Here is a 57,452-nt window from a genome sequence, read left to right as displayed (position 1 = left end):
CTGTTCGCCGATGGCGATGGTATGGGCGGCCATGCCCATCGCGCGCACGTCGCCGACCGATGTCCCGCCCAGCGTGGTCGGGGTAAAATCCTGCGGGATATGCCCGTCGAGCGAGCCGGAAAGATCGGGCAGGAACGTCGGCACCAGCCCGAATGCCTCGAACAGGTCGCGCAATTCGTCGATGTCACCGGGCGTCATGTGACATCCGGGCAGGACATTGACCCGCGCGGGATCGCGTATCGGCGTTACCCCCGGCTCGACCGCATCGACGAGATGTTCAACCATCGCCTCGACCGCGCGGGCCCAGCCGTCCTGAAACGCGCCCGCGAAGTCGGGCGTCGAACAGGGCACGATCGCGATCGACGCCAGCTCGGGATGACGCGCGCGGATCTGGCGGACGAAGCCGTCGAGATCGTCGCCCTTGATCTCCGTCACCCCGGTCGAACAGATCCCGATCAGCTCGGGCCTGGTCCGCTTGGCAATATTGAGCACGGCCTGCTCGACATTGTCGAACCCGCCCAGAACGGTCGCCACTTCGCTCATGGCGGTGGTCTGCAACGGGATCGCCTCGCGGAAATGGCGGACGAACAGGACCAGCCCGAACGAAGTGCACCCCTGCGATCCGTGCAGCAGCGGCATCGTGCCGCGCAGCCCCATGAACGCGAGCGCGCCCCCGATCGGCTGGCTCATCTTGAGCGGATTGACCGTGCAGGCCTTGCCCGAGCGTTCGACCCGCGCCATCACGCCGCCTCCGACGAAGGCGCTTCGGCAAGGGCAAGGCTTTGCCAGTCGGGCGCGTCCTCGTCCCATGGCGCGGGCGCGCGCACCTGTTCCCACATCGGGTTCGACAAAGTGCGGTCGATTTCGCGCACCATCGCGACCATGCCGTGATACCCGGCAAAGGCCTCGTGCCGTTCCTGGTTGATGTCCATCCACGGCATCGTCGCTTTCAATGCGACGAACTGCGACCGCCCGCCCGACAGCATGATGTCCGCTTCGGACCCCTTGAGCATCCGGTACATCTCGCGCGGGGGCATGTCGTCGATCATGTGCGCGTCGGCGCCCATGATCTCCTTGATCTTGTCCTTGTCCTCGTCGGTCGATTTCTTGACCGAAGTGCCGACCACTTCCATCCCCGCTTCCTGCAGGGCGGAGACCACCGACCAGCTCTTGACGCCCCCGGTGATGAGCAGGACGCGTTTTCCGCCAAGGCGGCGGCGATAGGGTTCGATCGCGGCCCAGGCGCGGGCTTCCTCGCGCGCGATCACCGCTTCGGTGCGGTCGGACAATTCGGGATCGGCCCCCCGCTCGATCAGCAGCCGGGCGATCTGGCGCAAGGAGTCCGACATGTCGCCGATGCCGTAGAACGACCCCTCGAAGAACGGGATGGCGTAGCGTTCCTCCATCTTGCGCGCGACGTTGATCATCGCCTTGGAACAGACCATCATCGCCGCGCGGGCGCGGTGCGACCACGCCACTTCGCGATAGCGCGCATCGCCCGAAATGCAGGAGAGGATGCGGATGCCAAGCTCGTCCAGCAGCGGCTTTACCTGCCAGAGTTCCCCGGCCAGATTGTATTCGCCGATGATGTTGATGTCATAGGGCGTGGTCTGCTCGGGCTCGACCGTGCCGATGACATGCTTGAGCAGAGCCTCACCCGCCAGCTTGTTGCCGAGGTTTTTCGGACCCACGAAACCGGGCGACAGGATCGGAATGCACGGGGTGCCGAGCTTTGCGCTCGCCGCCTTGCACACCGCCTCGATGTCGTCGCCGATCATTGCGGGCACGCATGTCTGGTAGACGAAGATCGCGGGCGGATCGTACTTCGCCTTGATCTCGCGCATCGCCTTGAACAGCCGCTTTTCGCCGCCAAAGACGATGTCGTTCTCGTTCATGTCGGTGGTGAAACCGGTGCGATAGAGCATGGACCCCGACGACTTGGCGCCGCGATTGTCCCAGCTCGACCCCTCGCAGGCGATCGGCCCGTGGACGAGATGGGCGACGTCGGTGATCGGCTGCAACGCGATCTTGGCGCCGTCGAACGCGCAGCCTCCCGCCGCGCCGCCGGGCTGCAACTGCTTGGTGCAGCCCTTCTTGCGCTCTTTCTCGGACTTGGCCTGGTTCTTGTCGCAACCGGGTTCGTTGAAGACATCCTGTACGGTCTGGTTCAGACTGCTCATCGCTCTTGTCTCCGAAAACGGACCCGGTCGCGGTTCATGGGCTGCTCTTTTCCGCGATCAGCGGATGATGTCGTAGGAATAGTCGGTCTGGGACGGCACGTTGGTGTTGGCGTCCATGTGCTCGAAAATGCGATCGAGAATGGTCACCAGCACGTTGAGCCCGCCCTGATAGCCCCACACCGGATAGCGGTGCTTGTGATGGCGATCGAAGATGGGGAACCCGACGCGGATCAGCGGTACGCCGGTGTCGCGTTCGAGATACTTGCCGTAAGTGTTCCCGATCAGGAAATCGGGCTTTTCGGTGAACAGCAGGCTGCGCATGTGCCACAGGTCCTTGCCCGGATAGGCCTTGCACCCCGCCCCGAACGGCGAGCTGTCGAAAAGGTCCTGCATCTTGGCCGCCCAGGCCTTGTTGCCGTTGGTCGAAAGCACCACGACCGGCTCGCCGCCCAGTTCCATCACGAACTGCGCCAGGCCATAGCAAAGGTCGGGATCGCCATAGATCGCGAACTTCTTGCCATGGATATGGGCGTTGGAATCCGCGATGGCATCGACCAGACGCCCGCGTTCCTTGGCGAGGTCGTCGGGGATCTCAACCCCGGCAAGGCGCGCGACTTCCATGACGAAGCGGTCGGTCGCCTCGACCCCGATCGGGTGATTGAGCGCCACGGTTTCCTGCCCGTGCGCGGCAATGAACGGCAGCGTCTTTTCGGTGCAGAATTCCTGCATCGAAATGGTCGCCCTGGCATGAACCGCCTGGCCCGCTTCCTCGAGCGTGGTACCGCCGTCGTACATGCGGAATTCGCCATCGGTCGGCGTGTCCCAGACGTCGGAATTGTCGCCCAGGATCGTGTATTCGACTTTCATCATGTCGAAGATGCGCTTCACTTCGCGCGTGTTGCCGACGGTATAGCCGTCAAAGCCGCCGAGGAAGTTGATCTTCGCATTGGGCACACGCACGGTCTTTTCGATCGTGCCTGCCTTGCCGTCCCAGAAATATTCAAGGACGCCCTTCATGGCATTGTCATAGCCGGTGATATGGCTGCCGACGAAAGCCGGGGTATGGGCAAAGGGAACGTCGAAATCCTCAGGGATCGATCCCTTCTCGCGCGCCGTCTTGATAAAGGCGTTGAGATCGTCCCCGATCACTTCGGCCATGCAGGTGGTCGAAACCGCGATCATCTTGGGCTTGTACATCGAATAAGTGTTGGCGAGCCCGTCGATCATGTTGTTGAGCCCGCCGAACACCGCCGCGTCCTCGGTCATCGAGGAACTGACGCACGACGTCGGCTCCTTGAAATGGCGCGAGAAGTGCGAGCGGTAATAGGCGACGCACCCTTGCGAGCCGTGGACGAAGGGGATCGTGCCTTCGAACCCAACCGCGACGAAGACCGCGCCCAGCGGCTGGCACGCCTTGGCCGGATTGACCACCAGCGCCTCGCGGCTGAAATTGAGGTCCTTGTATTCCTCGGTCTTGGCCCATTCGCGGACGCGTTCGACTTCGGCCTCGGGGTGCCGGTTTTCGAAATTCGCCCGCTTGTTGGCGATCATGTCCTTGTATTCTTCACCCCGAAACAGTTCGAAGTGGTCTTTGATGTGCTCTGCGTCCTGGGGCATGGCTGCCTCCCTGCGAATGTAGGTGGTGGGGGCGACGCCGTGGCCACCCCGGTTTCCCGAACTTATTCGGCGGCGATCGCGACGTATTCGGGGTCGGCCTTCCACGGTGCGTGGGGCAGCTTCCAGACCGGCGAATTGATCGCCATGTCCATGTCGCGGGCAAAGATCGCGAAGCCGTCATAGCCGTGATAGGGACCCGAATAGTCCCACGAGTGCATCTGGCGGAACGGCACGCCCATTTTCTGGAAGACGTACTTTTCCTTGATGCCCGAACCGACGAGATCGGGTTTCACCGTTTCCACGAACTTCTCGAATTCATAGCCGGTGACGTCGTCGTAGATCAGCGTGCCGTCCTTGACGTAATGCTGGGCGGTGCGCTGATAGTCGTCGTTGTGCCCGAATTCATAGCCGGTCCCGACGACATTCATGCCCAGGTCCTCATAGGCGCCGATGACATGGCGCGGACGCAGGCCGCCGACATAGAGCATCACCGTCTTGCCCTGAAGGCGCGGCTTGTACTTGGCGATCACCGCATCGGTCAGCGCGCGGTACTTGGCGATGACGGCTTCGGCCCCGGCCTGGATCTTCTCGTCGAAATAGCTGGCGATCTTGCGCAGCGATTCCTCGATCTTGGTGGGGCCGAAGAAATTGTATTCCACCCACGGAATGCCGTACTTTTCTTCCATGTGCCGGCTGATGTAATTCATCGAGCGATAGCAGTGGAGGACGTTGAGCTTGGCCTTGGGCGTGGCTTCGAGTTCGGCGATGGTGCCGTCGCCCGACCATTGCGCAATGACGCGCAGGCCCATTTCCTCGAGCAGGATGCGGCTCGACCAGGCGTCACCGCCGATGTTGTAGTCGCCGATGATGGCAACGTCGTAGGGCCCCGGTTCGAACGCGAGTTCCTTGCCTTCGCTCTTGTCGAAGACCCAGTCGCGGATGGCATCGTTGGCGATGTGGTGGCCAAGCGACTGCGACACCCCGCGAAACCCTTCGCAGCGCACCGGCACGATGGTCTTGCCGCCGTATTCCTTGCTCTTGTTCTTCGAAACCGCCTCGATGTCGTCACCGATCAGGCCGATCGGGCATTCCGACTGCACCGAGATGCCCTTGTTGAGCGGGAACAGCACTTCGATCTCGTCGATCAGCTTGGCGAGCTTCTTGTCGCCGCCGAACACGATGTCCTTTTCCTGGAAATCGGACGTGAACTGCATGGTGCCGAACGTGTCGATGCCGGTCGTACCCACGTAATAGTTGCGGCGCGCGGCCCAGCTGTATTGCCCACAGCCGACCGGGCCGTGGCTGATGTGGATCATGTCCTTGATCGGGCCCCACACCACGCCCTTCGACCCGGCATAGGCACAGCCGCGGATCGTCATGACGCCGGGAATGGACTTGATGTTGGACTTGACGCCGCAGTCGCTCTTGCCTTCCTCATGCACGTTGAGGTGCTTGGCACGGCGCTTGGCGGTCTTTTCGGGGTAGACCGTCAGGACTTCCTGGATCAACGCCCGGTTGCGGTCCTTGACTTCCTGAATGGTGGTGGGGGTCGAGACGCTCATCTTTCTGGGTTCCTCCTGATGGGTCCACCGCCCGCGTCCCCCATAGGACGGGGAACGCGTCGGGACCGGGAAACCGGGCCGGACCGGAGGACGTGGCGCATCCTTTCCGATCCGGCCCGGGCGGTGGGGCGGATCAGACCAGCTGCGACGCCGTCTTGCCGACCTGGGTTTCGTCCACGGCCGAAATGATGCCGTGTTCCATCAGCAGGTCTTCAAGCTCGTCCATGCTGATCGGCGTGGGGATCACGCCCCGACCGGCGTTGTTGTGGATCTTCTGCGCAAGCGTGCGATATTCGTCGGCCTGACGGCTGTCGGGCGCATATTCGATCACGGTCATGCGGCGCAGTTCGGCATGCTGCACGATGTTGTCGCGCGGAACGAAGTGGATCAGCTGGGTGCCCAGCTTCTTGGCCAGCGATTCAGCCAGCTCCAGTTCCTTGTCGGTCTGGCGTTCGTTGCAGATGAGGCCGCCCAGGCGAACCCCGCCGGAATTGGCGTATTTGAGAATACCCTTCGAGATGTTGTTGGCCGCGTACATGGCCATCATCTCGCCCGACATGACGATGTAGATTTCCTGCGCCTTGTTCTCGCGGATCGGCATGGCAAAGCCGCCGCACACGACGTCGCCCAGAACGTCGTACGAGACGTAGTCGATGTTGTCGTAGGCGCCGTTTTCTTCAAGGAAGTTGATCGAGGTGATGACCCCGCGACCAGCGCAGCCCACGCCCGGTTCCGGACCGCCGCTTTCGACGCAGCGGATGTCCTTGTACCCGATCTTCATCACGTCTTCGAGTTCGAGATCCTCGACCGACCCTGCTTCGGCGGCAAGGCTGAGGATGGTGTCCTGCGCCTTGGCATGGAGCATCAGGCGGGTGGAATCGGCCTTGGGGTCGCAGCCGACAATCAGGATGCGCTGGCCGAGGTCGGCGAGAGCGGCGAGAGTGTTCTGCGACGTCGTGGACTTGCCGATGCCGCCCTTGCCGTAAAAGGCAATCTGACGAAGTGACATGGGTATCTCCTGTCTGGTTTCACGCGAACGTTTCTTCGGCCGGACAGGTCGGCGATCGCCGGGCCCCGTCTGCCGTTACTCCCCCGTCGCGTCCGTATCGTTGGCGGCGGGTCAGACGGCAGACCGCCCCGAAAGGCCGCCTCACCGCTGCACCGGCTGTTTCGCAAAGGGCGTGCCAAATCCCTCGGAACACATTTTAATCGTTGTTTTACAGGTTTTTGATGGAGATTTCCGGGCCCGGCACCCGCGTGTGACAAACCCAACAAAGCCGCCCCACCTGTCGCAAAACCCACGCACCCCTGCCGCCATGTCGCAAAGGTCACATGGCCCCTTTCCGACGGGGAAAGCCGACAATACCGACATTTGGGCCGACACTTGTGCGCCCTCTGCCCCGTCCGGGTGCGGATGGAACGGATCGTGCATGACCCCATCCGTCCCCGAACGGAGAACCATGATGCAGATCGGAGTTGAAACCAGCAAAGCCGTCGACCAGCGCCGCGTCTTCGTGGTCGACGACGACGAAATCACCCGCGCCGCGTTGCAGTTCATGCTGCACGACGAAATCGAGACGCACGAGCTGTCCGACCTCGCCGGCGCCTATGCCAAGGGGCAGGACTGGCTTCAGCCCGACCTCGTCATTCTGGGGATCGGCATTCTCGTTGCCGAAGGGATCGCGGCAGTCGGCGATGTCACTGCCCGCTGGCCCGCCGCCCGCATCCTGATCGCGACGGGCAAGGAAGACGAAGCGCTCGCGCTCGAGGCTCTGCGTCACGGCGCCCACGGCGCGCTCGTCAAACCCCTGCGCCTCGAAACCGTCCGCCAGAAAGTCGACACCATCCTCGGCCGCGCGGGCGGGATGCCGCTCATTCAACTGGGCGGGTTATGACCGCTGTCCACAGCCCCCGGGGTGGACATGGCACATGGCGCGCAGCTACCCGCGCGCCATGGCAATCATCGCAACCATCATGAACACCGTCACCGGACGTCCGCTTCAGAAAATGACGTTCGGCCGCATGCCCAAGCCCTGGACCAGCTTCAATCTCGAAACCGGCGAGCTGGTCTCGGCCGAACGGATCGAAATCGGCAAGCCCGCTCCGGGCAAAGTGGTGACGCCCGTCGAAGTCTGGGTCACGGTCAAGCCCAAGGATTGAGAAACACGCAGATGGCCGCCCGAAAGCGGCCATCTGCCCATCAAGCCTCGGTCGCGAGGATCACGTGCGAGGCTTTGAACGCGGCCAGAGTGGTGCGGCCGATGGCAAGACCCATGTCCTTGAGCGACTGGGTGGTAACGACCGCCGCCAGTTCGGTTTCCTCGCCGATGTCGACCACCACTTCGCTTTCGACCGGGCCCTCGATAATGGCGACGATCGTCCCGCCGATGAGATTGCGGGCCGACAGGCGCAGGCCCGGCACGTCGTCGAGCAGCGTGATGAAGCTCGACTTGATGAGCGCCACCGCCGTACCGCCCGGATGGAGGCCCAGCGCCTCGACGCTGGTATTGGTGACAAGCGCGTCGATGACGATGCGGTCGTTGACCAAAAGGCCGACTTCGGCGTTGATGGGGCCGTGGACGATCGCGGTCACCATGCCGTAAAGCTGGTTGCGCGCGCTGGTCCGCAGGCGGGCGCGGGGGGCTCCCCCGGATGTCGCGACGCTCATGCCTGCGGCCCTCCGGCGAGTTGGGCGGTGTCGGCAAAGAGAGCCTGCAATTCCCCGCTGGCGTACATTTCGCGCACGATATCGCATCCTCCGACAAATTCGCCGCGGACATAGACCTGCGGCAAAGTGGGCCAATCCGAAAATTCCTTGATCCCTTCACGCAGGAACGGATCGTTCAGCACGTCGACCCCGACGTAAGGGCGGCCGAGCGCGTCGAGCACTTTCACCACGCCTGCCGAAAAGCCGCATTGCGGCGCTTTCGGATCGCCCTTCATGAATACCACGATCTCGTTCTCGGTCACCAGTGTGCGGATACGGTCAGACGTCGCCACGGCTTGTCTCCTTTCCTTCGGGTACGAAAGTCTGCAGGGCGAGCGCGTGAAGCGCCCCACCCATGTCCGGGCCGATCGCGGCATAGACCAGCTTGTGCTGCGCGATCCGGCTCTTTCCGGCAAAGGCGGCGCTGGTCACGCGCGCGGCCCAATGGTCGCCGTCGCCGGCCATGTCGATCATCATGACCTGTGCGTCGGGCAAGGCGGCCCTGATCCGGTCGGCAATGGCCGCAGCGTCCATCGGCATCAGACGAAACTCAACACTTCGACCGTGATGTCCTCGGTTCCGAGCACGGTGCACTGGCACGCAAGGCGCGATTTGGACCCCACGCCGACCATGCAGTCGAGCCGCGCGTTCTCGTCCGGGCTCAGCCGCGAGACGCCCTTGCGCCCTTCCAGCAAAAAGATGTGGCATTCCCCGCACGTGCTCTTGCCGTCGCACTTGTGGTTCACCTTTTCCCCGTGGGCGAGCATGGCGGCGAGGATATTGTCCCCTTCCGCAACCGTGATGGCGGTGCCGGAAGGTTTGAACGTCAAAATGGGCATGGGCATGTCTCCAATTCAGTAGATGGCCGCCCCCGCCCCGCTGTTGATCGAGGCGTCCTTCATCCGGGCGACCATGAAGGCCACCTGATCGGGTGTGAGATGGGCGTGGAAAGGCAGGGCGATCGCGCGATCGGCGACTTTTTCGGTGACGAAGAGATCGCCCTTGCGCCAGCCGAGGTCGCGATAGGCGCGCTGAAGGTGGAGGGGGCTCGAATAGGCGCAGGCCTCGACCGCCTCGGTCTTCATGTCCTCGAGCACGGCGTCGCGCGCGGAACGGGTGAAACGCGTGCCCAGATGAACGACATAGAGGAACCAGTGGACCTCTTCGACATCGGGGGCGACATAGGGGGGCTTGATCCCCTCGAAACTCTGCATGAAGCCGTCGTACATCGCCTGGACCCCGCGCCGCCGTTCGAGCAGCACGTCGAGCCGAGCGAGTTGCGACAGGGCAAGGGCGGCAACCATCTCGCCCATGCCGACCGCCAGCGGGGGCGCCATCGTCGCCGACACCGATCCGCGTTCCGCCAGAGTCCGCCGCGCCAGACGCCGTACCGCCATGGCAAGGTCAGCATCGTCGGTGACGAGCACCGCCCCTTCGCCGCAACAGATGACGCCGGGCTGGGCAAAATCGAACAGGGCCACGTCGCCGAACGTTCCGACTTCGCCCGCCTTGTGCCGCGATCCGATCGCCTCGCAGCTGTCCTCGATCAGGAACAACCCGTGAGCGTCGGCCAGCGCGCGCAAGGCGGGCCAGTCGGCGGGATGACCGGCGGTATTGGCCGCCAGGATCGCGCGCGTTGCCGGACCGATCCGTCCCGCAGCCTTCGCCGGGGAAAGCGTTCCCGACCAATAGTCGATGTCGGCAAAGACCGGCACGGCTCCGGCCGCGAGAATGCCGTGGGCGGTTTCGCGAAATCCGTGGCCCGGGCAGATCACTTCGTCGCCCGGCCCGATCCCGCGCGCGCGCAGGGCCAGCATCAGCGCGAGCGGCGCGCTGGCCAGAGCCAGTCCGTGCGCCCGTCCCAGCCGCGCGGCAAAGGCCTTTTCCAATGCCGTCGCCTGCGGCCCCTCGCCCAGCCGCGTTCCGCGCAGCACCGCCTCGACCGCCGCCAGATCCTCGGCCGTGAGGTCGGGATCACACAGCGGGATCTGCAAAGGCTCGCCCGTCGCGATCGAGACCACGTTGCCCCCCGGGCGCTCTGCTGCCGCGCCGCTCATGCGCGGGCGTCCCGCGCCTTGCGCGCGATCAGCAGCGCGGTCGCCTGTTCCGGGCTGTCGGTCACGCGGATGCAATGGGCCGACGCATCGAGCAGATGGAGATCGAGCGCGGGATGGCTGCGAAAGGGTTCCTCCAGCACGTCGTCGGCATCGCAATGCCGCCGCCCCACTTGCGGCACCAGCCGGGCAAGCGCGCTGTCGAGCGCGGTGATGTCGACGCCCGCGTCCACCGCCGCCAGGAGAGCGTCGATCCGTGCAATGTCGAAAGGAACCAGGGCCATCGCGTGCTCCTATTGCCAGAATTGCCGTTCGGGATCGGTATTGAGCCGCGCCAGCGCATCGGGCAGGCGGGCAAACAGACTGTCCTCCAGCCAGCGGTCCTCGGCATGGACCTTGCGGTGGAGCACCCAGCACCGGACGCTTTCGCGCCATTCCAGCCGGGCAATGTCGATCGTGCCCCCGTCGGGATCGGGCCCGCGCGAACAGCATGGGCTGCGCACCAGATAGCCGCCTTCGACCGGCAGGACGTCGGGCCGGACATAGAGATAGCGTTCGCGCGCAGAGAGCGCGCGCGTGACGCGCACGAGGTCCATCTCGTTGGGATGGCGGCTCGTACCCGATCCGGCGAACGGAGATCCGGGCGGCAGGGTGAACGCGATCGACATGGGGCTCGGGCTCCCTAAACCGCTTCCAGTTCGTCCTCGACGCATCCGACCAGCAGCAGCGGGCCGAATTCGACAAGGTAGACCGGAGTGTTGCTGTCGGTGTGGACGCCCGAATTGACCACTTCGCCCGCCGTCCCCGCCGCGACCAGCAAGGCGTCATCGTCATGGCCGGGATGGCTGCCGTCGTTGACCAGATCGACGCAGGCGCGCACTTTCTGCCCCCACTGGAAACGCGGCTCGCGCATGGGGCTCAATCCCGCGATCATGCGCCCGCCCCCGACAGGATCGCGGCCGGAAAGGCGCTGGGCAGGTCATCATCCCGCCCGTCATCATCGGCCATCGGCGCCAATTCGCGCCGCTTCATGCCCACCCGGTGACCGGTCTCGGGAAAATCGACGCCATAGATATAGAATTGCTGGAGAAAAGTGCCGATCGAGGTAACGACGCCCTCCTCGCCCTTTTTCACCAGGAGATCGCCGATCTCCTTGCCGGGATAAGTCCCGTCGTTGCGCACCGTGCGCAGCGAACGCACTTTCTCGCCATAGCGAAAGGCCGGTGGGCCATTGAGTTCGACGACATCGCTGTCACGGACGATATTACTCATCCCCCGCCTCCATCCGATCGAGCACATCGACCAGAACGCGCGCGCCGATGCGGTCCGCCCGGTCGAGGAACAGGAGTTTTTCGGCCGCCCGCCGTCCTTCCGCATAACGCCCGAGGCGCATGTTGAGATAGGCATAGGCCTTGAGCGAAAAGAGGAAGAAACGCGGGTGCAGCGCGCCCCAGTCGGAAAAGTCCGCATCATCGGGCTCGACCGCGTGCCAGTCCTCGCCCAGCACGTTCTGCGCCATCGCCTTGGCCAGGCATTCGCGCGCGATGTCCAGCGCCTCGATCAACCGCCCCTTGTAGAAATAGAAGCGATAGAACGCGATCAGGACCGAGGCATGGCCCGGCGCGATCCGCGCCGCGTCGAGCAGATGCGTCTCGGCAACGTCGGAATGGCGATAGCACAAGGCCGCCCGGTCGAGATGGACTTGCGCCTCGATCGGCAGCCCCCCGCCCAGCAGGGGATCGTCCATCAGGCCGATCCCCCGGTCGATATGCCGATCCTGTGCAGGAGCAGTCATGCCGGTGCCCCCTGATATCGGGGCAAGGCCGTATCGATCACACAGGTGTGATCGACCGGACAGATCGCCACGCATTGCGGGGTGTCGTAATGGCCGATGCATTCGGTACACTTGGCCGGGTCGATGACAAAGGTCGTGCCCTGTTCCGAGATCGCCTCGTTCGGGCATTCCGCTTCACAGGCCGAACAATTGGTGCACTGACCGGCAACGATTTTGTAGGGCATCGTCGCCTCCCCTTACCCGGCCAGCAGGGCGCCGCCAGAATAGGCACCCTGGCGAATGGCCGCATCGCCCCGTTCGACGTGGACGATCGCGCCCGACGCGACATTGGCGAGATAGTCCTTGAACCACGCGATCGCCGAAGCCTCGATATATTCGTGGGCAAAGCGATCGACCGGCTCGATTCCGGCCTTTTCGAGATCGGCACGCGGGCAACCGCCGATCTTGGCGACAAAGACCGCGTGGCAGTCGTTGATCGCGCGGGTGATCGTGTCGAGCGCGTCCTCTTCGCCGAAACCGCCCTGGCAATAGAGATCGACGCGGCGATGGCCGACGAACTTGGCGCCCTTTGCGCTCAGCTCATAGACCTGGAATTCCTTGGCATGGCCGAAATGCTCGTTGATGACGCCGTGTCCCTTGGTCGCGACCGCCACCAGCACGCTGATCTCGCCCACCGCGTCGAGCCCGGCGATCTCGTCGGCCTTGGCCGCGACTTTGGCCTGACGCTCGGCCTCGACCGCCTCCTGATAGGCCTTGCGCCCTTCGGCATCGTACTGGACGTCCATCGCCATGATCTTGTCGGTGGTGAATTCGGCCGAGCGATCCTCGCCCAGCAGGCCGACCGCGTCGGCGCGGCACTGGCGGCAATGGCGCATCATGTTCATGTCGCCTTCGCAGGCGTCCTGAAGCGCTTTCAGCTCCTGCGCGCTCGGCCCCCGCTGCCCGTTGAGGCCAAAGACGGTGCCGTGTTCGGGCGCGGAAATCAGCGGCATGATATTGTGCAGGAACGCTCCGCGCGCCTTCACCGCCTTGTTCACCTCGACAAGGTGCATGTCGTTGACGCCGGGGATCATGACCGAATTGATCTTGGCCAGAATGCCCCGCTCGGTCAGCATCTCGAGCCCCTTGAGCTGACGCTCCATCAGGATGCGGCTCGCCTCGATCCCCTCGACCCGCTGGTGGTTCCAGAACACCCACGGATAGATGTGCTGGCCGACTTCGGGATCGACCATGTTGATGGTGATGGTGACGTGATCGACCTTGTACTTGGCGATTTCGTCCACCCAGTCGGGAAGAGCAAGGCCATTGGTCGACAGGCACAGCTTGATGTCGGGCGCGACTTCGCTGATCAGGCGGAACGTCTCGAACGTCTTGCGCGGATTGGCAAGCGGATCGCCCGGCCCGGCAATGCCCAGCACGGTCATCTGCGGAATGGTCGAGGCGACGGCCAGCACCTTGCGCGCGGCCTGTTCGGGGCTCAACCGTTCGGACACGACGCCGGGACGGCTTTCATTGGCGCAATCGTACTTGCGGTTGCAATAGTTGCACTGAATGTTGCAGGCCGGAGCCACCGCCACGTGCATGCGGGCGTAATGGTGATGGGCCTCTTCGGAATAGCAGGGGTGGTTCTTCACCTTTTCCCAGATTTCGGGCGGCATGTCGGCCGGACCCGCGCTGGACCCGCACGAAGCCTTGCCACCCTCGCTGCTCGTGCCGCAGCCTTTGTGCTCGGCCATCTTCTGCATCACATCGGCGATATCGACCACCGGTTCTCCGGCGGTACTCCCCAGAACGGAACTGGCCATAAGCTGCTCCTTGATTTGGGTCGGTCCTGGACGGACATGCCCGGACGACCATGTGCCGGGTCATTCGCAAAGCCTGTGCCAAGTCCCCAAAGACGCAGATTTCCGCCGAATTCCGTGTATTCCCGGTGTGTTCGTCGTTGTGGGATTTGCGCCATTGTCGGGAACCGGACAGGCCCCACAAACAGAAACGGCGCCGACGGGCCTCTTGGCCTTGGTCGACGCCGCGTTAAGGAGGCGGTACCGGCCCACGCCCCCACCGCCTGCAAAATTCGCTCCCTGCGAATTTTGAAACAACTCTCAGGTCAGGACATCAGGCGGTTCAATGCCTCTCCCAAAGGCATGTCGATCACGACGAAATCATGCTCGTCGAGAAAGCGGTGTTCATTGCGCGTCAGGCTGGCGACCTCGACGATCGCGTAATGGCGGTCCGACGACCGCTTGATGATCTGCCGCGCATAGGATCGCAGCATCTGGTCGTGGAAACGGCATCCCGCGAACAGGAACGCCTTGCCGGTGCGGCGGCGGCGCACTTCGTCCGGGATCGGTGTCTGAATGTCGATCTCGGTCAGGACTTCGACATAATCCGCGTCGGAAATCAGGAAATTGCCCAAGGGCCGCGCGCTGCCGTGCGGGGTATAGAGCACTGTGCGCGCCGCTTCGCCAAGGCTTGCCGGGATCTGATCGCCCGAAGGGCCGAACCAGCGATACCACTTGTCCTCGCCGATCAGAGCGCGGCTGATCGCCTGCACTTCGGCCCAGTCGGTCGCGGTTTCGGCAAGCGCCCCGCGCATGTCCCCCGCATACCAGCTGTCCACCACCAGCGGCAGGCCGAGCCCGGCGAGCCAGCGGTGGAACGACGATGGCACGATGCCGGGGGCAAAGGCATCCGTCATCCACGCGACCAGCGTATCGCGGAACCGGTGGCTTTCGATATATTGCGCCGCGGCCCAGGCATTGCCGACCGCGCGCCGGGGCAAAGTCGTGCGCGTCGCGAAATAGGCGGCCAGATCCTCGGGCGTCAGCGGCACCGGCGAAGGCGAGACCGTCAACGCGGAAATGCCGGGGCCAAGGTAGGGAACCACGTCTCCCGCGCGCAAGCCTTGCGCAATTTCGGGCAGCAGCACCTCGGGGTTTGAAAGCGCGAGTGTCGCCATGGCTCAATCCTCCCCGCTGCGCTTGCGCGCCTCGACCGTGATCGGAAGACGCGTGTCGTCGGCCATTTCGGGCAAGTCCAGCACCCAGCCGTTGCCCAGCCGCACCCAGCCGCCCCACAGGCGATCGCTCTCGATTTCCACGATCGGCTCTTCCAGATCCTTTTTGGGCACATAGGCGGACAGCGCGCCCTCGGCGCGGCGGATCATCACTTTCATGGGGCTTTCTCCGGGTCGGGGACGGAATTGACGAGGCGCAGGCCTGTGCCCTGACGATGAACGGCAAGGCGGGCGGCGAGCTGCGGCACCGCCGCGATGCGTTCGTGCGCAAGCTCGCGGATCGGTTCTTCCGGATCATCGAGCAACTCGAACAGTTCCTCTTCCGCGATCCGTTCGGCAACGACATGACGGACGCGAAAATCGCTGTCGGACAGCATCAGCACCAGTTGGTCGGCGGGCAGGCGCTCGGCCACTTCGCGCCGGACCAGCGGGTCGGGATCGAACGTCATGTCGGGCAAGGCGCGCAAGTCGATGCGCCGCGCCACCCATTGCCGCACTTCGGGATCGGGATCGTGCCGGACCAGCGGCAAAAGCTCGGGCGGCATCCGCCGCACCGCCGTCAGCCGCACCATATAGGCGCTGTCGTGGATCGCGGGCATCAGCGCCTGCCCCGACAGGCGCGAGGCGGCGGCGATGCGCACATCGGTATCGGGATCGTTTATCATCTCGCGAATGCGCTCCTCGGGAAGCCGCAGCGTGGCCATGGCCCGCACTTCGGGTTCCGGGTCTTTCAGCATCGGGGGCAGGCGAAAGAGGTTGCAATGACGGGCAGCTCCCGCGCGCACCTCGAAATAGGGATGATCGAGATACCGGTCCGCCAATTCGGGATTCCCGCGCAGGAACCGTTCGACCCGTCGCGCCCGGCGGTCGCGGATACAGGCCTTGCCCTTGGCGCAAAGCCCCATCTGGTTGATCGCGATATGCGCACATTCGCGACAGCGGATCGGCCGCCCCTGCCAGTCGAGCGGGGGGCCGAGGCCGTCATCGCGTTCGAGACGCGAACCGTCGCCGGGAACCAAGGCCGTCCGTCCGGCAGAGGGCGACGATCAGGCCGGAACGCAGGTATTGGGAACCGGACAGACCACCGCGCACTGGGCCGTGTCGAAATGCCCTTCGCACTCGGTGCACTTGGCCGGGTCGATGATAAAGGTTTCCCCCTTCATGCGGATCGCCGCATTGGGGCATTCGAACTCGCACGCGCTGCACCCGGTGCACTGCGACGCGATGATCTTGTAGGCCATGGTGGATCTCCTCGATGACGGTTGCCCGAGGTGCAAAGCAGAAACCGTGCCAGAGCCGGGAACCCCACCTTTCCGCCATTTCGCGCCCGCAGACCCATGTCGCACTTGCGACAGGGCTGTTGGAAAGCCGACGCAGGATCAGCCGGCCATCTCCGCCATCACGCCCCGCCCCCACCCCCACCGGGTGTCAGGACTTTTGCGAATGATTTCAGATCATTGATTTCGTTATCGGTTGCATCGGCGTGCTGCCGGACACCCCGTGGACGGGCAATCATCGCCAGACACAGCACAGCGGCAAGGACACCCGCGCAGGCGCAGGCGAGCAGGACCAGCGGCATCGCGGAAACCAGCAAGGCGTGCCGACCGGCCTGCATTGCCGTCACCGCGATGAGGATCGCGGGCAGCGTATTCGCAAGGTTCATGTACCCCAGCAATCGCCCCCTCTGGCCGGACGTGGCGATCATTTCGGCTACAAAAGCCGCTTCGACCGAGAAAAAGGCCGCCAGAGCCAGATGAAGTACCGCATAGGACAAGGCGAGGGATCGCCAACCGGGCGCCAGTGCAAAACCCGCCAGAGCCAGTGCCGCCAACAGCGCACTGACCGCCATGAGCTTGCGTCGGTCAGACAGAATATCCGACCATCGGCCCGCCGCGACGGCGCCGCAACAGGCCGCCAGCGCAGCCCATAGCGAGAGCCAGCCCACGGCGCCGTCTGCGTCCCATCGGCCGCCCCCCATCCCCCCTCGCGTCAGAAAGGCAATATAAGGGTAGAGATAATTCGTCAGCAACGTGGCGCCCAGTTGCAGCAAAAAGCGCGCCCACCATGCCAGGACGATATTGCGCACCGGCAGCGGCCCCATCGCGGGCGGCGCGTGGAAAGGAATCCCGGTTTGCGCCCGGCTGACCCCGAACGGCCACAAGACCAGCAGCGGCGCCACACAAAGCGTGACCAATAAGAGCGTCCCCCAAAAGCCGCGCAAGCCGTCGACCGGCGCCACCCAGGCCACCAAGCCCACCGCGCCCGTGGCCAGCGGCAATGCGCAATTGAGGAAGCCTGCAACCCGCCCTTTGCGCTGATCGGGAATATAGTCCGAGATGAGCGCGCCCATCGGCGAGAGCAGCAGATTGACGGCAATCTGGAAGGCAACGACCCCCAGGATGAGCAAGAGCGGATCAAAGGATACGGCAAGAACGCCATACGTGGCGATCAGGCACACGAGGCCACTCGCCAAAGTCAGGCGGCGGTCGCCCCGGCGCACCATGGCCTTGTCGCTCATGTGGCCTGCGACAATATTGGCAAGGCTGGCCACGACCCCGCCGACCAGCACCAACAGGCTGAGCAGGCGTTCGCTACCGCCCGCCACCGTGATCAACGCCACCCGGCGCGGGAGCAGCAGGACCAGCAGCGGCATGAACGCGATATATGCGCCCACATAGGCCTGCACATAAAGCGCTTCGCCAAACGTCAGGGCACGGGATTTTGCCACCACGTCACCCGTGCGGCATTTGCGTTGTCGATCGCACCACGAATTCATAGGGCGCTTCAAAAGCGCCGAACCCGTCCTCGCCCTTTGAAATGGCGATCAATTGCGCGCAGGCTTTGCCGATCATCGCGGCCGTCGGCTGCCGGATCGCGGTCAGCGGGGGGACACTGAACCGCACGCCCGGCGTATCTTCAAAGCTGATCACCGAAAGGTCATCGGGCACTTTGAGCCCGCGACCGGCCGCGACATGCAGAGCGGCAAACGCCATCTTGTCATTGTCGGCGATGATGGCTGTCGGGGGGCTGGGCGTATCGAGCATCTGTTCGAGGACTTCGACCGCCATGTCGAAATAGAAATTCCCCGCGCCGATGGGGCCTGCGGTTTCCGGCAGGCCCGCTTCGGCGAGCGCCTCACGGAAAGCGGCGCGTCGCCGCTGGGACGGACCATAACTGAGCGGGCCGGTCAGAAAACCGATGTGGCGATGGCCCAGATCGAGCAAATGGCGCGTAACCTCGCGCATGGCGCCCGCATCGTCCATGAACACATCGACAAAGTGGCCGCCTTCGCTGTGTCCCACCCGTGCGCAAGGAATACCCTGCCGGTCGAGCCAGTCGGTCAGTTCGCCGTTGTCGCAATGGGGCGGGGTCAGGATCACCCCGTCGGGGCGCAGGGAGCCGATGGCCCGGGATATTTGCGGAATGGCCGTATCGGTATCCGTGTCGATCAGTTCAAGCACGATATGGTAATTGTGCCGCTCGCATTCGCTCATGCCGCCATAGAGCATCTGATCGACCCAGTCGTTGCCGCGCCCCGATGTCCAGTTCTCGAACGTGCGGGCGCGATCATTTATCGAAAGGATCAGATAAGAACGCCCGCCGCCCATCCTCCTTGCCGAGAGATTGGGCACATAACCGAGCTTTTCGACCATCGCTTCAACACGTTGGCGGACTGCGGGCTTCACATTGGGGCCGTTGTTGATGACGCGTGAAACAGTCTGGCGCGAGACACCGGCGGCGGTAGCAACATCCTCGATCGTGACTTTTTTAGGCTTTTGCATCGCAATCCCTTCGCCCGGATTATCCCCGTAAAGGGGCCCGACCACAAGAAGATTGAGAGCGTTCACAAGGCATATTGTGAACGCTCTCAAGATGAGGTAATCCCCGTCGCAAGCAATGATTCACCGCCTGAAAGGCGGCGCACGGGAGAGATGAATGAGACGGCTTAAATCCCGTAAGGGGATGATCGGAGGCCTGTGCCTGACTGCCCTGGCCTTGCCGATGGCAGTTCAGGCGAAAAGCGCCCAGCCCAAGGTAGAACCACTCCCCCTTGAACAGCAGATCACCGCTCTGCTTGGCCGCATGAGCGTCGAACACAAAGTCGCGCAGTTGGTCGAGCCCGACATCGGCTCGATCACGCCCGAAGACATGCGCCGTTACCGTTTCGGCACGATCCTGAATGGCGGCAACAGCGGACCGGGCGGCGATGACAAGGCGCCCGCCCCGGCATGGCTGGCGCTGGCCGATGCCATGTATCGCGCCGGAACCGAACCCCTGCCGAACGGAGAACCGGTGATCCCGCCCATCTGGGGCATCGATGCGGTGCATGGAAACAACAACATCGTCGGGGCCACGCTGTTTCCGCACAATATGGCGCTGGGTGCGGCGCATGATCCCGAACTGGTACGGCGCATCGGCGCCGCCACGGCCGAAGAAATCGCGGTCATCGGCGTGGACTGGGCTTTTGCGCCGACGCTGGCGGTGGTCCAGGATACCCGCTGGGGCCGCTCTTACGAGAGTTTTTCCGAAGACCCCGAGCAGGTTGCACAAATGGGCGTGGCCGAAGTCGAAGGGTTGCAGGGCAAGCTTGGTGCAAAAGACTTCCTCGACCAGCGTCACGTGCTGGCGAGCATCAAGCACTTCTTTGCCGACGGCGGAACCGGCGGCGTCGACCAGGGCGACACCCGCGGCGATCTGGACGCCATCATCCGCACCCATGCCAGCCCCTATATCCCTGCGATCAAGGCGGGCGCCCAGACGGTAATGGCCTCTTTCTCGAGCATCAACGGACAGAAGATGCACGGCAACAAGGCGTTTCTGACCGACCTGTTGCGCACCCGGATGGGCTTTGACGGCCTGTTGGCGGGCGACTGGAACGCACATGGGCAAGTGCCGGGTTGCAGCAACACCGATTGCCCGCAGGCGCTCTTGTCGGGTCTGGATGTGTTCATGGTGCCCAACGACTGGCGCGGGCTGTATGATTCCTTGCTGCGCGAAGTGCGCGACGGCACGATCCCGATGTCCCGGCTGGATGAAGCCGTCGGGCGCGTGCTGCGGGTCAAGCTGCGGTACGGCGTGTTTGAAAAGCCTGCTCCGGGCAAGCGTGCCCTTGCCGGGCAATGGGGCTTGCTCGGCTCGCCCGACCATCGCGCTCTCGCCCGCGAGGCTGTGGCCAAGTCGCTGGTCCTGCTGAAAAACGATGGGGTTTTGCCGATCAAAGGCTCGGCGCAGATTCTGGTCGCAGGTCACGCGGCGGACGATATTGCGCAAGCAGCGGGCGGGTGGTCGATCACCTGGCAAGGCGGCGGCGATCTGACCAATGCCGATTTCCCCGGCGCGACATCGATTTTCGCAGGGATTGCCGCAGCGGCCAATGCGGCGGGAGGCCATGCGACTCTTTCGCCCGACGGCAGCTTTGCCAAGCGTCCCGATGTCGCCGTCGTGGTTTTCGGCGAAAAGCCCTATGCCGAATTCGTCGGCGACCGTCCCGATCATGCGCTGCGCGACGAAGAAGGCCTGACCCTGCTGCGCAAACTCAAGGCGGCAGGCGTGCCGACCGTGGCCGTGTTGCTGTCGGGCCGTCCGCTCTGGATGAACCGCGAACTCGCCGCTGCCGATGCCTTTGTCGCGGCATGGCTTCCCGGCAGCGAGGGCGCGGGGATTTCCGATGTGTTGATCGGTGATGCGAAAGGCCGCGCGCGCAAGGATTTCAGCGGCAAGCTCACGTTTGCCTGGCCATCGGCGTGCGACGCATCGGGCAAACCCCTGTTCGCGCATGATTTCGGCGGCAGCTATCATCAGCCCATGCCGGGTTTGCCCGCGCTCGGACAGACCTGTGCCGCCTTGCAGGCGAGCGCGGGCAACATTTTCGAGATCTTTCACAAGCGACTGGCGGGCGGCGTGGATGCCAGCATCCGCGCAGGCACCGACGAAGTGCAACTGCACGGCTTTGTCGGCTCCGGCCCGCGTGCCGCTCTGCGCGTGCTGGGCTTTGACTATTCCGCACAGGAAGACGCGCGCGAATTGCGCTGGACTGCGCCCGCCGAACTGCGCCTCACCTGGTCGGCCGACCAGATGCAGCCCTTCAACGGCGCAAACTCGGGCGAAGTCGTGCTGCGATACACGATAGATCAGGCTCCCACGGGCCCGGTCACACTGAGCGGCGAAGGAGGCAAGGCAGTCGATCTTGTCCCGACCTTTACCGCTTTTGCCGCCCATGGCTGGCAGAGCGCGCATATTCCGCTGGCCTGCCTTGGCGGCAGCGGGATCCGCGGCCTTGCCCTGGCTTCTGCCGCGCCGCTCGGAATGAAAATCGCCACGATCGAATTGCGCCCCGGCGGGCAGGCAAAGGCCTGCACCGGGCCGATGTGAAACCCGCGCAATCAAGCGCGGGAAAAAGTAAAAATTCAAAGAGGAGGATGTTGATGAGGGGCAATTTCAAATCTGCCGCTTCGGTGGCCGGGATGGCCATCGCGCTGGCATATGGACCAACCGCAGCACTGGCCCAACAGGCCAGTCCGGCCACCGCTTCGCCCGAAGAAACCCATGCGCCCGAAGCTCATGCAGCCGATGCCCATGCGCCCGACGAAAGCCAGGCGATCATCGTGACGGGCCTGCGCAAATCGCTGGCCGATGCCGTAGGCATCAAGCGCAACACGCAAGGCGTCGTCGATGCGATCACCTCGGAAGATATCGGCAAGATGCCCGATACCAACCTTGCCGAATCCATCCAGCGCATTCCGGGCGTGTCGATCGACCGCGCCAACAACGAAGGTTCGCGCGTGACCGTGCGCGGCTTTGGCCCTGAATTCAACCTTGTCACGCTCAACGGTCGCTCGATGCCGGGCAGCGGCACCGGCGGCACCCGCTCGTTCGACTTTGCCAATATTTCGGCCGACGGCGTTTCGGGGATCGAGGTGTTCAAGACCGGTCGCGCCGATGTGGCATCGGGCGGCATCGGTTCGACCATCGACATCCACACCGCACGCCCGTTCGACCACAACGGCTTGCGCGCGTCGGCCCAGATCAAGGGCACCGACGATACATCGAGGTCGGGCTTTCATGTGACGCCCGAATTTTCCGGGCTGATCAGCGACACCTTTGCCGACGACCGGATCGGCGTGCTGCTCAACGGCTCCTATTCCGAACGCGACAGCCAGACCCAGTCGGCCTATACCCGCGGCTGGCTCAATCTGGGCGAGGCCGATCTCGGCAGCGCCACGATCACCAACAACAGCACCAACCCGCTGGGCCATGTCTGGGCGCCGCAGGACGCCAACTGGGCCGTGGAAAATCACCACCGCACCCGCTTCAACGGGCAGGCCGTTTTGCAGTTCAAGCCGACCGACACGATCGTCGGCACAGTCGACTACACGTATGCGCTCTACAAGGATCACGCGCTCAAGAACAGCTTCGGCGCATGGTTCGGCTATGGCGGCGCACTGACCAGCGCCACGATCGATCCCCACGGCACGATCACCAATCTGGTCGATGCGGGTTCGGACCTGTCTTACACCGGAACCGATGACAAACAGCGCAACGAGTTGAGTTCGCTGGGCGGGAATGTGAAGTGGCAGGCACTCGACAATCTCACGGTCGTTGCCGACGCTCATCATTCGGTGAATACCTCGACCGACGAGAGCCAGTTCTACATCGTCGGGCAGGATCAGAATTATTCGATCAACAAGATCTTTGATTCGACCAAGACATCGATCCCCACAACGACCTGGACATTCCAGTCGCCGCACAATGTGAACAATCTCGACACATCCCTGATCACGCCGCTGTTCGGACAGCACAATTTCAACCGCCAGCGCACCTCGATCAATGAAGCCAAGCTGGAAACCGAATGGCGCAACAGCAGTGACAGCGGGTTGCACGCGATCAAGGTGGGGGTGAATTACAAGCAGACCAAGACGGCATTTACCGTCTACAACAGCGGCAATATCTCCAACGGGTATTACGATCCCCGCCTCGACGGCGCCTTGCCGTCCTCGCTCTTTACCAAAGTCAGTTCGTCCACGCTGCTGAACGGGATGTCGGGCGGCGGCAGCGGCATTCTGGTGCCCTATTTCTACAGCTTCAATCCCTTCGCCGTTTCGCAGGCCCTGGCAGGCTTGCCCAACTACAACGGCACCGGCCCTGCGCCCGCCTATCCCTCGGGCTATGGCTATGGCGCGACCCCGGCCACGGACAATCTCATCAAGGAACGCACCTTCTCCGCCTATTTGCAGATGCAGTTCGATACCGAATTCAACGGCATGCGGTTCAAGGCACAGGCAGGCGTGCGTTATGAGCACACCAGCGTGACCTCGGCCTCGCTGCAGAACACCCCGGTGTCGGTGACATGGAACAACCCCACCGAGTTCCAGACCCAGTTCCTGCCCGGCTCACAGACTTATACGGCGGGCAGCAGCTACAACAACTTCCTGCCCGCCATCGACGCCAGCCTTCAGATCACCAGGCGCCTGACGGCGCGTGCATCCTACAGCTCAACGATCACGCGTTCGGATCTCAATTCGCTGGTGTCGACACAGGTGGTCAATGCCAACCCGCACGCGGGCAATCGCACCATTTCCTCGGGGAACCCGGCGCTTCTCCCCTATACGTCACAGAATTTCGACGTTTCTCTTGAATACTATGTGAAGAACAACAGCTATTTCTCGGTCAACTATTTCGTCAAGCAAGTCTCCAACTTCATCACCCAGACCACCAGCAACGTCACCATTCCCGGGCTGACCGATGCCTCTGCGGGCGCGATCGCCCAGAGGGCGACCGCCGAAGTTCTGGCCGCCGGACAGCAGGCAAGCCCGCAGAACATCTTTGCGCAAATGATGCTCGATACCGGCCAGCAGTCATTCGTCGGTCAACCGAACGATCCCTTGCTCACCTGGCAATTGACCAAGCCGAGCAACGGGCCGACCGTCAACATTCACGGCTTTGAATTTGCCGGACAATACGTTTTCGGCGACACCGGCTTTGGTCTTCAGGCCAACGTCTCCCTTCCGGCGGGCGGCGCGCATTACGACAACAACAACATCCTTGAACAGTTTGCCCTGCCGGGCCTGAGCAAGTCGTACAACATTGTCGGCTTCTACGAAAAGCACGGCTTCCAGACCCGCATCGCCTGGAACCATCGCGGTGCATTCCTTGCCGCGATTTCACAGCCGCTCTATGCCAACCAGCCGACCTATACCGCAGCCTATGGCCAGCTCGACGCCAGTGCGAGCTATGACATCAACAGGCACGCGACGGTGTTCGTCGATGCCGTCAACATCCTTGGCGCCTCGCAGAACCAGTATGGGCGCTACACCAACCAGTTCCTCTATGCCGCAAAGGGCTATGGCCGCTATCAGGTGGGGGTGCGCGTAAAGCTCTGAGAACCTGATCCAGGCATTCGCGAGGGGGGCGTTCACACCGTCCCCCCGCTTTTTCAGGACAATGTCTGCAAGATGAGTTCGCGCAGTTGGGCAGCACGGTTGCGGGTCAGCCTTCCCGCCACACCGCGTGCCGCATCGGGCAGATGATCGAATGCAGGACCATTGGTTTCAAACACCAGAGTGTCGAACACCACTTTCCACGCCGCACGCTGTGCCTCGGGCAAATCGCGCAAGGTCAGGAGGCCGGAAAGCAGGGCCGACATCGGTGAGCCCAGATAGGCAGGAACATCACGCCACCATGTGTTGACCATGACATTGACGCCATCGAGGGATTCCACGCCATGCCACCACAATGTCGGAATATAGATCGCGTCACCCGGCTCGAGCATGGCGACCAGACCATGGGCCTCGGCTTCGCGATAGCGGGGAAAGCGCTCGTAATCGGGCGCGCGTATATCGACCAGGCTGATCGGCTGGCCTGCCGGGGTCAGATCGAGCGGCCCCATGTAAAGATTGGGCAGTTGCTCGATGGGAAACAACGTGAACTTGCGCCGCCCCGCCACGACGCAGGCGATATTTTCGACATTGTCATAGTGGGGGGCCGTCATCGTCCGATTGCCGATCCACATGGACCGCAAAAACTGACTGGCCGGGATAAACCCGTCGAGGTGATGGCTTTGCGCAAAACCGGGAAAATACCCGTCGAGAGCGAGCGATCCGGCGAACAGTGCAGCAGGCTCAGGATTGGCCGCTTCCCGGCGCAGCCGCGCGAAAAATTCGGCCGCCGGAGTCAGTTCCTGGCGGTAATTGAAGCTGGTATAGCCCTCATCATAGAAAAAGCGGCCATGATGAACCGGGTCGCAGACAAAATGGGGGATCGGAAGGCTCGACGCTGTCAGGGCGAGATGATCGAGCAAGGCATCTTCATCAAGAGCGACAGAAGGCCACTGAGAAACAAGGCCCTTCATGATCGCGGGTTTTCCGGAGGCCTTTATTTCATTTAAGAAAATATCGGGCGTCACCGATGTGAATTGAGGAACGTTTTTCATATTGTATTCTTCTTAATTTCACAATTTATCATATGATATCTGGAGAGCGGGTCAAGCAGGCATGGTAAATTTTGTTCCCCTGAGCTTTGAAGAACACAAGCGCCTGAGGCTCGCCACCAGCTATGGCGTGGCGCTGGGCGACGGCCTTGGCATGGTGAGCGTGGTCCCCACCGAAATCCCGGCGCTGATCACCTCCTATCCCCTGTTCTTCCGCCGGTCCCCCGCAACCGGCCGCTATGAACTGGGCGCGATGCTCGGCTTCGAAGCAGAGGAAAACCTGTTTCTGAGCGATGATGGCTGGGACGCGAGCTATGTTCCGCTCACCTTGCGCCGCGCGCCCTTTGCCGTGCAGCAAAGCGCCTCCTCACCCGATCGCAACAGCCTGATGATCGATCTCGACAGCCCGCGCCTCAGCCTTGCCACAGGCGATGTCCTGTTCTTCTCCGACGGGCGCCCCTCCGAGCGCTTGCAGGCCATTGTCGATGCGCTGGAAGCCCTGGTCAAAGGCGCGGGTATCGGCCGCGATTACGTCGATGTTCTCGACGCGCTGGGCCTGATCGAACCGGTCGATGTGCGGATCGATCTGGGCAACGGCGTCACGCACAATCCGCCGGGCCTGTTCACGATCGCACAATCCCGGCTGACGGATTTGCCCGATGCCGCGCTGACCGATCTGCACCGGCGCGGCTATCTGGGCTGGGTCTATCAACAGGCCGCCTCGGTCGGTCAGATCGCCAATCTCATCCTGCGCAAGAACCGGGCGAGGGCAAGCCGTGTCGCCTGACTGCCCGCGGGCCCCTGACCTGGCGCGCGCCATCATCATCGTGGGCGGCGGGACGGCAGGTTGGCTCGCCGCCGGGCTCCTCGCTGCAAGGCTTGGGCTTGCCGCACGCGATGATCTGCAAATCACGGTCGTGGAATCGCCGCGCGTCCCCATTCTGGGCGTGGGCGAAGGCACATGGCCGACGTTCCGCCAAAGCCTGAAAGCGATGGGGATAGGCGAAGCCGATTTCCTTGCCGCCTGCGACGCCACGTTCAAGCAGGGATCGCAATTCGTCGGCTGGAACCAGAGCCCGGTTCCCGGCGGACACAGCTATATCCACCCCTTCACCCCACCCCACCGCTTCGGCGAACTCGATCTGGCCTCGGCATGGCTGGCGGAGCCCACCACGGGTTTCGACGAGGCGGTATGCTTTCAGACTGTCCTGTGCCGGGCCGGATTGGCCCCCAAGTTGCGCAACAGCCCGGACTACGAAGGCATCGGCAATTACGCCTATCACTTCGACGCGGGCAAAGTGGCCGCCTTCCTCAAAGATCACTGCATCGCCCATCTCGGCGTCAAGCATGTCGCGGACGATGTGCTCGACTGCGTGACAGACAGGGGCGACGACGGGGAGGGCGATGGCGCGATCACCGCCTTGCGCACTGCCCGTCACGGCGATCTGCCGGGTGATCTCTTCATCGATTGCAGCGGTCAGCACGGCGTGCTGATGGACCGGGTCTACAAGGCGCGGATGGTCGATTGCCGGGATATCCTGCTGGTCGATACTGCCCTCGCCATTCCCGTCCCCTATCCGCAAGCCGACAGCCCCATCGCGTCGGTCACGCTGGCCACAGCGCAAAGTGCGGGATGGATCTGGGACATCGGCCTCAAGACAAGGCGCGGAACAGGCTATGTCTATTCCAGCCGCCATGTCTCGCATGATGAGGCTCGGCACACGCTGGACCGCTATGTCCGAACCATTTCGGGAAAACCGATGCAGGACGAACCGCGCCGCATCGCCATCAATTCGGGGTATCGAGAGCGCTTCTGGATCGCCAATTGCGTGGCAATCGGGGTGTCCGCCGGCTTTATCGAACCGCTGGAAGCCTCAAGCATCGCGATGATTGAGATCTCGGCCAATCATCTGGCCGAGCATCTGACATTCGACCGCAAAGTCATGGCGATCGAAGCGGGTCGGTTCAATCGCAAGATGGACCAACTCTGGCACGATGTGATTGATTTCCTGAAACTGCATTACGTCCTCAGCGATCGCACAGAGCCGTTCTGGCTGGATAATCGGGCCCCCTGCTCGATCCCCTCCTCCCTGCGCGACAACCTGCGTATCTGGCAGAACCGTCCGCCGATCGAGGGCGATTTCGTCCACACCTGCCAATTGTTCGGTCCGGCAAGCTATCAATACATCCTTTACGGCATGCACCGGGCGGGGGCCGTGAAAGGCGACGCTTCATGCAAGCCCCGCAACGAGAGAGCGAATAACCATATTGGCGAAGTAAGAGCTCTGACTGCAAAGCTCAGCCGCGTTCTGGGGCCAAACCGGGATTTTGCCGTCGGAATCTGACTTTCGAAATTCGCAGGCGGGCGAGTTTTTGAAAGCGCCCCCACTTCCCAATCCCACGTCCAATTCGCAACAGGAGCGTGCATAGATGGCCCTCATTCCTTCAGGAACCACCGGCACCGATACGACCACCGACAGCAATGCCGGGATCAATGCTCCGCATCTGCAATGGTTCGTGATGGGGCTATTCTTTTGCTTCGGAGGGATCACCAGCCTCAACGATGTGATCATTCCGAAACTGAAAGAACTTTTCACTCTCAATTATACGCAGGCAATGCTTGTCCAGTTCTGTTTTTTCACCGCCTATGCACTCATCGGCATTCCCGGCGCCCGGCTGGTCAAGAAAATCGGCTATATGCGCGGCGCGGTGGTCGGACTTCTGACAATGATGGCGGGGTGCCTGCTGTTTATCCCGGCCAGCCGGACCGCGACTTATGCCCTGTTCCTGACCGCGCTTTTCGTCCTGGCAAGCGGCGTCGTGATTGTTCAGGTCGTGGCCAATCCGCTCATCTCGCTGCTGGGCGCCCCCCGGACCGCGCATAGCCGCCTGACGTTTGCGCAAGGCTTCAACTCGCTGGGCACCACGATCTTTCCCTATTTCGGGGCAATCCTCATTCTGGGCGGGCTCCGGCGGATCGACGTCGCCGCACTGTCGGGCGCGCAACTAGACGCCTATCGCACCTCGGAAAGCCAGGCGATTGTCCAGGGCTATCTCGCCCTTGCCGTGGCCCTTGGCGTGGTCGCGGCGGCGGTATGGCATTTCCGCAATGCATTACGGGACGAAAGCCACGAGCAAAGCAGCATCCTGACGGGCCTGAAACTGCTGAGGCGCCCGCGTTTTGGTTTCGGCGCGCTTTGTATCTTCCTTTATGTCGGAGCCGAGGTTTCCATCGGCTCCCTGATCGTCAACTATCTCCGGCAACCCTCGGTACTCGGACTGACTCAGGAAGCCGCAGGCAGGATGATCGGTCTTTATTGGGCCGGAGCCATGACGGGCCGCTTTATCGGCTCGGCCGTGCTGCGTGTCGTCAACCCGGGCAAAGTTCTGGCAGGCGTTGCTCTGGGCGCGCTGATCCTGCTGGCCCTTTCGACCCACATGACCGGCCCGATGGGCGGCTATAGCCTGCTGGCGATCGGCCTGATGAACTCGGTCATGTTCCCGACGATCTTCTCGCTGGCCTGCGAGAAGCTTGGCCCGCACGCTGCGGATGGTTCGGGCATTCTGAATGTCGCGATCTCCGGTGGCGCCGTGGTTCCGCTGCTCACCGGCGCGATTGCGGACACGACCGGCAGCCTCGCCACGGCATTGATCGTGCCCGCCTTGTGCTATGGCATGATCGCGGCGTTTGGTGTCTATGCAAGGCGGCCTTGCCTACCCCAGAGTCACGACCTGTTGCGCCAGCCGTTCGACTTCGCTGCGCTGGTGACTGACATAGAGGATGGGGATGGCCAGATCATCGCGGATGCGTTCGATCAGGGTCATGATCTCGCCCCGGCGCGCGGGGTCCAGCGAGGATAGCGGTTCGTCCATCAGGAAAAACCGCGCCCCCGACAGGAGCGCGCGGCCGATGGCGACCCGTTGGGCTTCGCCGCCCGACAGGCCGCGCACGCGCCGGTTCAGCAAGTGGCCGATGCCCAGAAAGGCGCAGGCTTCGTCCGGGGTGATCCGCCGCTCCTCGCGCCGGGCAAGGCGCCAGCCATAAAGCAGGTTTGCCTCCACCCCCATATGGGGAAACAGGCGATGGTCCTGAAACACATAGCCGCAGGCACGCCGCTCGGGGGGCAGGTCGATCCCCGCCGCGCTGTCGAAGAGAACGCGTCCGCCCACGACAATGCGCCCCGCGCCCGGCCGGACGAGCCCCGCCACCATGTCGAGCACGGTCGTCTTGCCCGCGCCCGAAGGCCCGAGCAGCGCGGTCACGCCTTGCGCCCCGGCAAAGCGCGCGGCGATCGTGCGCCCGCCCCGGTCCAGGGTAACGTCGACGTCAAATCCCATCGGCATTCCCCATCCGGCGGGCAAGGATTTCGGAAAGGGCCAGCGCGACCAGCGACAAGACCACCGACACGACGGCAAGGCGCGTGACCGTGTCCTCTGCGCCCGGCAATTGCAGCGCGGCATAGATCGCCAGCGGTAATGTCTGGGTCTCGCCCGGAATATTCGAGACGAACGTGATGGTAGCGCCGAATTCCCCCAGGCTGCGCGCGAAGCCGAGCACCAGTCCGGCAAGGATGCCGGGCATCACCATCGGCAGCGTGATCCCGAAAAAGACCCGCAGGCGCGAGGCCCCCAGCGTCCGCGCCGCACTTTCGAAACGGCGGTCCACCGCCGCGATCGACAGCCGCATGGCCCGCACCATCAGGGGAAAAGCCATGATCGCGCTGGCAAGCGCCGCCCCGGTCCAGCGGAACATCACCGAAATGCCCCATTCCTGCAACCAGCGCCCGACCACCCCCTGCCCGCCAAAGACCAGCAGCAAGAGCCAGCCCATGACCACCGGCGGCAGGACCAGCGGCAAGTGAACGAGCGCGTCGAGCACGATCCAGCCCACGAACCGCCCGCGCGCGAGCACCCAGGCGACGGCAAAGGCAAAGGGCAGCACGCCCAGGATCGCGACCGCGCTGACTTTCATCGAGAGCGCGACGATGTCCCATTCCTCGACCGTCAGCATCGGCGCCTCCTTCATGGGTGAGAAGATCAGTTGCGCGCGGGGCCGAACCCGAAACCGGCGAAAATCCGTTGCCCTTCGCCCGACAACAGGAAACGGCGAAACCCCTCGGCATCGGGGCTTGTCGAGGTGACGAGGGTCGCTGCGGGATAGACGATCGGGCTGTGCGTTCCTTCTGGAAAGACGCCCACCACACGCACTCGGGGCTCGACCGCCGCGTCGGTTGCAAAGACGATGCCGAGCGGGGCATCCCCCCGCGCGACAAGGGCCAGCGCAACCCGCACGGTTTCGACGCCCGCCAGCCGCCCGGCGACTTGCGGCCAGACCTTGAGCGTGGTCAGCGCCTCTTTCGCATAGTCGCCGACCGGGACCGCGCCGACTTGTCCGGTGGCCAGCCGCCCGTCGGGGCCGAGGGCTTGTGCCAGCGGAAAGCCCGGCGCGATGGTCAGGCGCACGCGACTGCCGACCGGTGCGATCAGGACCAGCCGGTTGCTCGCGATCACTGCGCGCGTTGCAGGACGAATGCGCCCCGCCCGCGCGACCGCGTCCATCCACGGATTGTCCGCCGCGACGAAAAGATCGGCGGGCGCGCCGTTCATGACCTGCCGCGCGAGTGCCGAGGACGAGGCGAACGAAAGCACCGGATGGGGATGCCCCTTGCCCGCCCAGACATCGGCAGCCCGGCTCAGGGATTCCCGCAAACTGCCCGCCGCCAGCACGACTGGAGCGCCTCCCGCGAGGGCGGGCCCGCCTCCCAACAGAACGAGAGCAAGCGACAGCAAGCCGAGCAAACGGCGAAGGGTCATGCGGACCTCCATCGGATCAGACATGGAAGCGCAGGGTAAAGCCGAACATGCGCGGATCGCTCGGCGTGCCGACGATAAGTCCGCTGTTGCCCGCCTGAACCGTCACGTTCTGGAGATAGTTGACGTTGAACACGTTGCGCACGAACAGCGCCGCTTCCCAGCCTTGGCTTCCCCGGAACCCGATGGTGGCATTGACCAGCGTATAGCCGTTGATCTTGGTATAGGCGCTGTCAGTCGCGTCGCCATAGATCGAGGTCCGCGCACTGACATCGGCGCGCAGGAACACTTCGCCCTTGCCCAGCGGTTGCCAGCCTTCGCCCCCGATCGTGCCGGTCCAGTGCGGCAGGCCAGGCAACCCCTTGCCCGACAAGTCGCATTGCGCGGTCGACGATCCGGTCAGTTCGATCGGACAGGGGCCGTTGGCATAGGAAATGTAGCGCCCGTCGGCATAGGCGCCGCTGGCCCGCAACGAGATATAGCGGCCGATCTGGGCCGTGCCGTCGAATTCGATCCCGCGCACCCGCACGCGGGGAATGTTGGCCAGATAGGACCGCAGCGCGACGACGGCGGCATTGTCGACCACGTTCGCCTGAAAATCGCGGACGCGGGTGATATAGCCGGTAAGATTGGCAACGACCGCTCCGTTGAGCCAGCGGGTCTTGATCCCCGCCTCGATCGTGGTGTTGTGCTCGGGCCGGACGGTCACGGTCGACAGGATCGGATCGCCGCTCGCATGGCCGGAAACGCCCGAAGGATAGACCGGCAGGCCCGACATGTTGATCCCGCCCGATTTCTGGGACCGGGCATAGCTCGCATAGATCATGACCGGATCGACCGGCGTCCAGGCCAGATTGACCCGGCCCGACGCGCTGCCGTCGCTGACGCGCCCGGTATAGCTTTGCGCGCGCAGGATCGAGGCCTTGTCGCTGATCTGGCTGGTGGTCAATCCGGTGGTGAGGCCGCCCGACGTCTGCACGTCATAGGAACCGTCCTTGACTTCGTAGGTATAGCGGATGCCCCCCGTCAGCGCGAGGCGAGAGGTCAGGTGCCCGGTCACTTCGCCGAAAACACCGAGGCTGTCGGTGGTGAAATCGGTCGTCCCGCTCGACTGATACCCGTCGAGCAGGTTCGACGGACGCCCCGCAGGAAGCAGCCAATAGGTCGCGAGCGGGCCATAGATGCTGATCGGGTGGCCGACGATTTTCTGGCGGAAGTAATAGAACCCGCCGACGTAATCGACGATGTGGCCAACCGACCCTGCCGCGCGCAGTTCCTGGCTGAACTGGTCCTGTCGCGAAGGGATATGCTGCACCTCCTGTATGGCAAGGCCGGTATAGTCGCGGTCGTTGGCCGCGTCCCAGTTCCAGAACCGCCAGGCCGAAACCGACGTCAGCGTCACTGCCGCCAGTTTCCATTCGGCAATCGCGGAAACCCCGCCTTCGTTGGTATTGACCCCCAACGCCGCGTCGATGTCGGTCAGCCGGTCATAGGGATTGGTGCTGGGCGGACTATAGCCCACCCCGGCGGCAAGGGCGGCATATTGCTGGGCTGCGGATTTCAATGTGGGGGCAACCCCGACATAGACCTGCGTACAGCAATTGTTGTTGAAATCGCTCCAGTCGCCGATGATCCGCAGCGAGAACGTCTTGGTCGGCTGATACAGCAATTGCCCGCGCACGGCGTCGCTGTGCACGTTGTTGACCCATTGCTGCGTCTTGACGTTGTAGATCACCCCGTCGCGGCGAGTGGCGAGGCCCGACAGGCGAAAGGCGAGAACGTCGCTGACCAAGGGACCGGTAATCGCGGCCTTGGCCTGCCAGTAATTCTGGTTGCCGACCGAAAATTCGCCGTCCGCCCCATATTTGAATTCCGGCGCCTTGGTGGTGATGTTGATTGCGCCCGCAGTCGTGTTCTTGCCGAACAGCGTGCCTTGCGGACCGCGCAGCACTTCGACTTGTTCCAGATCGGTGAAATCGAACGCGGCCGTTGCCGGGCGCGCGTGATAGACCTGATCCACATAGAACCCGACGCCCGGTTCCAGCCCGTCGTTGGCCTGGCTGATCGCGACGACACTGCTGCCCAGCCCGCGAATGGTAAAAGCGGTATTGCGCGGATTGGGCGAGGAATAGTTGAGCGAGGGGACCAGTTGCATCAACTGATTGACGTTGACGGTATAAGTCCGGGTGAGAAGGTCAGCGCCCAGCGCATTGAGCGCGGCGGGAACCTGATGCTCATCCTCCACCCGGCGGCGCGCGGTGACGTAAATGGGTGCTTGGGCGGCGGCCCCTTCACCCGGTTCGGGCGCAGGTGTGGGCGCCGGTTCTGCGGCAAAGGCCATGCCTCCTCCCGCCAGACAGGCGAGCACCAAGATCGAGTTCGACGCGCGGAAAACCGTCATGCAGCCTCCTCTTTTTTCCATCCCTGTTCTGGAAACGCGCCCTTCCCCTGCGCCGAACCCCCGTCCGACGCAGCGCACCATCTCTCTCTTCTTGATAAAGTGGCCCCGCGCTTGCGGCAGGGGTCATTCAGTTGATCGTATTGGAAAACTCAGCACGAACCGTGCCAAACCCGGGCCACCCCATACTTGCCGCGCCGCAGCACGGCAAAGCACCGGACAACCGCCCCGCGATTGCCCGGTTCCCGACAAAACCTGTCACAAACCGGACAGAAATTGGCAGGAACCCGCCAGAATTCCGCGCAATCAGCGCGGCGGCGTGCCCAGCGATGCGAACCGCGACTGGACATGAGCGCGACGATCCACGCCCAGTTTGGCGAAGATGTTGCGCAAATGGAATTTGACCGTGTGTTCGGTCATGCCCAGCGAGCGGGCGATTTCCTTGTTCGTCCGGCCCATCCCGACATGCAGCGCGACTTGCTGTTCGCGGCTGCTGAGCCGCGCCGCGCTGTCCTCGTCGTGCGGGCGCGCTGGTGAGGCCGCAACCGGCGCAGGCAGAACCTCCGCACTGCCGGGGACCAGCCGTTGCAATTCGGGCGGCAGAGGCCCCACCTGCAGGAACGGCAGACCGATCTGCGCCTGACGGGCAAGGTCGCGGGCCATGACGAAATCGCGTTCCGCCCCCGCCCCCTGCCCCGTGCGGGAGCGGACCAGCGCCCGCAGGACCAGCGCGCGGACGGCAAAGATCTCTGCCCCCGTCGCATGCGCGCATTCGATCAGGTCGCTCGCCACCGCTTCGGCCCGGGCCGGGTCGTGATCGACAAGATGAAGGACAAGCGCCAGCCCCGCTTCCTGATAAGGGCGCCAGACCGCGCTGTCGGTGCGCCAGCGCCCCGGCGGCACCACATCGAGCAAGTATCGGGCGAGCCGATGCGCCTCGGCATCGTCCCCGACCATCTGCGCCAGCAAGAGCCGCTGGGCCGCGATCAGGTGTTGCAGCCGCCGGTGGGGACGCGCCTCATGCAAGGCCAGCGCGTCGTCGAGCGCGGCTTCCATCGCCGGGACATCTCCGCGCAACCGGGCGGCATGAAACCGCGTGTCGAGCCCCGCCGCGTGGATTTCGAACCAGCCGTCATAATCGCGCACATGGCGGAACGCGTCGGTCGAAACCGGGTCATCGGCATTCCCGACCCCATTCTGCCAGAAATGGAGATAGCCCCAGAGCACGTCGGCCAGTGAGCGCAGGCCGCTGTCCTCGCCGAAATTGGTCTCCGCCATTTGCCGCGCGCGCCGCAGGTAATCGGACGATGCGGCGGTATCGCCCCGATAGAGCGCCGCGATCCCGGCATGGAGATAGGAATAGTTGAGCCCGAGGATGGACGCGGCGCGGCGCATCGACACCATCGACTGCCCCGCAAGGCTTTCGGCGCGGACGATGTCCCCCGCCGCCAGCGCCGACAGTGCCTGCGTGCATTCGATCACTCCGCGCACCAGCGGCTGATCCTCGGGCACTTCGGACCGCACCGCCTCGTAATGGTCGAGGTGGCCGGTCGAGAGGACATTGTCCTCATAGGAATGGAGCAGCGCGGTGACGCAAAAGGCATCGCATTCGGCAATGTCGGGCGCAGTCCAGTCGCGCGGGCTGTCGAGACCGGGCGGCAACATGTCGAGCGCCTGCCGCGCGCCGGGAAGGTCGCCGTTCTTGATGCGCAGATAGGCGTCGGCAACGACCACGCGCGGATAAGGCCCGCGTTCGACCGGGGGCATGTGATGAAGCGCGACGATCAGATCATCGCGACGACCGTAAAGGATCATCTGCCAGCCGCCCGCCTGCTCGATCAGCATGGCGCAACGCCCGAAATCGCCCGCCTTTGCCGCGTGCCGCACGGCTTCGGAAAAACGCCCGCGCGCCTCGAATGCGCGCGAGGCCTGCGCATGAAGCCCCGCGACCCGCGCGCCATGGCGCCGAGCGAGCGTCGCGCGCAGGTAATCGGCGAAAAGGTGGTGATAGCGATACCACGTCCCCTCGCCCTCGACCGGAATGATCAGCGATTGCAGGGGTTCGAGCCGGTCCATCATGTCCCAGCTGTCCTCGCGCCCGCGCACTGCATCGGCAAGATCGACCGAAAACCGTTCGAGGATCGCGGTTTCGAGCAGGAAATCGACGAGATCGGGTGGCAAAGTGCCCAGCACCTGATCGGCCAGATAGCTCGACAAGTGCCCGCCGCGCCGGATCAGCTCGCCCAGCGCCGTCGACAGGTTCGCCTGATCACGCAGCACCAGCCGCGCCAGTTGCAGCGCGACCGGCCACCCTTCGGTCTGTTCGACGAGGGTGTCGATCTCGCTCTCGGCCAGATCGAGGCTCAACAATTCGCGCGATTCCCGCACGGTCAGGCGCATGTGATCGGCGCTCAATTCGCTGGCCAGCCCCGCCACGATCAAGCGCGGCACGCCGATATTGGGTCTTTGCCGTGAGCTCAGGATGATATGCGCCGTCCCCGGCAGACGACGGACGAGATCCTGCACCAGCCCGTCGAGTTCGGGACAGGCGCAGCGGTGATAATCGTCGAGGATGAGATAGGCGGTACGGTCGTGCGCGGCAAAAGCCTGGACAATCTGGCGCACCATCATGTCGATGCCGGTTTCGGCAAAACCGCGTTCGACATGGGCGTCGAACCCCTGAAGATCGATCCCCGCCGCCCGCATGGCAAGCAGGATGCCGGTCAGGAAATGGCGCGGTTCGGCATCTTCTTCATCCAGCGTGAGCCAGGCGCAGGTCGCCCCTAACCCGCCCACATCGCCCCCGACCGCATCGACCCATTGCGCCAGCAGCGTGCTTTTGCCGAACCCCGCCGGCGCGATCAGCAAAGCCAGGCGCGCCGAAGCCAGCACCCGCAAGGTTTCGATCAAGCGAGGCCGTTCGACCAGTGCAATCCGCTGTCGCGGCACTTCGAATTTGAATTGCAGGGCCGGGCCGGACCCGGAGGAACCTCTCAAAGCATCTCCCTTTCGCCACCGCGCGAGGTGATGCCACCCTCCCCGTTTTGTCAAGAGACGCCGCCCCAACAGCGCCCAGCCATGATGGCAGGCGCCGTGCCTCGATCATGCGATCAAGGGCACGAATCCGCATTCGATCAAAAAGGCATAAATGTCGTTGTAAACGCCAGGAACTCGGGTCCCGTCTTCATCCGATCCCTCTGGCACGAATACGACCACCCCCTGGCGCGCCCGTGTGAGCAAAACACGATAGGCATTGGCGACGTAGGTTTTGCGCGCCTCGTCGTTGACTGCCTGCCAACGTGTGCCTTTGAATTGCAAAGCCTGCCACGCACCATCAGTACGCCGGAAATTGGCATCCCAGCACACACAGGCCCAATCCAGCTCCAGTCCTTGCACATCAAACTCGGTCCCGGCGTCTTCCAACGCGTCCGATGATCGCACATCATCGCATGGTGCGAGGAACCACTTGGCCGGCTCAATCTTGGCTTTTACAAACACGCCATGGGGTTTGAGCCGAGCCGCATTGGACGATGCGAGCAGCCCCGCCCGTTCGGCCCCGCGACGCTTGGATCGAAGCCAGCGACGCCCCTGTTCAAGGTTGCGTGTAATATAGAGCGGAAAGTCGGTGAGTGCGTCCCTGACTTGCCGCGCGGCGATGACGTCCCCGGCGATCACGTGACCGATAAAATCGGACAGACGCTCTGCACGAAACGAGCGCAGCGAAGTCGCCAGATGCAGCGCTGGCGCCGTCACTTCGTCGGCCAAGTGACACGAATGCGCCAAGCCTTGGGGAATATGCGCCTGCCAATGCGGAAAGCTCCGCTCCAAAGCGCGCAGCCATTCCTCAATGCCTGCCTCGCCAGTGTTGATCTCCTGCCCACCGCCCACCAGACAGATGATCGCACACCAATCCTCATGGCGATCCATCACGGAAAGCAGGAACTCGGGCTCGGACATCGAAAAGCCGACCTGCCCCTTTTTCTGCTGCATGAATTTCGACGTCTGCTCGACGTCCCAGGCGCGCTGGGCTTCGTCAAACACAGCGACTTTTTCGACCGGAGCCTCCCGCGTGGCGAGCGCATCATCGCGAAAGTGATGGATATTTTGAATGAAGGCCGCGGCCCGGCGATCTTCCTCAACCTTTGAAACGCTGGCACCCATTTCGCGCGCTTTTGCCACGGCATCCAGAGCCAAAGCCTCGCGCAAGACATCGACCAACGGCCCGTTGCCAGAGAGAAAAACCGCGTGTTCATCACGATGAAGCCGCTTTCGCGCTGTAGCGAGATTGAGCCCGGCGAGCGTCTTGCCCGAGCCTGGCACACCGGTGATAAAACAAATGATCTTGCGCCCGTCGCGCTTGGCCGCCTCGATCGCACCGGCAACGTAATCGGCCGTATGCGTCAGGTTTTCCGCCCCGGCCTCTGATCGCGAAATTTCCTCGACCGCATGACGGCGATAAAGCGCCTGGGCTGCCTCCACGATTGTAGGCGTGGGCCGATACCGTCCCGCCGCCCAAGCATCGGCATCAATGGCCGCCCCGCCATAAGCCCCACAGATATGACGAATGGTCGGCAAGAGCCCCGCGGCATTGACCCCGAGCGGACGGGCCAAGCCATCGGCATCCCACTGGATCGGCCGTTCATCCACCCCCGCTGCCTCGGTGGCAACCAGGATCGGTACAATGGTCCGGCCATGACTGGTTTCGTGAAAATGCTTGAGGTCCAAGCCATAGCCATAAACCTGATCAAGGCCGGAGCGATCATAGTGCCGCGCGCCCAGCTTGTATTCGACGACGAAGACAATCCCATCAACCAAGAGGATCAAATCCGCCCGCCGCCCCATCCGCGGGATCAGAAACTCCATGAATGCATGAGCCCCGGGCAATTCCCACGCCAGTTCTCGCAAATGATGAATTTGATATTCCCACGCAGTCCGCTGCGCCGGTTCTAACGCATACGACAAGCGAGACGCCAACTGGCCAAAAAGTTCTGCATCCGTCCGACCGGCAAGGTCCTCAGTTGGCAAAGACAAATAAGCGCGGTTCATCATGTCCACTTGGACCCGGAACGGCAGGGTCGCAAGGGATAGCATCTCACCAATACCGATCGCCCAAAAGTGCGGGAAGGGAAGCGGCGCCCACGCCCCATTAGGCGGCCTTGGCGCAGGCAAAGGAAAATTGAGGTGAAAATGTCCACCGGATTAATAGAGGTTCCGGTTCGGGGTGGAAAGCAGTCCGAAAAACACGTATTCATCTGACTTAAAAGGAAATTATATGCCTCCTCACCGCAGAGGGCTGATGCTGGCCGCCTCCTTCCTGGCGATGGCACACGGTGGGGCCGTGATGGCGCAGGAGCCTGCGACCTCCGGTCCGGCGGATCAGACAGGGCAGGCGAGCGACATTATCGTCACCGGGACGCGCAGTGCGAACCAGACTGCGGCCAAGAGCCTCAGCCCGATCACCGTGATCAGCGCGTCCGAGTTGCGCCAGACCGGTCAAGGCGATTTGCGGGATGCGCTGGTGCAACTGACGCCCTCGCTGTCGCGACAGGTGATGGGGCTCGATCAGGGTTCGCTGACGGACGCAATCAGCCTGCGTGGCCTGACGGCGGATCAGACGCTGGTGCTCGTCAACGGACGGCGGCGGCATACGACGGCGGCATTGAACTTCGACCCCGGCCCGCAACAGGGCACGACCCCGGTCGATATCGACATGATCCCGGCCTCTGCGGTGGAACGGATCGAGGTCCTGCAGGATGGTGCGGCGGCCCAATACGGGTCCGATGCGATCGCCGGGGTGATCAATATCATCCTTAAAGGACAACACGACGGCTTTAGCGCACAGGCATTGAACGGCGGCACTTACAAGGGCGACGGCTTTACCACCAACGAGTCCGTGTCCAAGGGCTTTGACCTTGGCGGTCGCGGCTTTGTGCAAGTGAGCGCCGAAGTGCTGCATCGCAATCGCACCGACCGCAGCGGCGCCGACACGCGCACGGGCCTTTACAACAACCCCGCGATCGGTTCGCCCGAAACCACGCGCGAAAGCTTTAGCGTCAACGCCTCCTATCAACTCTCGCCGGGGGTCGAAATCTACTCGTTCGACAGCTTTGCCCATCGCGATGCCCGGCGCTGGGCCTATGTCCGCCTGCCGTCCAGCCTGCCTGCGGTCTATCCCAACGGCTATCAACCGGTCGAAACGATCGGCGAGAATGATTTCAGCGCATCGGTGGGCCTGCGCGGAGACAACCTGCTGGGCTGGCACTGGGACTTGAGCTCGACTTTCGGCGGAGACAGCGACAATCTCGGCCTTTACGACACGGCCAACACCGGCCTTTATGCAGCGACCGGATCGACCCCCACCTCGGTCAAGGTCGGCCATTACGGCAACACGCAATGGACCAGCAATCTCGACCTGCGCCGCTCGCTCGCGCTTCCCTGGCTGGCATCGCCGTTGAACGTGGCCATGGGCGCGGAATATCGCCGCGATACCTATTCAATCGATCCGGGCGAGGAAGCCTCGTATGTCTATGGCGGCACACAGGGCTATCAGGGCATTTCCCCGATCAACACGACCCGCGCCCATCGCGATGTGGCGGCCGGCTATATCGACCTGTCGGCCAAGCTCCTGCCGGGCTGGCAAGTCGACCTCGCCGGACGGTACGAACACTATTCGGATGTGGGCGATACCAAGACCGGCAAGATTTCAACGCGCTATGACGTCACCCGCTGGCTCGCCCTGCGCGGCACGGTGAGCAACGGCTTCCGCGCGCCGACGCTGGCGCAGGAACATTTCGTCAGCATCATCGCCTCGCCCACTTATGCCAATGCACAGCTGGCCGTGGATTCTGCAGGAGCGAGGGCGCTCGGGGCGTCCCCCCTCCGCCCGGAAAAATCGACCAACTACAGCGCGGGACTGGTGCTCAATCCCCTCGCCCGGCTGACGATCACCGTGGACGCCTATCTCATCTCGATCCGCGACCGGATCGTGGACGGCGGCGTCTATAACGGCCAGACCGCGCTCGATGCGCTGGCCTTGCAAGGGGTAAGCCTGCCGTCCGGGGTGACGCCCGACAGCGTCGCCGCGCAATATTTCGCCAATGGCGTCAACACCCGCACCCGCGGCCTCGACATCACCTTCCGCTACAAGACCTCGCTCGGCAGGCTGGGATCGGTGACATGGGACGCAGCCGCCAACCTCAATCACACGACGGTGACCCATGTCGGCACGGACCAGAACGGCAACCCGCTGCTCAATGCGCAGGGGATCGCCTATCTCTCCTCGGCCTATCCCGCGTCCAAGATCATCTTTGGCGGACACTGGACGCAAAAACGCTGGGACGTGACCGCGCATGAAATCCGCTATGGCCACACCGCGTCACAGCTCGAATATTACAGCGGCCCCAACGCGTTTTCGAACACGACCTTCCTGCCATTCGTGAACCAGCCGCGCTGGGTCACCAATCTCGAAATCGGCTATCGCGTGAACGATACGCTGCACGTGGCGCTGGGGGCGAACAACCTGTTCGATGCCTATCCCTCGCGCATTCCAGCCGAAACATCCTATCTCGGTGCGGCGCGCTATGACACGGCCAGCCAGCAACTGGGCCAGGACGGGGGGTTCTACTATCTCCGCCTGAATCTCAATATTTAAACACGATTTCCGATACCCCCTTCCCGTTGCCCCGGAGCAACGGGAAGGACCCCTGCCGCCTTTTTGAGATGTCGCGAAAAAAGGCGAATGGCCGATCAGACACTTAGGCCGCCTCGGCAGTGCCCGATGCGACGAACCGCACATTTTGCGGTTGGCTTTTCGCGGTCCATTCGGCTAGTCGACCAAGGTCTGAGGCAATGACAGTGTAGCCACGCACCTTGGGTGCGGCCCTATCCTTCCGTTCCAGCAGAACAAGAAATGTAATCCCGGCATTTACCGTCGGGGTTTGTGCGGCACAGCAAGGATTAAGAGCAGGTGATGGTGGCGTCCCGATCGAATGAAGCACTCTGCGAGCCTGTAGTTGATCAATCGATTGCGGCGAATGCAAATGAACCTTGCGCAAATGGATCGACCGAAGCGTTGGGACGCATTCTGGCGCGGCGGTTCAAATCCTGTGGCCCGGAGTGGAAGCGCAGCGCGCTGCAATTGACGACGACCGCAACCTTGTTCTTCGCCTCGCTTGCCGTGATGGGCATGATTTCGCAGTTCAGCTATGGACTGACGCTTCTGCTCGCGATCCCGACAGCCGGGCTGCTGGTGCGCCTTTTCATCATTCAACATGATTGCGGGCACGGCTCCTTCTTCAAGTCGCGGGCCGCCAACGATGCGCTGGGCCGCGCGATTTCCACGCTCACGCTCACGCCTTATGGCCATTGGCGACAGGGTCATGCGATCCATCATGCCAGCAGCGGCAATCTCGACCGTCGCGGACGGGGCGATGTCGACATGCTGACGGTCGCGGAATACGAGGCCCTCTCGCCGCTCGGGAAATTCGGCTACCGCCTCTATCGCAATCCGTTCGTCATGGTCATGATCGGCGCGCCGCTCAATTTCATCGTGCTTCAGCGGATCCCGCGGGGACAGTCGTTCCGAAACCGCGATTCCCGCAATAGCATGATGGCCCTGAACCTCGCCCTCGTCGTGGTTTTCGGCGTGCCCATGGCGGTGTTCGGTGTTGCGCCGGTGCTCATGACCTATCTGCCGGTGATGGTGATCGCCTCGTGGATCGGAAACTGGCTGTTCTATGTCCAGCACCAGTTCGAGGATCCCTATTGGGAACGGGACGGCGACTGGAATTTCCACACGGCGGCGCTGCGCGGCAGTTCCTATTTCGACCTTCCCCCGATCCTCCAGTGGTTCAGCGGCAATATCGGCCTGCACCATGTGCATCACTTGTGCAGCCGCATTCCCAACTACCGCCTGCAGGACTGTGTCGACAGCGCGCCGGAACTGGAACGCATCACCAAGCGGATCACGCTGCGCGAAAGCCTGTCGTGCTGGCGCCTCGGCCTGTGGGACGAACAACGCCAGGTGATGGTGAGCTTCCGGGATTTGCAGGCGTGGGACGCAGAGGCGCTCACGAGCCTGAACCCAGCTTGAGACTTCGGAACCGGACAGCATGACCCGCATCCTTGTCGATGCCGACGCCTGCCCCGTGAAGGACGAGATATACAAGGTGGCTTTCCGTCACCTCGTGCCGGTGACGATCGTCAGCAACAGCTTCCTTCGCGTCCCCGCTCATGACTTGATCGAGCGGATCGTGGTCAGCGATGGCTTCGACGCCGCCGACGACTGGATCGCCGAACGCGCGGCACCCGACACAGTCTGCATCACCGCCGACATCCTTCTTGCCGACCGGTGCCTCAAGGCCAATGCCGTGGTGATCGCGCCCAACGGAAAGCCCTTTACCGCCAATTCGATCGGCAGCGCCATCGCCACCCGCGCGATCATGGCGGACTTGCGCGCCAACGGCGACGCCATCGGCGGCCCGCCGCCCTTTGCCAAGGCCGACCGCTCGCGCTTTCTCTCCGCACTCGATGAAGCGCTCGTGCGTTTGAAGCGTTTAGGTTAAGGCAAATAATGGCAGAAAAATTCGAACGGCATCGGCAGCCCTGGAACGCGGCGGAAATCCAGAAACTGCACACGCTGGCCAAGAAGGGCATGGCGCTGAAAGCTATCGCCAAGGCCCTGACGCGCAGCGAGGAATCCGTCAAAGATCGCGCCAAGGCCGACGGCCTCTCGATCGCGAAACTGCGATAGGCCCAACGCGGCTGAACGCACCCGCTTGCGGTGGCGGGGCAAATGGTCCTCACCCCTCGATTGCCGCACCGGTCAGGGCGCGGCCAAGGTCGATCAACTGGGCCAGACCATTGGCGCTCGTCTTTGCCATGATCGCGGCGCGGTGGTCTTCGACAGTCTTGATCGAGATCCCGAGGCGGTCGGCAACAGTCTTGTTGGGGTGGCCCAGGACGAGGAGGTCAAAGACTTCGCGTTCGCGGCGGGACAGGGGTTCGAGCCGGGTGACGGCGGCGCGACGGACGCGGGACCAGGAAAGGGCTTCCTCGATGGCAGCCATCAGGCGGTCTTCGTCGAGCGGTTTTTCCAGGTAATCGACGCCGCCGAACTTGCGCACGGCATCGACGGCGTCGGTGGTGACCGGCCACGCCGTCATGAAGACGACCGCCATCGCAGGTTGCAGGGCCCTGGCCGAGCGGGACACGGCAAAGCCGTCGGCCGAGCCGATGCGGATATCGCACAACAGGCAATCGGGCGCGAAGTCGGCGAGAGCCGCGAGCAGGTCCTGAGGATCGGAAAAGCTGCGCACCTCGTGGCCGCGCCATGCCAGCAGCCGCATCAGCGCATCGGCAAGATCGCGGTCGTCGTCGAGCACGGCAATGCGACCGGGCTCGCTCACAGCGCCCGCAACCCCGGTTCGACCCGTCATGTCGTACGTTCTCCTGTTGCCAACGGCAGGATCATGGTCGCGGCCCATCGCCCGCCCTCTTCGCGATGATCGATACGGCCTCCACAGGCTTCGACGATGGTCCGGGCAATCATCAGGCCCACGCCCATCCCTTCCTGCCGGACATGACGCTCGCGAAAGGCATTGCGCACGCGGATGCACGCGGCGTCTCCATCCTGCTCGACCGCGACATCGACAACCGGCCCGGTGGAATGGGACAAGGCATTGCGCAACAGGTTGACCAGTGCCTGAACCAGTTCGACATCCCGGCCCACCACGACAAGATCGTCCGGGACCGGCGCAATCGCCAGTTCGACGCCATGGGCGCGGAACTCTGCCCCGGCAAGGTCGGCGGCCGCTTCGACCAGATAGCGGACCGCGATCAGAGCCGGGGCCACTTCGCCCCGTTCGCCGAACCGGCGCAAGCGGCGAACCAGCGTGGCGATCCCCTGCGCCTTGCCATCGATACGCCGCACGCTTTCGGCAAGATCGTCGGTGCCGTTGGTCATATGCCGCAAATGACGCGCCTCGATCGCCAGCGTGGTCAAAGGTTGGCTGATTTCGTGAATGACCGAAACCGACATCGCGCGCAGCGTCTTCAAACGGTCCGCTTGCAGCAAGAGCCGGTTGCGCCGGTCGAGCGCCTCCAGCGCGGCGCTTTCCGCGTCGGAATAACTGGCGGCGAGATAGCCCACGATCACGATCGAGGCGAGGCCCAGGTGCCAGTGGATCTTTTCAAGGTCCGCCATACCTCCGGCCAGAAGCGACCGGCCGACGACGGGAAGCGCGGTGAACGGCAGCATCAACAGCGTGACGAGCACCAGCACCGACCATGTCACCGCACGCCCCTGGCGCAGGCCGATCCACGCAACGGCGAGCATCAGCGGCATCGCCTGAAACGACAGACCCACGTTCCAGAACACGGTGTTGAGACCCAGTGCCCCCAGCAGGATCGCGCCGATTTCGGCCACTTGCCCCAACCCGATGCGCAAGACCCCGCCGGCCGCGCCGCGCGTATCGGGCGCGGCCAGGAGGATGATCGGCGGTGCCACCATCAACACGCCCAGCAAATCGCCCAGCGCCATCGTCGTCAGAGCGGTAATCAGCGACGCCCCGTCGGTCACGCCGATCTGGTCCGGCCGCAGCAAATCCTGCGGCACCAGCATTGCCATCCCGGCAAAAGGCGCCACGACACAGGCAAAACCCAATTGCATCGGCGCCGACATCACGATCGTCGACGACTTGCTCGCAACCCGGCGAATGAGAGCGATGGCAAGGCCGTACCCCAACCCCGGCACGATCGCGGAATAGATCCGCCAGACCGGGTTCAATTCAAGGTCGTGCCACTTCATGCCCCCGGTCAGGAGATCGGAAACCAGCTCCACCACGGCGCAAGGCGCGGCAAAACGCGCGCCCAGCAGCCACAGCAGGGCAAAGCGCAAGCCCGCCGCCGGATACCACAGCGAATAGAAATTCGGCCCGCTCCACGCCTGCGCCAACCAGTGCAGCAGGGAAAAAGCCACGCCATAGCCGACGAGGACCACGCCCACCCGCCAGCCGCTGCGCCATTGCGCAGCACTGGCCCCAAGAACAAATGTCTCGCCAGCCCCCCACATGTGGGAGATCATTGCCCATCCGGCACCGGAATGCCAACGGGATTTCGCCGTAACTGCTTAAATACCCAGAATTATCCGGACAATCCGGCGCGGGCCCGGCCCCCGAGGGAACAGGGCCCGCGCGAACAGGGATCAGCCGACGTCGAACTTCACGCCCTGTGCCAGCGGCAGTTCGCGGCCGTAATTGATGGCGTTGGTCTGACGGCGCATATAGGCCTTCCACGCGTCCGAACCGCTTTCGCGGCCGCCGCCGGTTTCCTTTTCACCGCCGAACGCCCCGCCGATTTCCGCGCCCGAGGTGCCCATGTTGACATTGGCGATGCCGCAATCCGACCCGACCGCGGACAGGAACTGTTCGACTTCGCGAATGTCGGTGGCAAAGATCGACGACGACAGGCCCTGCGGCACGTCGTTCTGCAACGCGATCGCCTGATCGAGCGTCTCGTACTTCATGACATAGAGGATCGGCGCGAAAGTTTCGTGCAGGACCGGGCCTTCCTGCCGTTCGACTTCGACCAGAGCGGGGCGGACGTAGTACGATGCATCGCCGTTCACATCGACGCGCTCGCCGCCGTGGACCTTGGCACCCATGGCGCGCGCGCTGTCGAGTGCGGCCTGCATCGCGTCGAACGACTGGCGATCGATCAGCGGACCGACCAGAGCATCGCTCGACAAGGGCGAGCCGACGCTGATCTTTTCATAGACCGAAATCAGCCCGGGCACGAGCCGGTCATAGACGTCGGCATGGACGATCAGACGGCGCAGCGTGGTGCACCGCTGGCCCGCCGTCCCCATGGCGCCGAACGCCACCGCGCGCAGCGTCAGGTCGAGATCGGCCGAAGGCGTCACGATCGAGGCATTGTTGCCGCCCAGTTCGAGAATGGTGCGACCAAAACGGCGCGCCACGCGTTCGCCGACAATGCGGCCCATCGCGGTCGAACCGGTGGCGGAGACGACCGGCACGCGCGGATCGTCGACCATCTGCTGACCGATGTCGCGACCACCGACGAGCAGGCCGAGCAGGCCTTCGGGGGCTTCAGCACCGAAACGGGCGACGACGCGACGGAACAGCGCCTCGACCGCAAGCGCGGTCAGCGGGGTCTTTTCCGACGGCTTCCAGATCACGCTGTCGCCGCACACGAGCGCCAGCGCGGCGTTCCAGCTCCACACCGCGACGGGGAAATTGAACGCGGAAATCACGCCGACCGGACCGATCGGGTGCCATTGTTCGGTGATGCGGTGATCGGCGCGCTCGGACGGCAGGCACTGCCCCTGAAGCTGACGCGAGAGACCGACTGCAAAGTCGCAGATGTCGATCATTTCCTGCACTTCGCCGAGCCCTTCGGACTTGACCTTGCCCACCTCGATCGAAACCAGCGCGCCCAGATCATCCTTGGCCGCGCGCAGTTCCTCGCCCAACAGGCGGACGAATTCACCGCGACGGGGCGCGGGAACCTTGCGCCACAGGGCAAAGGCCTGCTTGCTCTGCGCAATGACGGCATCGGCCTGCGCGGGCGTGATTTCGACGACATTCGCGATGATCTCGCCGGTCACGGGCGAAGTCACCGCGATCGCACCGTCGCGGAACGTCGCGGGATCGACCTGCAGACGTTCGAGCAGGGCGATCGTTTCGGCGGCAACGGATTGGGACATGCACATTTCCTTGGGTCAGACGTAGTTCAGCGGGCGCCGACGAGATGGGTCGCGAGCGCGCCGTATTCGTAGATGGCTTCCTTTGCCAAACGTAGCGAAGGACGGCCGGGGATGGAAAGCGGCAACGAGAAATCTTCCGCCGCCATGTCGCCCAGGATCAGCCGGGCCAGATCGCGGCCAAAGGTCGTGCCCGGCGCAATGCCGCGCCCGTTATAGCCGCTGATCGAATGGATATTGCGGGCCAGACGGTGGAACCGGGGCACCGCATCGTCGGTCATGCCGATCCAGCCGTACCATTCGTGTTCAAAGCCGACCCCGGCAAGCTGGGGAAAGAGGCGGCGCATCTCGCGCTTGCTCCAGTCGCGATGGATCATGGCGCCCGGCCCGCGCAGCGCGCCGACGCTGCCGAACACCAACCGCCCGGACGTGTCGAAGCGATAGGAGGACAGCACCGAGCGGGTATCCCACACCCCTTCCAGATTGGGCAGGATCATTTGCCGCATGGTGTCCGACAAGGGCCGCGTGGCGAGGTTGAAATAGGGCAAATAGACTTGTTCGCTGCGCAATTGCGTCCACACGTTCTGCGCATAGGCATCGCTGGCGACGATGACGTGGGGCGCGGTCACGCTGCCGGTCGCCGTCGTCACTTTCCACGCGTGCCCGAGGTCTTCGTAACCGGTCGCGGCGCTGCGGGTGAAAAACCGCGCGCCCTGCTCGCTCGCCGCGCGGGCAAGGCCGCGCACATAGGCCAGCGGTTGAATGGTCCCCGCGCGCCGGTCGCGCAAGGCGCCGGTATAGGCCGCCGAGCCCACCGCCTTGCGCGTCTGTTCCGCGTCGAGCAGTTCGACATCGGCCCCGCGCATTTTCCATTCGCGCGCCCGGCTGGTGATTTCGTCCAGCCCTTTGGCCCCGACCGCAACGTGCAGTGTGGAATTGGGCGTTGCCTGGCACTCGATGCCGTATTTGTCGACGATGCCATAGACCATGCGCGGCGCCTGTCCGAGCTGTTCCAGAATGCGTTCGCCATAGGTCTCGCCGAGCAATCCGGGAATGTCGCTGGGCATGACCCAGAGCCCGGCATTGACCAGCCCGACATTGCGCCCGGCGCCGCCGAAACCGATTTCCGTCGCTTCCAGAACGATCGCCTGCTTGCCCGCCTCGGCCAGATGGAGCGCCGCCGAACACCCGGTATAGCCCGCGCCGATGATGACCACATCGGCCTTGCAATCTCCGTAAAGCGTCGTGGTCGGGATCGCCGGAGGGGCCGAAGCCTCCCACAGGCCGTGAGTGCGTGCGTCGTTGTTCATGCCATGCTCGCCCGAAAGAGGAAACGGAAGGGATCGGACGGATGGCCCCCTCGCTGCCGTTCGACCGCGCCAGATTGCAAAGGCCGCGCGTGCCGCGCAAACGAGGAATCGGCACCATGTCATTCCGCCCGGTAATGACCCCGCAACAAGGGCAGGGACAAGTCGCCGGGCAAGGCTTGGACGCCCCGCCGTTCCGTGCGAACCGGGCGCAAGACCCGCGACCACAGGACCCCGACCGACATGGCGTTGCCCCGCCGATTTCTGCCCCCGATGTCGCTCCTGTGCGCGTTCGAGGCCGCCGCGCGTCATCAAAGCTTCACTGCCGCCGCCAACGAGCTTCACCTGACCCAGGGCGCGGTCAGCCGCCAGATCCGCGCGCTCGAAACCACGCTGGGCGCGCCGCTGTTCCATCGCGACAAACAGAAAGTGAAGCTGACCGTTGCAGGCGAAGCCTATGCCCGCGACATCCGCGAAGCCTTGCGCCGGATTTCCCGCGCCACATTGGGCTTTCGCGCCAATCCCGACGGCGGATCGCTGACCCTTGCCATCCTGCCCGCGTTCGGCACCCGCTGGCTCGCGCCCAGACTGCCCGCCTTTCTCGCGGCCAATCCGGGGATCACCGTCAATCTCGAAACCCGGCTCGACCCGTTCGATTTCCGTTTCGACAATGTCGACGCGGCCATTCACTTCGGCTCGGACGACTGGCCCGGCGCGCGCACCATGCATCTGATGGACGAAATGGTGTTTCCCGCGTGCAGCCCCGACTTGCGCGCGCGCTATGACTTCCGCGAACCCGGCGACCTCGTCCGCGCGCCCCTGCTCCACCTCGGCCCGCGCCCCAATGCGTGGGAATTGTGGTTCGAAGCCAACCATGTCGCCATCGGCGAAGTCCACGGCATGTTGCTCGACCAGTTCCTGTCGGCCGCACAAGCCGCCGCATCAGGCCTTGGCGTCGCCCTGCTCCCCCGCACCCTGTTCGAACCCGAACTCGCCCGAGGCGATCTCGTCCCCGCCATTGACCGCCCCATGACCACCACCGGCGCCTATTACCTCGCCTGGCCCGCCACCCACGACCCCCACCCCGCCCTGCGCACGTTCCGCGAATGGCTGAAAGACGTGGTGCAATCGGGACAGGGCTAACGAGGGCGAAGTCATCTGGTAGGCGCCTGCCGCCGCCATAACCCCAGAAACGACGAGATAGGCAGACGATCCGGAAGGTCCCCTTCGAATGAAAGAGGGGCGCTCAGCCGCCCTTCGTCCAAGTTGCCTGAAGGCAGTTCCGTTTGGATGATGACTTGGACGGTGTAGGTGATTAGCTGTTGCTTCTCTGTTGCATAGTTCGCCGCTTGAGGGCATCAAGCTACTTTAAGGGGGGTAGGTGTGGCTTTAGCAACAACTCTGATCAACACCCCTGCGCGCGAAACAGGCGCAACCGGAGGGCGATATGATTTTCAGACCATGTGGGGTCTGGCGCTCCTATTTCAGCAGCACGGCACCAATGACGACTATGCGATCATCTTTGAGTTTCATGACGATGTCGCGCTGCTGGATCACGCCGTCAATCCGACATCGGTTCGCTTCTATCAGGTCAAATCCAAAGCGACAAACCACGGCTGGACGCTGACTTCCCTGCTCAAGCGAGAGAAGGTCAAGACCGAAGACGGGGTGAAGGAGAAGCCGTCGTACATCGATAAGATGTACGACAACGTCGACAAGTTTCAGGGCGCGGTCTTGTCGGCTGATTTCGTTTCCAACCAGCTTTGCGGGTTCAATGCGGAAAAAACATCCTTTCGCCTGAATGAATGCACTGAGAAAGATTTCAAGAAGATCGTTGCGTCGGTCAAGGAAAGCTATCCCGCTGCCACCGAGGCCTTGGTCGGCGTGCTGGGGTTTCAGCGCACAGATCTGAGTCTTAGCGATGCCATTTCTCACACAAAAGGCAAGCTCCAGACCTTTATCGCCGAGCAACTTGGCACAGTGTGGTTCAGCCCGGAGGCAGTTTACCAGGCGATTGTCGATGAGTGTCGCAGAAAAGCCAATTTTTCCGGTGAGGTTACCTCACTACAGCAGGCGATCAAGGACAAGGGGCTCACCAAGAACAACGTGCAGGAGTGGCTTGATGCGATCCAGAGCAGCAGCCGTTCCCCTGAATGGAGCACAATCGCACCAAGCCTGAGTCTGCCGTTTTCCGAGCAGCTCCGCATCAATCAGGAATATGGCGTTTATCGCGCAGCCGCACTCAACTCGGCTGATCGGGCTGTGCAAAGGGTTCGAATGAAAATTTCAGAAGCGATCCCTTCTGTCATCGATGATCCAAAGCTCAGCCTCGATGAGATGATTGCAAGCATTTATGGGCAAGCTGAGGAAACCGCAAAGAAGTATCTTACCCCGTTTAGCGCAGCGCGACTAAAGGCGATGATTATCTATGAGATATACACGTATTATTAAAGCTGATCAATACAAGCGATTGATAAGAAGCATAAGAAAGAAGTCCTATGAAAAACTTGAAGTTGCGAAAGCTTCTTCTTCTGTCGATGATCGAGGAAAAGGCCAGGCAAGAGACATTTAATGATCGAACCACGGTTGTCTTTGGTGAAAATGACACCGGAAAATCTCACCTGATAAAATCGATCTACAGCGCATTCGGCGCGACCGCGTCGGTCGTCAACGAGAAATGGAGCAAGGCGTCGGTTACAACGATGCTAGAATTCTCGATCGATGGGACGATTTATTCAATCCTTCGCTTCGATGATCAGTATGCTTTGTTCGATGCTGGCGATGATCTGGTCTGGGCCGGCGCTTCCCTTGTAAAGGACGTCGGGCCAGAGATCGCCAGACTGCTCGATTTTACGATCGAGCTCGCAACAAAATCGAACGACCTGGTCATTCCGCCGCCGCAATTTTGCTTCCTGCCGTTTTATCAGGATCAGGATCGCGGATGGGATGACACGTGGAGTTCGTTCAAGAGCCTTTCTATGATCCCGGACTTCAAGAGGAGCATTCTCGAGTATCACACGGGGATCCGCCCGAAGGAGTATTACAGCGCCAAAGCGCTGCGTGCTGAGGCCCAGCGCGAACAAAATGAGCTCAAGGCTGAGCGGCGCGCCCTGGAGCGCGCTACCGCGCGGCTGCGCAATGGTCGAGCACCTGTCACGGTAACCTTCTCACCTGAGCTCTTCGAGCACCAAATCCAGCAATTGCTTGCCGAGTTGAATGAGCTTCGCGCCATTTACGATGGCGTCAAGACTAGGTCGCGTTGACAAAGTGAGGCAGCCATCTGCGGATGGCGGCAAGATTTAGGAAGCTGGCGAACGAAAGCGCGGTTTTGTCGTAGCGCGTGGCGACACGGCGGAACTGCTTGAGATGTCCGAACATGCGCTCGATGCGATTGCGGTCCCGATAGCGTCGGAAATCGCAGGAAATGTGTTCGCGGCGATTGGACTTGGGAGGGATGATCGGCAGGATGCCGTGCATCAGCAGATTTTCGCGAACAGCGTCGCCGTCATAGCCCTTATCGGCCAGCAGAGCCTTGGGCTTGGCGACAGGGATCGCCATCAGAGCACCAACTGCGCCATAGTCCGAGGCTTCACCGCTTGTCAGGATGAAACCGAGAGGGCGTCCTTGATTGTCGCAGCGGGCGTGGACTTTGCACGTAAAGCCGCCGCGTGATCGACCAAAAGCCTGCGCACGAGCCCCCCTTTTCCGCCCACTGCCGAAACATGGCCGCGAACCGTGGTGCTGTCGATCATGTGCTGCCAGTCGTCGGTCAGTCCCAACTCCACCAATGTCGCCAGGATCGCATCCCACACGCCCTGCTCGGCCCAGCGCCGAAACCGCACATAGACGGAGTTCCACAGGCCATAACGCTCGTGCATGTCGCGCCAGGGGCAGCCGACCCGCAGGACATGCAGCATTCCATTGAGAAAGCGCCGGTTGTCATGGGCGGGACGGGATTTGCGACCGCGCTCAGATGGCAGCAGTCCTGCGATCACTTCCCATTCTTCGTCCGTCAGGTCGCCCCGAGCCATGGCCACTCCCGCAAATAGCAGCCTTGAATCAGAAGTCAGGGCGTTTGGGAATCCACTTTGTCAACGCAACCTAGGATCTCCGAGCTCCAGTCCCGGCGCGCGATTATCGTTGAGGAAATCGAGATTGCCCGTATTGCATTGGTGGAACTCGATGCCGATGTGAAATTCACGCAGGATCTGAGCGATGCGCAGGTCGTATGTCCGACCTGCAATACGATCCATGAGAATGACTTTGCCAACCGCTTCAGCCTGATCAGCGATGCAGACGCGTGCAGGGGCTTCCTTGCGAGCGCACGGCATTCGCTTGTCGAGGTTGAGGATGATGTTGCCCGGCAGTTCCAGTCACTCAAGGCCTCCGAAGAACGCATCCGGCGCATCGAGGCGCTGCTTGAAGCGCAGCGAGGCGAGATCAAACTCCGCGATATGCTCAAGGACGAAAGCGAACGCATCGTCGATGCTACGATCGCGGCAGAACGGGCGGTAATTGATGAGGGAATTTCTAGCTGGCATGCCAAGGAGGATGCCGCCGGCGAGTTGATGAAAAGGCACAGCAGCGCGAAGCGCAAAGCGGAGATCGTGGCCTTTTACGCCAAGAAACTTAGCGCGTTTGCACTTGAGCTTGGTGTGACATTTGGGACGTCTGCCGGCAAAAGCGTGTCACCAAAGATCAATGAAACTGGAAGCTATGGGCCACGGGCTTTGCTTGCCTATCATTACGCCCTTCTGCATACCATTCGCGAATTCACGACCTCCTGCCTCTGCCCGGTCATTCTGGACACGCCATTGCAGCAGGATCAGGATGAAAAGAATGCCTCTGCAATCATCGCCTTTGCGCTGAAAAACCTGCCGGCAGACATGCAACTGGTGCTTGGCACAGTGTCTCTGCACGGCGTCGACTATGACGGCTATTCGATCAATTTTAAGGCCAAGGAGTCTCTTCTTCAGAAAGACCAGTTCGAAGAGGTCAACGCTTATATCCGCCCCTTTATCAACAAGATGCTCGGCCAGGATCAAGGGGAGTTATTGTAGCGCTGCGCCGTTGGAATGAACTGCGCCAGTCTTTCCGGATGGCTCAACTTTTGAGTGTTGAATGAACGAAAGGCCGCTTTCTACGATCACGAAACGGCCTTGAACTTCGGATATTGAAGTGGGAGGAGACACGCGCGACGCGTCCCCTCCCAAGTATATGGTCAGCTTGCCGTATAACCCCCATCAATGACCAGCTTCTGGCCGGTGACGAAGGAAGACTCGTCCGACATCAGGAAAACTGCGGGCTTGGCGATTTCGACCGGAACGCCCATGCGACCGCCGAACTTGCCGCGCGGGACGATATCGGCGTGTTCCACCGGGTCGTTGCAAAGCGGGTGCAGCGCCGCAAGCTGGGTGAAGTCGAAGGCATCCGTTGCCAGTGACTTCTCCTTTGCCAGCGCGCTCTTGTCGGCGTTGACCGCCGCCTGGAACAGAGGCGTCATGATATAGCCCGGGTTCACCGTGTTCACACGAATGCCATATTCGGCCAGTTGCAGGGCCAGGGCCTTTGACAGGCCGACGACGCCATGTTTCCCCATCGTGTACTGAATGAGGTTGAAACGATCGATCAGTACCTCGCCCGTGTCCGGGTTCACGACCTTGGGACGACCGGCGACACCGTGAATGCTGGATACCAGCACGAGGGAGCCTTTCGTCCCGTGCTTGATCATCAGGCGCGAGCCATAGAGCGCAGTATAGAAAACCCCGTCTTCATTGATGCTCTGGATAAACTTGCGGGATTTCAGGACCGCTTCCGGGTCCTTGTCAAAGTCTTCCGCCGTCGCCACGCCGGCATTGGCCATCACGGCATCCACCCGTCCGTAGGTCTTCTCGGTGATCTCGAACAGCTTTTCGACGTCTTTGGGGTTGGTCACGTCAGTATGAACGTAGATGGCACGACCCGCGCCATATTGCTCGTTCAGGCTCTTGGCGAACGCTTCGCCCAGTTCGTCGTTGATGTCGGAAATGACAACTCCCGCAGCACCTTCGGCGAGAGCTTCGCGAACCGTTGCCGATCCGATTGAATCATATCCCGGAATCGCCGAAACTGAGCCCGTCACCACGACAATTTTGTCGTTTAGCTTACCCATGTTGACTTCTCCTTTGATTAGGTTTGGGGGGGGGAGGTTTCAGGCCTGGAGCCAGCGCCGCACGTCCTCTTCCCTGGGCAGGCCGCCCGAGTGGACGACTTTGCCGTCGATCACGATGCCGGGGGTGGCAAGGATGCCGTACTTTGCCATTTCGGCGTAATCGGTGACTTTTTCGACGGCGACTTCAAGGCCGAGATCGCGGGCGGCGGCTTCCACCATGGCCTGCGTTGCCTGGCATCGCTTGCAGCCCGGGCCGAGTACCTTGACGTCTTTCATGAAAAAATCCTCTTCAGGAATAAAGCGCGTTGAACAGGTAGCCGACGCCCAGAATGCCCAGGGCGACAACCGCGATGAACACGGCAATCAGCTTGAGGCTGAGCACCTTGCGCAAAATGATCATTTCGGGAAGCGAGAGAGCGATGACCGACATCATGAATGCCAGCACCGTGCCCAGTGCGGCCCCCTTGCTCAACAGGGCCTCGACCACCGGGATGATCCCGGCCGCGTTGGAATATAGCGGAATGCCGACCACGACCGCGGCGGGAACCGACCACCAGGCATTGCCCCCCATGATACCGGAAAGCAGGGTGGCGGGCACATACCCATGGATGAAAGCCCCGGCCCCGATCCCGGCAATGAGCCAGATCCAGACTTTGCCGACGATTTCCTTCACGGCGTCCCAGCCGGCCTCGAACCGGTCGATCCAGGTGCAGTGATCGGCTTCCGGTTCAAGCGCGCCCGCGCGCACTTCGCGTACCCAGGGTTCGAGCCAGCCTTCGAGATGCAGCCTGCCGATGACCCATCCCGCGACGATCGCAACGCTCAGGCCAAAGACGAGATAGGTCAGCGCGACTTTCCAGCCCACCAGAGCAAAGAGCAGGCCAAGCGCCACCTCGTTGATCATCGGCGCCGCGATGAGGAACGAGAACGTCACGCCCAAAGGCACACCGGCAGACACGAAACCGACGAACAACGGCACCGCCGAACAGGAACAGAACGGCGTCACGACCCCCAGATGCGCCGCCGCGATGTTGCCCAGCCCTTCACGCTTGCCCGCCAACAGAGCCCGCGTCCGTTCGGGGGAGAAAAAGCTGCGCACCACGCCCATGGCAAAGACCACCAGCGTCAACAGCATCAGCACCTTGGGCGTGTCGTAAAAGAAAAACTCGATCGAAGTCATCAGGGGGCTGCCCTGTTCGATCGGCATCCGCGCCACCAGCCACCGCGCGAGGGCCGGCAGTTGTCCATAAATCGCGAACCACGCCACAAGCGCGACGGCGACCCCTGCGAACCATGCCGCCTGAGACTTCCCGACTTGACGCAGCGATGTGACGGGCACGTTCATCCAGACAACCTTCCTTGAAAGGACTTTATATGCAAATATTCGCATATAGCCATTGAGGCCAGTCAAATCACTGATGCGCCACAGGCGGCCGACCATTCCCCGCCAAACCCATCGCGATTACACGATGCATTCTTGCCGCCCCTGATCCCATCGGATAAACCCGATCCATGGAAGTGCCGGACGCTCTCTCGATTCTCTCGGCGCTCGGCCACCCGACGCGGCTCGCAACATTCAGGCTGCTCGTTCGCCACGAACCGGACGGCCTTTCGACCGGCGACCTGGTCGAGGCCTCGGGTCTCAGCCAGAGCACATTTTCGACCCATCTTGCCGTCATGGCGAAAGCGGGTCTCGTCATTTCGGAAAAACGCGGCCGCCATCAGATCCAGCGGGCCAATCTCGATGCCCTGCGCGCGCTCATGCTCTTTCTTGCCAGGGATTGTTGCCAGGGACGGACCGAAGTGTGCGAACCGCTGCTCTCCGCGCTCGCCTGCTGCTGACGAGGCCGGGATGACCGGCATCGCGATCCGCCCCCAATCAACGAAAAGGCGCCTTTTCCCATGCCCGATCACTACTATCTCCGCCCCCTTCCCGATCCGGACAGCCTCCCGGCGCTCGACCCGCGTTATGTCCGCCGCCGTCCGGCGCTGGGGCTGGGCGATCTCGCCCCGCCGCCCCGCGTCCTGCTGCTCTACGGCTCGCTGAGAGAGCGTTCCTATTCGCGCCTGGCCGTCGAAGAGGCCGCGCGGCTCCTGCGCTTTTTCGGTTGCGAGACCCGCATCTTCGATCCGCGCGATCTGCCCCTGCCCGACCAGATCGAGAACGACGACCATCCCGCCGTTCACGAACTGCGCGAGCACTCCCTCTGGTCCGAGGCGCAAGTCTGGTGCAGCCCGGAACGCCACGGCCAGATCACCGGCATCATGAAGACCCAGATCGATCACCTGCCGCTTGCCATGAAAGGCCTTCGTCCGACGCAAGGGCGCGTTCTGGCCGTGATGCAGGTCTGCGCGGGCTCGCAATCGTTCAACAGCATCAACACCCTGCGGGTCCTGGGCCGCTGGATGCGCATGTTCACGATCCCCAACCAGTCCTCGGTCGCCAAAGCCTATGAGGAATTCGACGAAGCCGGGCGCATGAAACCTTCGGCTTATTATGACCGGATCGTCGACGTCATGGAGGAACTCGTGCGCTTCACGGTACTCCTGCGCCCCCATGCCGAGCAGTTGGTGGACCGTTACTCCGAGCGCAAGGACCGCAACGAACCGGTCGAGACACCCGTCGAAACAGCAGGCCTTGCCCGGCACATGCCCCAATCCTGAGATCCGGGAGCCCTGCCCGCAACAGGGCGCGCGGCCTTAGAGTC

53 protein-coding genes and 2 pseudogenes (1 of these 55 only partly in view) are annotated in these 57,452 nt (G+C 62.8%); 17 read left to right on the top strand and 38 right to left on the bottom strand.

All coding sequences use genetic code 11. The features are described from left to right. The 5 genes from nifN to nifH form a co-directional block, all read right to left on the bottom strand. On the bottom strand, positions 1–741 hold the 5' portion of the coding sequence (gene nifN / locus Y88_RS00320; RefSeq protein WP_018076051.1) for a nitrogenase iron-molybdenum cofactor biosynthesis protein NifN. It extends 654 nt beyond the left edge of the window; the window shows 741 of its 1,395 coding nt (coding positions 1–741); it begins with the start codon at positions 739–741; the stop codon falls past the left edge of the window. Beyond that, entirely contained in the window at positions 741–2,180 is a 1,440-nt protein-coding gene (gene nifE, locus Y88_RS00315) for a nitrogenase iron-molybdenum cofactor biosynthesis protein NifE (protein WP_008065013.1), read from the bottom strand. Before nifE ends, nifN begins: the two co-directional genes overlap by 1 nt. 57 nt (positions 2,181–2,237) lie before the next feature. Beyond that, the gene (nifK, locus tag Y88_RS00310) at positions 2,238–3,797 is read right to left on the bottom strand and encodes a nitrogenase molybdenum-iron protein subunit beta (protein WP_008065014.1); all 1,560 of its coding nucleotides are present in this window, start codon (positions 3,795–3,797) and stop codon (positions 2,238–2,240) included. A gap of 62 nt (positions 3,798–3,859) precedes the next feature. Beyond that, positions 3,860–5,359 (bottom strand): nitrogenase molybdenum-iron protein alpha chain, encoded by a 1,500-nt coding sequence (gene nifD / locus Y88_RS00305; protein ID WP_008065015.1) that lies wholly within the window; start codon positions 5,357–5,359, stop codon positions 3,860–3,862. A gap of 133 nt (positions 5,360–5,492) precedes the next feature. Further along, complete coding sequence (gene nifH, locus Y88_RS00300) at positions 5,493–6,368, bottom strand: nitrogenase iron protein (protein WP_008065016.1); 876 nt, start codon at positions 6,366–6,368, stop codon at positions 5,493–5,495. 421 nt (positions 6,369–6,789) lie between these two features. Here nifH and Y88_RS00295 point away from each other — a divergent pair, with 421 nt between their 5' ends. Together Y88_RS00295 and Y88_RS00290 are read left to right on the top strand one after the other, a co-directional pair. Beyond that, positions 6,790–7,254, top strand: coding sequence for a response regulator (locus Y88_RS00295; protein ID WP_232280861.1), 465 nt, complete (start codon positions 6,790–6,792; stop codon positions 7,252–7,254). 34 nt (positions 7,255–7,288) lie between these two features. After that, positions 7,289–7,519: a hypothetical protein gene (locus Y88_RS00290; protein WP_008065018.1), complete on the top strand. Its 231-nt coding sequence runs from the start codon at positions 7,289–7,291 to the stop codon at positions 7,517–7,519. 40 nt (positions 7,520–7,559) lie between these two features. Here the strand turns inward: Y88_RS00290 and Y88_RS00285 are convergent, their stop codons facing one another. The 18 genes from Y88_RS00285 to Y88_RS00200 all read right to left on the bottom strand — a co-directional run bounded on the left by Y88_RS00285 (position 7,560) and on the right by Y88_RS00200 (position 18,713). Continuing rightward, entirely contained in the window at positions 7,560–8,027 is a 468-nt protein-coding gene (locus Y88_RS00285; RefSeq protein WP_008065019.1) for a TOBE domain-containing protein, read from the bottom strand. Next, positions 8,024–8,302 carry a Grx4 family monothiol glutaredoxin gene (gene grxD, locus Y88_RS00280; protein ID WP_232280862.1) on the bottom strand — a complete coding sequence of 93 codons (279 nt, stop codon included), beginning with the start codon at positions 8,300–8,302 and terminating at the stop codon, positions 8,024–8,026. The genes Y88_RS00285 and grxD overlap by 4 nt, the downstream gene beginning before the upstream one ends. A 43-nt stretch (positions 8,303–8,345) precedes the next feature. Next, entirely contained in the window at positions 8,346–8,606 is a 261-nt protein-coding gene (locus tag Y88_RS00275; RefSeq protein WP_008065022.1) for a BolA/IbaG family iron-sulfur metabolism protein, read from the bottom strand. Continuing rightward, complete coding sequence (locus tag Y88_RS00270) at positions 8,606–8,911, bottom strand: 2Fe-2S iron-sulfur cluster-binding protein (protein ID WP_008065021.1); 306 nt, start codon at positions 8,909–8,911, stop codon at positions 8,606–8,608. Before Y88_RS00270 ends, Y88_RS00275 begins: the two co-directional genes overlap by 1 nt. 9 nt (positions 8,912–8,920) lie before the next feature. Then, positions 8,921–10,123 (bottom strand): DegT/DnrJ/EryC1/StrS family aminotransferase, encoded by a 1,203-nt coding sequence (locus Y88_RS00265; RefSeq protein ID WP_018076049.1) that lies wholly within the window; start codon positions 10,121–10,123, stop codon positions 8,921–8,923. Then, the gene (locus Y88_RS00260) at positions 10,120–10,404 is read right to left on the bottom strand and encodes a hypothetical protein (protein ID WP_008065023.1); all 285 of its coding nucleotides are present in this window, start codon (positions 10,402–10,404) and stop codon (positions 10,120–10,122) included. The genes Y88_RS00265 and Y88_RS00260 overlap by 4 nt, the downstream gene beginning before the upstream one ends. 9 nt (positions 10,405–10,413) lie before the next feature. Beyond that, positions 10,414–10,788: a DUF3024 domain-containing protein gene (locus tag Y88_RS00255; protein WP_008065024.1), complete on the bottom strand. Its 375-nt coding sequence runs from the start codon at positions 10,786–10,788 to the stop codon at positions 10,414–10,416. Between the two features lie 14 nt (positions 10,789–10,802). After that, complete coding sequence (locus Y88_RS00250; RefSeq protein ID WP_232280860.1) at positions 10,803–11,033, bottom strand: nitrogen fixation protein NifZ; 231 nt, start codon at positions 11,031–11,033, stop codon at positions 10,803–10,805. 17 nt (positions 11,034–11,050) lie between these two features. Further along, the gene (locus tag Y88_RS00245; RefSeq protein ID WP_008065029.1) at positions 11,051–11,392 is read right to left on the bottom strand and encodes a nitrogen fixation protein NifZ; all 342 of its coding nucleotides are present in this window, start codon (positions 11,390–11,392) and stop codon (positions 11,051–11,053) included. Beyond that, positions 11,385–11,915: a hypothetical protein gene (locus tag Y88_RS00240; protein WP_008065030.1), complete on the bottom strand. Its 531-nt coding sequence runs from the start codon at positions 11,913–11,915 to the stop codon at positions 11,385–11,387. Before Y88_RS00240 ends, Y88_RS00245 begins: the two co-directional genes overlap by 8 nt. Continuing rightward, positions 11,912–12,139, bottom strand: coding sequence for a 4Fe-4S binding protein (locus Y88_RS00235; RefSeq protein WP_008065032.1), 228 nt, complete (start codon positions 12,137–12,139; stop codon positions 11,912–11,914). The genes Y88_RS00240 and Y88_RS00235 overlap by 4 nt, the downstream gene beginning before the upstream one ends. A gap of 12 nt (positions 12,140–12,151) precedes the next feature. Further along, on the bottom strand, positions 12,152–13,720 hold the full coding sequence (nifB, locus tag Y88_RS00230; protein ID WP_008065033.1) for a nitrogenase cofactor biosynthesis protein NifB: 1,569 nt from the start codon (positions 13,718–13,720) through the stop codon (positions 12,152–12,154). Between the two features lie 302 nt (positions 13,721–14,022). Beyond that, entirely contained in the window at positions 14,023–14,874 is an 852-nt protein-coding gene (locus Y88_RS00225) for an SIR2 family NAD-dependent protein deacylase (protein WP_008065034.1), read from the bottom strand. A gap of 3 nt (positions 14,875–14,877) precedes the next feature. Continuing rightward, positions 14,878–15,090: a putative nitrogen fixation protein NifT gene (gene nifT, locus Y88_RS00220; RefSeq protein ID WP_008065035.1), complete on the bottom strand. Its 213-nt coding sequence runs from the start codon at positions 15,088–15,090 to the stop codon at positions 14,878–14,880. Beyond that, a complete protein-coding gene (locus Y88_RS00215; protein ID WP_008065036.1) occupies positions 15,087–15,950 on the bottom strand; it encodes a 4Fe4S-binding leucine-rich repeat protein in 864 nt (287 codons plus the stop codon). Before Y88_RS00215 ends, nifT begins: the two co-directional genes overlap by 4 nt. Positions 15,951–15,977: 27 nt before the next feature. Beyond that, complete coding sequence (locus tag Y88_RS00210; RefSeq protein WP_008065037.1) at positions 15,978–16,172, bottom strand: 4Fe-4S dicluster domain-containing protein; 195 nt, start codon at positions 16,170–16,172, stop codon at positions 15,978–15,980. A gap of 158 nt (positions 16,173–16,330) precedes the next feature. After that, entirely contained in the window at positions 16,331–17,659 is a 1,329-nt protein-coding gene (locus Y88_RS00205; protein ID WP_018076048.1) for an MFS transporter, read from the bottom strand. A gap of 4 nt (positions 17,660–17,663) precedes the next feature. Continuing rightward, the gene (locus Y88_RS00200; protein WP_232280859.1) at positions 17,664–18,713 is read right to left on the bottom strand and encodes a LacI family DNA-binding transcriptional regulator; all 1,050 of its coding nucleotides are present in this window, start codon (positions 18,711–18,713) and stop codon (positions 17,664–17,666) included. Between the two features lie 181 nt (positions 18,714–18,894). Between Y88_RS00200 and Y88_RS00195 the strand changes: the two genes are divergently transcribed. Further along, positions 18,895–21,303 (top strand): glycoside hydrolase family 3 protein, encoded by a 2,409-nt coding sequence (locus Y88_RS00195; RefSeq protein WP_018076047.1) that lies wholly within the window; start codon positions 18,895–18,897, stop codon positions 21,301–21,303. A 53-nt stretch (positions 21,304–21,356) separates the two neighbouring features. Then, positions 21,357–24,311 (top strand): TonB-dependent receptor, encoded by a 2,955-nt coding sequence (locus Y88_RS00190; RefSeq protein ID WP_232280858.1) that lies wholly within the window; start codon positions 21,357–21,359, stop codon positions 24,309–24,311. 53 nt (positions 24,312–24,364) lie between these two features. Here Y88_RS00190 and Y88_RS00185 read toward each other — a convergent pair whose 3' ends face one another. Continuing rightward, positions 24,365–25,360: a cupin-like domain-containing protein gene (locus Y88_RS00185; RefSeq protein ID WP_008065047.1), complete on the bottom strand. Its 996-nt coding sequence runs from the start codon at positions 25,358–25,360 to the stop codon at positions 24,365–24,367. 61 nt (positions 25,361–25,421) lie between these two features. Here Y88_RS00185 and Y88_RS00180 point away from each other — a divergent pair, with 61 nt between their 5' ends. The 3 genes from Y88_RS00180 (at position 25,422) to Y88_RS00170 (ending at position 29,218) form a co-directional block, all read left to right on the top strand. Continuing rightward, positions 25,422–26,144, top strand: a complete 723-nt coding sequence (locus tag Y88_RS00180) for a SapC family protein (RefSeq protein ID WP_008065048.1) — start codon at positions 25,422–25,424, stop codon at positions 26,142–26,144. Beyond that, positions 26,134–27,702, top strand: a complete 1,569-nt coding sequence (locus Y88_RS00175) for a tryptophan halogenase family protein (protein WP_018076045.1) — start codon at positions 26,134–26,136, stop codon at positions 27,700–27,702. Before Y88_RS00180 ends, Y88_RS00175 begins: the two co-directional genes overlap by 11 nt. Positions 27,703–27,787: 85 nt before the next feature. Next, positions 27,788–29,218 carry a sugar MFS transporter gene (locus Y88_RS00170; protein ID WP_008065050.1) on the top strand — a complete coding sequence of 477 codons (1,431 nt, stop codon included), beginning with the start codon at positions 27,788–27,790 and terminating at the stop codon, positions 29,216–29,218. 9 nt (positions 29,219–29,227) lie between these two features. Here Y88_RS00170 and Y88_RS19685 read toward each other — a convergent pair. From Y88_RS19685 to Y88_RS00145, 6 genes and pseudogenes are all read right to left on the bottom strand, one after another. Then, a pseudogene (locus Y88_RS19685) lies at positions 29,228–29,695 on the bottom strand (ATP-binding cassette domain-containing protein); the annotation flags it as partial. Continuing rightward, positions 29,685–30,368 carry a molybdate ABC transporter permease subunit gene (gene modB, locus Y88_RS00165; RefSeq protein WP_026167053.1) on the bottom strand — a complete coding sequence of 228 codons (684 nt, stop codon included), beginning with the start codon at positions 30,366–30,368 and terminating at the stop codon, positions 29,685–29,687. The gene modB and the pseudogene Y88_RS19685, both read right to left, overlap by 11 nt. A gap of 26 nt (positions 30,369–30,394) precedes the next feature. Next, positions 30,395–31,171, bottom strand: a complete 777-nt coding sequence (gene modA, locus Y88_RS00160; RefSeq protein ID WP_232280857.1) for a molybdate ABC transporter substrate-binding protein — start codon at positions 31,169–31,171, stop codon at positions 30,395–30,397. A 16-nt stretch (positions 31,172–31,187) separates the two neighbouring features. After that, positions 31,188–33,569 carry a TonB-dependent receptor gene (locus Y88_RS00155; protein WP_008065055.1) on the bottom strand — a complete coding sequence of 794 codons (2,382 nt, stop codon included), beginning with the start codon at positions 33,567–33,569 and terminating at the stop codon, positions 31,188–31,190. Between the two features lie 303 nt (positions 33,570–33,872). After that, positions 33,873–36,563: a LuxR C-terminal-related transcriptional regulator gene (locus Y88_RS00150; RefSeq protein WP_232280856.1), complete on the bottom strand. Its 2,691-nt coding sequence runs from the start codon at positions 36,561–36,563 to the stop codon at positions 33,873–33,875. 105 nt (positions 36,564–36,668) lie between these two features. Next, positions 36,669–38,657 (bottom strand): DUF2075 domain-containing protein, encoded by a 1,989-nt coding sequence (locus tag Y88_RS00145; protein WP_232280855.1) that lies wholly within the window; start codon positions 38,655–38,657, stop codon positions 36,669–36,671. 205 nt (positions 38,658–38,862) lie between these two features. On the opposite strand from Y88_RS00145, the gene Y88_RS00140 reads away from it, so the two are divergent. The 4 genes from Y88_RS00140 (at position 38,863) to Y88_RS00125 (ending at position 43,317) form a co-directional block, all read left to right on the top strand. Further along, positions 38,863–41,217, top strand: coding sequence for a TonB-dependent receptor plug domain-containing protein (locus tag Y88_RS00140; RefSeq protein ID WP_008065061.1), 2,355 nt, complete (start codon positions 38,863–38,865; stop codon positions 41,215–41,217). Between the two features lie 420 nt (positions 41,218–41,637). Next, positions 41,638–42,657: a fatty acid desaturase gene (locus Y88_RS00135; RefSeq protein ID WP_008065063.1), complete on the top strand. Its 1,020-nt coding sequence runs from the start codon at positions 41,638–41,640 to the stop codon at positions 42,655–42,657. A 19-nt stretch (positions 42,658–42,676) separates the two neighbouring features. Beyond that, complete coding sequence (locus Y88_RS00130) at positions 42,677–43,129, top strand: YaiI/YqxD family protein (RefSeq protein ID WP_008065065.1); 453 nt, start codon at positions 42,677–42,679, stop codon at positions 43,127–43,129. 8 nt (positions 43,130–43,137) lie between these two features. Beyond that, complete coding sequence (locus tag Y88_RS00125; RefSeq protein ID WP_008065066.1) at positions 43,138–43,317, top strand: hypothetical protein; 180 nt, start codon at positions 43,138–43,140, stop codon at positions 43,315–43,317. A 49-nt stretch (positions 43,318–43,366) separates the two neighbouring features. Here Y88_RS00125 and Y88_RS00120 read toward each other — a convergent pair whose 3' ends face one another. From Y88_RS00120 to Y88_RS00105, 4 genes are all read right to left on the bottom strand, one after another. Continuing rightward, positions 43,367–44,002, bottom strand: coding sequence for a response regulator transcription factor (locus tag Y88_RS00120; RefSeq protein ID WP_018076041.1), 636 nt, complete (start codon positions 44,000–44,002; stop codon positions 43,367–43,369). After that, on the bottom strand, positions 43,999–45,648 hold the full coding sequence (locus Y88_RS00115; RefSeq protein ID WP_169333635.1) for a sensor histidine kinase: 1,650 nt from the start codon (positions 45,646–45,648) through the stop codon (positions 43,999–44,001). The genes Y88_RS00120 and Y88_RS00115 overlap by 4 nt, the downstream gene beginning before the upstream one ends. Positions 45,649–45,768: 120 nt before the next feature. Continuing rightward, complete coding sequence (gene amaB, locus Y88_RS00110; RefSeq protein ID WP_008065072.1) at positions 45,769–47,289, bottom strand: L-piperidine-6-carboxylate dehydrogenase; 1,521 nt, start codon at positions 47,287–47,289, stop codon at positions 45,769–45,771. Between the two features lie 26 nt (positions 47,290–47,315). After that, positions 47,316–48,596, bottom strand: coding sequence for an NAD(P)/FAD-dependent oxidoreductase (locus tag Y88_RS00105; RefSeq protein ID WP_008065084.1), 1,281 nt, complete (start codon positions 48,594–48,596; stop codon positions 47,316–47,318). 270 nt (positions 48,597–48,866) lie between these two features. Here Y88_RS00105 and Y88_RS00100 point away from each other — a divergent pair, with 270 nt between their 5' ends. From Y88_RS00100 to Y88_RS00090, 3 genes are all read left to right on the top strand, one after another. Next, positions 48,867–49,736 (top strand): LysR substrate-binding domain-containing protein, encoded by an 870-nt coding sequence (locus Y88_RS00100; RefSeq protein ID WP_008065086.1) that lies wholly within the window; start codon positions 48,867–48,869, stop codon positions 49,734–49,736. A 240-nt stretch (positions 49,737–49,976) separates the two neighbouring features. Next, positions 49,977–51,044 carry a dsDNA nuclease domain-containing protein gene (locus Y88_RS00095; RefSeq protein WP_232280854.1) on the top strand — a complete coding sequence of 356 codons (1,068 nt, stop codon included), beginning with the start codon at positions 49,977–49,979 and terminating at the stop codon, positions 51,042–51,044. A gap of 86 nt (positions 51,045–51,130) precedes the next feature. Next, on the top strand, positions 51,131–51,856 hold the full coding sequence (locus tag Y88_RS00090; RefSeq protein WP_157403873.1) for an OLD family protein: 726 nt from the start codon (positions 51,131–51,133) through the stop codon (positions 51,854–51,856). On the opposite strand, the pseudogene Y88_RS19065 reads toward Y88_RS00090, so the two are convergent. Then, positions 51,843–52,624, bottom strand: a pseudogene (locus tag Y88_RS19065) (IS5 family transposase). The gene Y88_RS00090 and the pseudogene Y88_RS19065 sit on opposite strands and share 14 nt — an antisense overlap. A gap of 57 nt (positions 52,625–52,681) precedes the next feature. Between Y88_RS19065 and Y88_RS00075 the strand changes: the two are divergent. Further along, positions 52,682–53,653 (top strand): hypothetical protein, encoded by a 972-nt coding sequence (locus tag Y88_RS00075; protein ID WP_232280853.1) that lies wholly within the window; start codon positions 52,682–52,684, stop codon positions 53,651–53,653. Between the two features lie 161 nt (positions 53,654–53,814). On the opposite strand, the gene Y88_RS00070 is transcribed toward Y88_RS00075, so the two are convergent. The 3 genes from Y88_RS00070 to Y88_RS00060 are packed head-to-tail and all read right to left on the bottom strand — an operon-like array spanning position 53,815 to position 56,089. Further along, the gene (locus Y88_RS00070) at positions 53,815–54,744 is read right to left on the bottom strand and encodes an SDR family NAD(P)-dependent oxidoreductase (RefSeq protein ID WP_232280852.1); all 930 of its coding nucleotides are present in this window, start codon (positions 54,742–54,744) and stop codon (positions 53,815–53,817) included. A 39-nt stretch (positions 54,745–54,783) separates the two neighbouring features. Beyond that, positions 54,784–55,020, bottom strand: coding sequence for a thioredoxin family protein (locus tag Y88_RS00065; RefSeq protein ID WP_018076037.1), 237 nt, complete (start codon positions 55,018–55,020; stop codon positions 54,784–54,786). A 13-nt stretch (positions 55,021–55,033) separates the two neighbouring features. Then, positions 55,034–56,089 carry a permease gene (locus Y88_RS00060; RefSeq protein ID WP_008065097.1) on the bottom strand — a complete coding sequence of 352 codons (1,056 nt, stop codon included), beginning with the start codon at positions 56,087–56,089 and terminating at the stop codon, positions 55,034–55,036. Positions 56,090–56,256: 167 nt separating this feature from the next. Between Y88_RS00060 and Y88_RS00055 the strand changes: the two genes are divergently transcribed. Together Y88_RS00055 and arsH are read left to right on the top strand one after the other, a co-directional pair. Further along, positions 56,257–56,586 carry an ArsR/SmtB family transcription factor gene (locus Y88_RS00055; protein WP_008065098.1) on the top strand — a complete coding sequence of 110 codons (330 nt, stop codon included), beginning with the start codon at positions 56,257–56,259 and terminating at the stop codon, positions 56,584–56,586. A 60-nt stretch (positions 56,587–56,646) separates the two neighbouring features. Further along, on the top strand, positions 56,647–57,408 hold the full coding sequence (gene arsH, locus Y88_RS00050) for an arsenical resistance protein ArsH (protein ID WP_008065099.1): 762 nt from the start codon (positions 56,647–56,649) through the stop codon (positions 57,406–57,408). Positions 57,409–57,452 lie beyond the last annotated feature (44 nt).

This window comes from Novosphingobium nitrogenifigens DSM 19370 (genome assembly GCF_000192575.1).
Lineage (GTDB): Bacteria > Pseudomonadota > Alphaproteobacteria > Sphingomonadales > Sphingomonadaceae > Novosphingobium > Novosphingobium nitrogenifigens.
This window is presented reverse-complemented; position numbering and strand designations above follow the sequence as displayed.

Coding starts and splice junctions, on each gene's coding strand:
- Y88_RS00225 (WP_008065034.1), bottom strand. CDS start 14,874: ATGGCGACACTCGCGCTTTCAAACCCCGAGGTGCTGCTGCCCGAAATT.
- Y88_RS00070 (WP_232280852.1), bottom strand. CDS start 54,744: ATGGGTAAGCTAAACGACAAAATTGTCGTGGTGACGGGCTCAGTTTCG.
- Y88_RS00065 (WP_018076037.1), bottom strand. CDS start 55,020: ATGAAAGACGTCAAGGTACTCGGCCCGGGCTGCAAGCGATGCCAGGCA.
- Y88_RS00125 (WP_008065066.1), top strand. CDS start 43,138: ATGGCAGAAAAATTCGAACGGCATCGGCAGCCCTGGAACGCGGCGGAA.
- Y88_RS00100 (WP_008065086.1), top strand. CDS start 48,867: ATGTCGCTCCTGTGCGCGTTCGAGGCCGCCGCGCGTCATCAAAGCTTC.
- Y88_RS00270 (WP_008065021.1), bottom strand. CDS start 8,911: ATGCCCATGCCCATTTTGACGTTCAAACCTTCCGGCACCGCCATCACG.
- Y88_RS00055 (WP_008065098.1), top strand. CDS start 56,257: ATGGAAGTGCCGGACGCTCTCTCGATTCTCTCGGCGCTCGGCCACCCG.
- nifT (WP_008065035.1), bottom strand. CDS start 15,090: ATGAAAGTGATGATCCGCCGCGCCGAGGGCGCGCTGTCCGCCTATGTG.
- modA (WP_232280857.1), bottom strand. CDS start 31,171: ATGACCCTTCGCCGTTTGCTCGGCTTGCTGTCGCTTGCTCTCGTTCTG.
- Y88_RS00240 (WP_008065030.1), bottom strand. CDS start 11,915: ATGACTGCTCCTGCACAGGATCGGCATATCGACCGGGGGATCGGCCTG.
- Y88_RS00295 (WP_232280861.1), top strand. CDS start 6,790: ATGACCCCATCCGTCCCCGAACGGAGAACCATGATGCAGATCGGAGTT.
- Y88_RS00060 (WP_008065097.1), bottom strand. CDS start 56,089: ATGAACGTGCCCGTCACATCGCTGCGTCAAGTCGGGAAGTCTCAGGCG.
- Y88_RS00200 (WP_232280859.1), bottom strand. CDS start 18,713: ATGCAAAAGCCTAAAAAAGTCACGATCGAGGATGTTGCTACCGCCGCC.
- Y88_RS00195 (WP_018076047.1), top strand. CDS start 18,895: ATGATCGGAGGCCTGTGCCTGACTGCCCTGGCCTTGCCGATGGCAGTT.
- Y88_RS00250 (WP_232280860.1), bottom strand. CDS start 11,033: ATGCGCGAGCCGCGTTTCCAGTGGGGGCAGAAAGTGCGCGCCTGCGTC.
- grxD (WP_232280862.1), bottom strand. CDS start 8,302: ATGAAGGGCGATCCGAAAGCGCCGCAATGCGGCTTTTCGGCAGGCGTG.
- Y88_RS00210 (WP_008065037.1), bottom strand. CDS start 16,172: ATGGCCTACAAGATCATCGCGTCGCAGTGCACCGGGTGCAGCGCGTGC.
- modB (WP_026167053.1), bottom strand. CDS start 30,368: ATGCTGACGGTCGAGGAATGGGACATCGTCGCGCTCTCGATGAAAGTC.
- Y88_RS00275 (WP_008065022.1), bottom strand. CDS start 8,606: ATGCCGATGGACGCTGCGGCCATTGCCGACCGGATCAGGGCCGCCTTG.
- nifD (WP_008065015.1), bottom strand. CDS start 5,359: ATGAGCGTCTCGACCCCCACCACCATTCAGGAAGTCAAGGACCGCAAC.
- Y88_RS00245 (WP_008065029.1), bottom strand. CDS start 11,392: ATGAGTAATATCGTCCGTGACAGCGATGTCGTCGAACTCAATGGCCCA.
- Y88_RS00120 (WP_018076041.1), bottom strand. CDS start 44,002: ATGACGGGTCGAACCGGGGTTGCGGGCGCTGTGAGCGAGCCCGGTCGC.
- Y88_RS00235 (WP_008065032.1), bottom strand. CDS start 12,139: ATGCCCTACAAAATCGTTGCCGGTCAGTGCACCAATTGTTCGGCCTGT.
- Y88_RS00170 (WP_008065050.1), top strand. CDS start 27,788: ATGGCCCTCATTCCTTCAGGAACCACCGGCACCGATACGACCACCGAC.
- Y88_RS00265 (WP_018076049.1), bottom strand. CDS start 10,123: ATGAGCGGCGCGGCAGCAGAGCGCCCGGGGGGCAACGTGGTCTCGATC.
- Y88_RS00260 (WP_008065023.1), bottom strand. CDS start 10,404: ATGGCCCTGGTTCCTTTCGACATTGCACGGATCGACGCTCTCCTGGCG.
- Y88_RS00105 (WP_008065084.1), bottom strand. CDS start 48,596: ATGAACAACGACGCACGCACTCACGGCCTGTGGGAGGCTTCGGCCCCT.
- Y88_RS00090 (WP_157403873.1), top strand. CDS start 51,131: ATGATCGAGGAAAAGGCCAGGCAAGAGACATTTAATGATCGAACCACG.
- Y88_RS00255 (WP_008065024.1), bottom strand. CDS start 10,788: ATGTCGATCGCGTTCACCCTGCCGCCCGGATCTCCGTTCGCCGGATCG.
- Y88_RS00130 (WP_008065065.1), top strand. CDS start 42,677: ATGACCCGCATCCTTGTCGATGCCGACGCCTGCCCCGTGAAGGACGAG.
- nifK (WP_008065014.1), bottom strand. CDS start 3,797: ATGCCCCAGGACGCAGAGCACATCAAAGACCACTTCGAACTGTTTCGG.
- Y88_RS00290 (WP_008065018.1), top strand. CDS start 7,289: ATGGCGCGCAGCTACCCGCGCGCCATGGCAATCATCGCAACCATCATG.
- amaB (WP_008065072.1), bottom strand. CDS start 47,289: ATGTCCCAATCCGTTGCCGCCGAAACGATCGCCCTGCTCGAACGTCTG.
- Y88_RS00285 (WP_008065019.1), bottom strand. CDS start 8,027: ATGAGCGTCGCGACATCCGGGGGAGCCCCCCGCGCCCGCCTGCGGACC.
- Y88_RS00145 (WP_232280855.1), bottom strand. CDS start 38,657: ATGCTATCCCTTGCGACCCTGCCGTTCCGGGTCCAAGTGGACATGATG.
- arsH (WP_008065099.1), top strand. CDS start 56,647: ATGCCCGATCACTACTATCTCCGCCCCCTTCCCGATCCGGACAGCCTC.
- Y88_RS00185 (WP_008065047.1), bottom strand. CDS start 25,360: ATGAAAAACGTTCCTCAATTCACATCGGTGACGCCCGATATTTTCTTA.
- Y88_RS00155 (WP_008065055.1), bottom strand. CDS start 33,569: ATGACGGTTTTCCGCGCGTCGAACTCGATCTTGGTGCTCGCCTGTCTG.
- nifB (WP_008065033.1), bottom strand. CDS start 13,720: ATGGCCAGTTCCGTTCTGGGGAGTACCGCCGGAGAACCGGTGGTCGAT.
- nifE (WP_008065013.1), bottom strand. CDS start 2,180: ATGAGCAGTCTGAACCAGACCGTACAGGATGTCTTCAACGAACCCGGT.
- Y88_RS00180 (WP_008065048.1), top strand. CDS start 25,422: ATGGTAAATTTTGTTCCCCTGAGCTTTGAAGAACACAAGCGCCTGAGG.
- Y88_RS00115 (WP_169333635.1), bottom strand. CDS start 45,648: ATGATCTCCCACATGTGGGGGGCTGGCGAGACATTTGTTCTTGGGGCC.
- nifH (WP_008065016.1), bottom strand. CDS start 6,368: ATGTCACTTCGTCAGATTGCCTTTTACGGCAAGGGCGGCATCGGCAAG.
- Y88_RS00190 (WP_232280858.1), top strand. CDS start 21,357: ATGAGGGGCAATTTCAAATCTGCCGCTTCGGTGGCCGGGATGGCCATC.
- Y88_RS00140 (WP_008065061.1), top strand. CDS start 38,863: ATGCTGGCCGCCTCCTTCCTGGCGATGGCACACGGTGGGGCCGTGATG.